Consider the following 56,695-nt stretch of genomic DNA (forward strand, 5'->3'; position numbering starts at 1 on the left):
CCAGGTTCCCCTTCATCAGTGACCAGATCAGGCGTCAAATAGAGTTTTCCGTTACGGGAAAAATGCGCAACATGGCAGGACCACTGGTCATTTAACATCGTTGGCATGCTTGTGAACATTCCTGAATACCACCGTCTGGCATTATCAACTGATTTGGTGACGAGGATTTCATCTGGTACTTCCCCGTTGTCCATGGTGTAAAAACTGAGAGACAGAGCGGTATTTCTGCGTGAAAGTAGCTTTTCTTTATTGACCTCTTTATTTTCAAATTTGGACAGGTATTCCTCAAGGAACAGCGCCTGCAACTCGGGTGTCGGCGCTTTCTGATAAAACCAGTCGGCCAGGTCTTTAGTGCCAATATAGATGAGGCTGGCTTTACCTTTTTCGCTCTTGACCGCAACAGGAGCCATTAGGCTTACTTGCTGTACGTACTCACTGGTTTCATTGATACTTTCATAGGCCTCAATCCACTGGCCAAGCAGATTGGTGTAAATCACCGGATCGTTCAGCTTTAAAAACTGCTTAAGAGCCTGAGCGCCACGGGAGCATGTATCAAAATAACGCTGCTTCTCTTCGAAGCTTTTGAAAGCAGTCTTTTTGCCCGACCATGTGGCCACCAGCTGTTCATCTTCGAACAGGGTGTTTTCAGCTGGTAAGAAGTGTTTCATTTTCGCAAAACGTTGATGAGTGACGTTTAAGACATTTCGGGATGTAGCAAGTACCATTCGATGAACCCAGGCATGCCCTTCCATCCGGTTGTCGCATTCAAAATTTGCTGGTGCGGCATATGCAACAAGTTTCCCTGAAGCATTTACCGATAACCTGACCAGCTCATAGCCTTTGCTGCTAATAAAATTACGAACCCCGGGAAGATGTTTGAGCCCCACATCAGCGAGCATATAGAGCTGGTTCAGGAGCTCTTTGGAGCCCTTCTCTGTACTCATGGCAGCTTCCAGCGTCGCCCCCCTGTTATCAGCTCGCCAGGCTACAATGCATCGATCTATCAACTCTGATCTCAGATTAGGCTGGCCAATATTTCCATCGGCCAGAGCCTGGCTCAGCATCTGCCGGTAAGGTTCTTCTGCCTCACGCTCGGCACGAATATAATTTAAAGCCATCTTGAAGAAGCGAATGTAAAACAGGTGATTAGACCTGAATTTACGTCTGTGAATGTACCATTCGAGCTCCTCCGCTTTAATGGTATCCATGCACAGGAAACCCAGTTCAGCATCATTCCTGCTGGACTCCTTAAATAAAGACAAATTCACCTTACAATTGAAATCTCGATCCGTTGAGTATCTGTTTACTGTTGCGTTGACACAGATATCGTCTCCCTGACGGAATGCAATAACCGGCTCATAGTTTTTATGGGTTCTCCCAAGCCATTTATAGCCAGAGTAGCTGTTGTCTTCCTGAACTGCTCCTGGTGCTGTCACTGGGTTCATCAACGAATCCCAGTTGCACATTACCCGGGATCCGGACTGAAGGCATGAGTTTGCCTGTTCAAGATAACTTTGCAGAGACGGCCGTGTCTCAGCCATACCCAAAAGGCCAGAACCGTCTTTGTCGTGCAGAAATTGGAAGTACCGTTCCTGGAACTCAAGGCTCAGAAAACTGTAAGGGGTATTGGTATCATAGAAATCACCAAATAGTTTGAGCCGGTGATCGAGGCCGCAGATAAGGATCAGGAAACGACGGTAGTGAAGTGCCATAAGATCATGCTGCTTCAGTCGGTCGGTATAACTGACGTCCTCAAACTTTATGGTGCTGCCATCAATCCCCTGGAAATGTGCTTCCTGTTCGCTGGCGGAAGGGAATAGCTGCGAAGCCCCAAGATGGCTTTCTACCGAAGAGTAAACCTGATGAATATTTTGACCGTCCCGGACCAGAAGGAATACAACCCGGTTCCTGTCATTGCGGACATGATTTTCCCAGGGATCGCGGTAATCGATATAACGTCGTGTTGTGGCCATACATACGATGGAACGTTCGGACGGAAAAATCTGCTCCACCAGCCCGGGGCTGGTTCGTAAAGTTTCATGAAATTTTTCCATATCAGAGAAGTCGAACCAGCTATCGAGATCGCACCATACGGCCAGCTCTTCATCCACCATCAGCTTTGCCTGAACGACCTGGAGCGGGAGGTGTGATGGAGCGGATTCACCCTTCACGATATTCACTACCTCAACGTCTTTGCCGGTATACAGTTCCAGACTGCCAACGCCATCGTGGATTTTCTTCACATATTCCATGGCTTCTTCTGTAGTGGCCAGACTTGCCGCTGCAACTTCCTCGAAATAGGGCAGCATTCTTTTGCTGGCATTAGCGATTGCCTGCGTTCGTTGTGTGATGATTTTGCTGATGGCTGTGCTGATCTGCCCTTCTTTTAAGGCCGCTTCTCTGATTTGTTCAATGCGGGTATCTGAAATACCAGAGGACAGAGCATTTTGAACTGATCCAATCGCCAGTGAGGTTACCGCCTGCTGCTCTTGTGGGGGCACTAACGCAACGCTAAGGCCCGTCACAGGGTTTTCACGGTCATCTGTACCTAATTGCTCAATCGCAAGGTCACGGAGCCCCTGAGCATCGCTCACGAGGGCTGTAAGCGATGCCTGTAGGCTATTCACTTCTTCCTGAGCTTGTCTGAGTTCAGCATCCCGGATTACCTTATGGTCGGGTTCAAATACAAAACTGGACAGAAAATCCTTAACCAGGAAGCGATGCTCTCGCATTTCTTTGCCACGTTCCCTACGGTTGCCGCTGCTGTCTTCAGTGACAATAGCTACAGTCTGACCGTAAACGCGGGGATGGGCGCGTAGAATCACTGTGTGCAGCTTATCTTCAACGTAACGCAAAGACGTAATGAGCAGCGTATCCCCTGCCACAATACCCTCTTCAGGGATGCTGTCAGTGGACGTCCAGTACTGACCCGCCAGCAAAGAATGAAATCGCTCTAAACGGTCAATGTTATTTTTGCTGACCAGGTCACCCATATACCTTTCCTTCCAGATTCGTATGTTAGGTGAATCATACCAGATTGCACTTACCGTCTAATAACTCAAAAAACACCAACTTCGGCATTCACTAGAAATGAATCCGTCCACTATTATTCATTAATTAAATAGATTCTTAGATATGAATAGCGCATTGCTTTTAAAGCAGGTTTCGCAAAGGGTTAAAAAAGGCTTCTTAAGTGAAGCCTTTAATAATAAATGCTACTTATCTTCAGAGGGATACATTTCCCAGTATTTATTACGTACATTAACAAGGCAATGGTCTGCTGTTTCTGAAGCGCCTTTGTCGCGGTTTACAAAGGCTTCTGCAACTTCATCCAACTTATCCGGTACCGTATTTAATGGTAATGCCTGCTTCAGGTTGGTGGTTACCAGTTCCTTTGCTTTATCATGATTAAGTTCAGTTCGGATGCTTGCATCTTTACAAATATCATCAACCTTACCATCAAGAATAATGTTTGGGATAGGTTCGTTTTCAACTTTATGTGTAGTATTAGCAGAGGAGCCAAAAGCGACTGACATCATCGCACACAGCAGAATATTTTTTAATTTCATAGTTCACTCCATTATGACTATTGATATCTACTTATGAAGTATTAGTTATATCATGTTTGCCGTCAAAACATAGAACCCACTGTTTTGACTTTAAACATATCATGCTACAACGTTTTTTTGCACGTGACTTTAGTAGGCATGATTTATGAGGTTTCAGCAGGACGTCAGATTGTTGTCGATCCAGTATTGATGCAAGCCTACCGTCCATTTCTTCGATAAGGCCGAAAGTAAAAGCGCTAAACCACAGCAGTTACCAGGAGTAAAAATTCGTATGGGATCTGGAGAACCGACTTTAACACTCATAATGAACTCCAGAATGTTGCCATGGCATAGACTATTTCTAAGCCTGACGATATCTGCTTCAGGTTTTTTACCAGCGTCTATCTTTGCCAACATATTCTTCTCGGCTGGAAATGACAGTAATTCTATCGGCATCCCTTCCTGCTTAGCCTTTCGCATTAAAGCGTTACTCATTACTGACGTACCATCTAAGTCCACCAGTACAGGAACTGACTGCTGAACGTTAACAGTTGATTTCAACTTCAGCGTAACCCTGAGTGATGTTTCGATCCCATTCAGAAAGCTCGTACAGGCCGGTAACCATAGACCATGATGCAGCGCCTCGGTTGCTTGTTTAAAAAACCAGTCAATCACGGGGACAGTGCAATGCTCATAATAGTGATTTACCTCGCTGAACCTTGCCATATAAGCATCGTACTCAGCCTGGTCTTCAGGAGATAAAAAATTTGGTGGGAGGAGCATCAGAATCCTTTCATCCTAGCTTGTATACCTTCTTCGTAGGCCAGCTCGCCATTATCGGTAAAAGATGGTTTTTGATGTTTATGATAAAGCTTAATTTTTCGTCAGGCTTGATAGCGTTACCGGAGAGATTTGATCTTTTCTCTTCAACTCGCAATACTGTTTATACATACAGTACAAGAATTCGAGTGTAGCTATGTCTGTTATCCTTGAGCACATTAGCAACAAGCCTTACGAAATGGCACCTTTTTTCAGTGATTTACTAAGCTGTGGAGTGATGAGTCCGTGCGCCGGGCATGAAGATAATGAATTAAATTTGCATGAATATGTAGTCCGCAACCGCCCCTCAACCTTCTTTGTCAGGGCGGCGGGCCTCAGTATGATCAATGCCGGTATCAATGATGGAGCAATACTGGTTGTGGATCGGTCTTTAACAGCACGACACGGCTCTATCGTCGTTGCGCTGGTGGATGGAGAGTTTACGGTAAAGATCTTACACACGTATCCTGAGCTGCTTTTGATGCCTTCTAATCCAGCCTATAAGCCGATACGTGTAAATCCTGAATCCCTTGAGATATGGGGCGTCGTCACCTTTGCACTGAATCAGTTCAGCCATGTACATGCACGTTGATATTAACGGAGCCTATGCGGCATTTGAGTGTGCGATGGATCCCAAGCTGTCAAAAAAGCCGCTCATCATAGCCAGCAATAACGATTCGTCCGTCATTGCAATGAATAAACTGGCTAAAAGCGTTGGTATTAAGCGTGGGACCCCAATTTTTAAGTGCAGGGATTTGATTCAGCAACACCGGATCGAAGTCAGGAGCTCTAACTTTACTTTGTATGAAGACTACTCAAATCGCTTCCATGAAACGCTGGAAAGCTTCGCGCCTCAATCGAGTCGATATAGCATAGATGAAAATTTCATGTTATTGAAAAACATGAACAAGATAATAGATTATGAAGATTACGGCCGGTTGATCAGAAGTACACTTCTTCATAATCTGTCCCTTACCTGTGGTGTGGGTTGTTCAAGCACCAAAACCCTCGCTAAATTATGCACCTATGCGAGCAAACGATGGGCAGCTACAGGCGGGGTTGTAGTTTTGACTGATCAGGCCAGGATCAGGAAGCTCCTGAGCCTGATCAGTACCAGAGAAATATGGGGTATTGGTCGAAAGATTAGTGAACGCCTGTCGGCTTTCGGGATCATCACTGCCGGTGATTTTTATAATAGCGACGTTCGCTTTTTACGTAAAAGCTTTGGCGTTGAAATCGAGCGTACCTGGCGGGAACTGCATGGCGAACCATGTTTCCGGCTGCACGAGTCTCCTCCTGTCAGGCAACAGATTATCGTTTCCAGAAGTTTTGGTCAGCGCCTTAATGAGATAGGCAAGCTACATGAGGCAGTTTCATTTTTTACCGCCCGGGCGGCAGAGCAGCTGCGCAAGGATGGCTCGTGGACCCGTCAAATCACAGTCTTCATTCAGAGTAGCAATTATGCGCAAGGTGAAAACCGCTACAGCAATTGTGGTATCGAGCCGCTTACCGCTACACAGGACACCCGCGATCTGGTTGATGCAGCCATGACCATCCTGAACCGCATTTACAGACCCGGGATAGCGTATGCGAAAGCAGGGGTAATGCTCTCCGCTATGACTGACGGCACAGAGCAACTCAGCCTGTTTGATACTCGCCCGGCCAGGCCTGGCAGTCAGGCACTGATGAAAGTTATGGACCGGTTCAATAAAGAAAAGCGCGGAGCTCTGTTTTTACTGGGGGAAGGCATTCAACAGGATTTTCGTATGAAGCAGGCCATGCTATCACCGAGATATACGACCCGCTGGGATGAATTACTCGTTGTAAAAGCGTAGCGGCCATGACCGGCATGGCCGTACTCATCAAATGTGAAAGTAACTTTAGGCCCCGCGAGCTTTTTCGATTGCGCCCTGCAAAGTTGCTGCGTCCATAGCCCCGGGGATAAATGTGGTAGTCGCCGCATTCGGCTTTTTCATATTCATAATGATGAAACCGGGTGTGCCGGTGATCCCGAGCGCTTCGCCCAGCTGCATATTGCCGGAGATCACGTTTTCATACCGGTTTTTTTCCCTGTCAGAAAACGTGCTGTTAAACCCTGACTTTTCCACCACAGTATTAAAGTCAGTGAGTTCGAATTTGCGTTGAGAGGTCATGAAGGTATGAGCCACAGCCATCAGGTTGTTGTGGTACTTACGATAGGCTTCAGCACCGAAATTCTGATAGACGTGCAGACCCGTAGCGGCCCCCATGGCAGATACAGGTTTTGAACCGGCAAAAATCGGGAATTCTTTAAAGAAGAATTTTACATCTTTGCTCTGATTCATTACCGATTCAACAACAGGTGTAACCCGCATGCAGTAAATACACTGATAGTCGAAGAACTCGATTACCGCGACGTCGGCGTCATCAGGGCCGATGTTTGGCGTCTCCTTGGTATCCAGCAGAGCTGGCGCATATGGAATTATTCGTTCCACTGAGGCACTCACGTTCTGATTTTCCAGCGCCTTACCTGCTTCCACTAAATAATGGGGATTTTTTACCAGGTAAGTAGCGGCAATTTTGCCAATTTCTTCCTCACTGAGCACCTTCGGTTTAAAATAAGTTGCCGTGATTAACGCCGAGGCAGCGGTAGCAATAACCGCAGAAATTAAAATCGTGGCCATCGGTTTTAAATAAAATTCTTTAGACATAGCTACCTTTATGCTTTTCAGCCTGTTAGTTATTAACCTGCGATGGATTATACTGGCCCGGTAAATCGGAATTATTCGTGAAACAATGCTTTTTGGAGATTAAAGGATGATTAGGCAGGGCTTTATACTCACAACCGCAATGCTTTTGAGTGGATGCGGATATCATTTCGCAAACCAGGTAGATGCGTACGATCTAATGCCTCGTCCTGTTACAAATAAAAGGTTTCAGATAGTCCCTCCGGACGAAAGTATTCAGTCCAGAATGTTTTCAGGCCGTTTTGCTGATGGATTAGCAAAAAAAGGAGTCATTATTTCCACTCACCAGCCAGATTATGTGCTCAGGTTCCGAATCAGCAGCTCACAGGAGAACATGCAGTATAGCGAGCAGCTTCTTACTGGGGTGACAGGCTACGTTGTAGATAAAAAGACAACGAGAACTGACAAGCATGGCGAATTGCATACTGACTATGACTACAAGCCAGTCGATGGGGTAATAGGCACTGAGACGATGTCGCAGATGCACTATATGCGACAGCTGGATGTCGAGGTATACCCGTCAGCGAAAGGAGCAAAGCAGGTTCTGAAAGTGAGTATGCAAAGCAATGCACCTGTGCCGTCAGACAGCATTGCTTATTCAGCAATGATCGACGCCTTTACTGATAAATTTGATGCGCCGCTGCGTTCCGGAAATTATGTTGCAGTGATCCCCTGGAACTGAAAGCAGACGGCGGGAAGAGAATGTTCAAAAGTGACTTTTGGACACGCACATTAACGTGGCTATCGCCCTCCCCCATTAAAATCATAAAGTCGGTAAAGATCGCCCATCGTGATGGAATTGGGCTTATTAATGAACAGATACTGTAACTGTTCTTTATGTTGAGTACTGGCAGCTGCATTCATAAGCACTTCCAGGTAGAACTTGTAGCCTATGCTTCGCTCTGAATACATATACTGGAACTGCATCAGTAAAATGCCTGACATAACATACAACAGCAGCAGACTGAGTAATACAGTGCTATCAGGCTGTTCCAGTGCCATACTGACATACCCTGAACCCAGAATGCACAGAAGCCACCCCGTCATTAGAGCAGGCACCCTACGACTCAGACGTTTATAACAACGTTTTATTACGGGATCCCGGAGATACTTTTTGTCAGGTATCCCCGTTGCTCTGATGACGAAGCTACTGAGTATCGACATCTTTTTTCCTTCTGGACGCTCTCAGTCAATAAATCAGGCCAGGCGCTCATTGAAAGCTACCACGAGCTGCGAATCGGGATTTTTTACCAGTTCGGGCCGGATAACTTTTAGTTGCCTCGTTGGGGCGAGCTCATCTGTAGGCCTGATGGTGGTATTACCCGGCCCCTTGCGGGTACTGTCGGTGTTTACCTTGAGCTTTTTATTTCCCAGGTAGCTTTCCATCTTTTTAGAGATGGTGTCACCTGTGGTCGCAACACCAGAGAGTTCCTTTAGATGTTCACCTTTATCCATTTGTACCGATGACATCAGAAATCCGATTCCGGGATCGTTTTCCGTTCCACAGGCTCCGTACTGACATTGTGCAGCGAAAACGGGCTGTACACCTACAGCAACCAGCATTAACGTACTCAGTAAAGTAGATTTCATACACACCTCTTACAGTCGGAAAAGTTACTTTTGCGCAGCGCCCATTTGGGTCACCAGGTTTTCCGGGCTCAGCCACCCCGTAAATAACTGCGGTTTGCCGCTTAGTGTCACCATGGTAGGAGTACCTTGCAGCGGGATTGTTGAGGCCACCTGGAAATGCGATTTGATAATGTTTAAGCAAGCCTCATCAGGACGTCCTTCCGGGATAGTTGAAACCGGATTCATCGCTGCATCCAGAGCTTCGTTTGGCTTTGCTGAACACCAGATTTTGGCCATGTTCCCGGCTACTACCGAGTTCAGTCCTGCACGTGGGAATGCAAGAAACTTAATCGAAATACCGGCATCAAGATAAGACTTCAGATCATGATGCAGTTTTTGGCAGTATCCACAGGTTATATCGGTAAAGATAGCAAGCCGGTATTTTTCGTTTGGTGATTTGTAGTCGATGGATTTTGTTTTGGATGCGAATTCCCGGACGCCCATTAAAATGGCCTGCTCAGTGGTGTTTACCACATCTTTACCTTTCACGTGGAATAAGCTTCCGGTAAAAATGTAATCTCCGTCTTTGCTCACGTAACTTACCCCCTCCCTGGAAATCACCGTAAAAATATCTTTTACTGGCGAGGGTTCGACGTGCTCGATTGAAAGCCCAATGGCTTTGAGCTTATCCCGGGCTGCATCTGGCAGTACCATTGTATTAACCGGCTCGGCATTCATCGTGAAGGCGGTACTTAATGAAAGAAGTAATACCGATGCCTTAATAATTTTTTTCATTTCCGCTCCTTAAATCGAGCACTAATATTATCACGCCCCAAAATTCCAGAATTTTGCTTAAACGCTTAAATCAACGGGTAAAGCCGAAAGAAAGTCGATAGATATATGGGAGAATAGATAAAACGTAGATTCAGTGGAGAAATCGTTGTGTTTACACCACCAGCAGATGATGTGAAACCTATTCCCGTTCCTGATGAGATTTACACTCAGTGCATTACGGATGCCGCCCGCTACTTCGGAATTGATGCTGAACTGGTTTTTACGTTGTTTGACAATGAAGGCGGTAAGGTTGGTACTTTCAGCAGGAATACTAACGGCACTTATGATATTGGCCCAATGCAGATCAACTCATCCAATCTACCTGAAATAAAAAAGCATTTCCCGACGGTAACGTGGCGGGTTCTGGCTTACGATGCTTGCGCAAGTTTCTGGGTTGGAACATGGTGGCTCTATAGAAAAATTGTTGATCGCAAGGGCAATGTGTTTGAAGGGATTGCAGATTACAACAGCAAAACCCCAAAGGTACGTGCAAAGTACATATTTAACTTCATGGTAAAGTACAATCGCCGGATCCAGCAGCGTAACGGGATGGGTGAGCTTTATCAATGGACCCAGCAACCTCCTCGATACAATGGCCATATAGCTAAAAATGTCCCGGAGCAAAACCCGACTCCTGTTGTTAAATAAATACAACCCGATATTACAGAAGATCATCGAGTGGCTTGGGTAAACCACCACAAATATTTCACACTGACTCAGGAGTAATATATTGTCTTCTTCTGCAAGAAATTTATTTAAGATTCTCTCTTCTTTCTTGATCCAGAAAAACCCTCATCATGAAGAAGTATGTGTTCATGAAGAAACAACAGCTGGTTTATGGGCCCCTCTCCCTGATTCGCATGTCGTGCTTTTCTTAGATTTCGATGGGGTTTGCCACAGGTGTAAAAATGAAACCTTTGAGCGAATGCCACTGTTAGAGAAATTGCTGGATAACTGCCCTGCCATGGTGATTGTTATCTCCAGCTCATGGCGTGAGTGCGCTAATACAAGTTATCTGAAATCTCTGTTCCGGGTGCCTTATAGAGACAAAATCATAGGTGCAACCGGTTCGGTATATTTAAAACACGGACAGACTGGTGTGCGGGCTGCCGAGTGTGAGGACTTTGTCTTTTCACATCGAGTTAAAGCATTTATCTGCCTTGATGACGACGAATCATTATTTCCGGCCGGTTATCCGCATTTGCACAAAACCGATTATTACACGGGCCTCACCGAATCTGACCTTGCAGCTCTTAACGCAAGGTACCATCAGCTCATGGGACGCTGATGAACAAAGTAACTTTCCTTTTACCCTGTCACTGCTGATCTCGTACGCCCATCCACTTTAGGATTGATTGTTTTATACCATACGCAATAATGTCTCATATGAATTCGACAAGAAAGGGACATTATGCTGCATCACTGTCAGGCTAAGTCACTGGATGACATATACCTTGAGGATATTCCCCACATCATACATCCGGCCACGGCGGTACATGACCTCGAAGATACCGCCCTGCCAAACCGGATTATTCAGGAATGGAATTTACCGCAGGGATATACACAGTTTGTCAGCCGGTATCACCAGTTCCACCATCAACGCCCCTGGCTCGCTTACCGCGATACGCTTGACGACATCAGATACGGTAAGATCGTTCTGCTTAGAAAAGACATAACCGGCAATGCCGGGCCGGGGGTTATATCAAATGGCAACCTACGCAATGACCTGCCCCTGTCCCTCTTTACCCGTCTGCGCGATATCATCTCTCGTCAGTTGAAACGCCCGGGGTATTACGTTCGATCAACGACACCAGCACAGCACGCCCAATCAACAAAAACCATTAATTCCAAAGCGGCTGGTCGTCTTCTCGCAGCTGGCGGGCTTTATAATGGAAATGTGGAGGGATTTCGACATACGGCTGAACAACTTGGCGGCGAAGCTGTTGAAGGCTATGACCAGGTATTGAACGAAACAACTTCAGGTATGCTGGTTGCAGCGGCTTCACTTCTGGTTATCCGAAATCCAAGGTCTGCGGATGAATTGACAAGTTATCTCGGCAAGTACAAAAAAGCACACGTTTTGCTCGATGATATGAATGTTAGCGAATTGAACTACATGCGCCGAGACAGAGCTGAATATTTAGCTCTCCGTGGACAATTCAACAATACTGTACGCCCTAACTTCCTTAAATCACTTTCAGACCACCCAGATGCCCTGGCTACGTTTGAACCTAACGATTTGATGAAACTTGCAACAGGCAAGGTCCCCTCTGGGTGGCAGGTTCACCACAAGATCCCTCTTGATGATGGTGGCACAAACGCTATAGACAACCTGGTACTTATTCAGAATTCACCATACCATTCAGCACTGTCGAAAGCACAATCCATCATTACGAAGGATCTACCGTATAATTCAAGCACCAAAGTTCTATGGCCATCGCCGAACGGTGTTATCTACCCGGTAGGAAAGTAAGAGGCGCTCATGAAAGATTTAACTCAACTACTCAGCAGCTTAAAGAGGTTGATGGTTGCAGATCACTACCCTTTAGCCAGCCCGGTAGCCCCGGAAGTCTTGAAAGACTTAATCTGCAATCCGCCTCCAGTGGAGTGGGCAGATCACAAAAAGAGCGCCTATATAGATATACAGAAACTCATTAAAACCAGGCTTGATTATGCCCAAGTGTTTAATGCTATGGATGGTTTTGAGTACAACGGACTTACGTTTTATAACCTTGTTCAGGCAGAGAACGAAAATCTATTGTGGTCAAATATTTACATACGCAACTTTGAAGCACGAGACAATGAAATCTACGTTGACCCAAATCTCACTGATAAGGTGTTAATCGGAGAAGATGGCATGTCACTTTTCGCTTATAGTTTTGCAGACGACTGCTTTCAGATAAGAGACAAAGCATCTACTGATTATGTTATTGAATCTCATACAGAGTTTGATAGATTTTTGTCTTCACTGATTCAAACCGTCAGTTGAATGTTCCGCAAGAGCGGTACTTCTGAAAAAAAGGCCGCAAACACATACTTTGCGGCCTTAATTGTTTAGCAGTAATTTACAATCTATTGATAGTCATTTCAGGAGGTTATATTCAACCTCCCTTATTTTTTATTTTCATTAAGCCACTGATCCGCTTTATCGACACGTGACTGGTAAGGCTCATTTGTGTTGCTCAGCTCTGACTTCATGTACTGAATGAATTCATCTGCTTTCTGAGGCCCAAAGCGTGGGTCATCCGTCAATTGCTGCCGGATAGCCCTTTCAGAGTTCTGCGCTGCATTCGCATAAGTCGAAACGCCGTCGCTGCTAATACTCTGATACCGGTCACTTACAGCTGCGACGCCATCAGACATCTGCATGTGATTAAGGACTTTACCCTGGAGAGAATCAGGCATATTTGCAGGGTTAGAGGCATCATTTGCTATCGATGTCTGGGTTTGAAGGATGCCCGCTCCCGTAAGCATCTCATTTACCGGTTTCGCCCCAACGCTGGTTAGCGTATCCGAAACAAATTGCTGGCCCCCGAGTAGCGCACCAGAAATCGCGCCCCGCTCAGTGTTGGCCTCTATCTTTTCCCCAACCAAGCGATCTGTGACGGTCTGAGTGCGGTTACCAACGAGACCACCGCCCGACCCACCTTCTCCCAGGTTTGCCCGTACGACTGACTCAAGTGAACCATCAGCTCTGTTATGAGTGTTGAAACTGCTATGGATGCTCTTAACGTCATTCATACTCCAGTTAACGTTATAGTTACCCAGTTCATTAAGGATCTTCTGGGTATCCGCTTTGAGCTGCTCTCTTTCGGCACCGGTAGCCATGGTGCTGGCACCATAGGTAAAGACAGCTTGCTGTGCCAATTCAGCTCGCTTATCGTCCCGGCTTAAGTTCGGGTTGTTGGCAACACGACTAAAGTAGTTATCAGTGTTATTAGATAAGCCACGAACTTGCCCGCTCTGATACATACTGTTCAAAGCAGTGGCTCGTTGATCCATTCCATCACCAACCACCCGACCTCCAACCTTTTCCAGATCGTTAAATGTGCCTTCTGCATTTCTGACATCCTGACCCGAATTGACGACTTTCTCTACACCCTGATTATTCAGTACAGGTCCATTCTTTTCGAGAGAATTAAGCACATTCCTTTCTTCATCAGAATAAGTGCGGCCCACGTTGTTGTTATGTATTCCCTGAATATCGCCTTTGCCCGCGTTATCAAGGTTATACGGAGTAAAGCCAGCTTCACTTTTTCCAGGGACATGCTGTGTCGCGTCCTGAGCGTTGGAGGAAAGACCGAGTTTAGCCTGCGAATCTACACTTCCACCCAGTTCCCCTACGCGTGACGCACTCATCACGCCAGACGTATTTACGCTGTCAGGAGTTCTATCCTGTGCCTGAGTGATAGTATTAATTCCTGACCCGTCACCTGAAATTCTGTCGAGCTGATTGGTGATAGGTAGCAGCTGCTGTGCATTACCACCGAAGTCGGAAACCAGACTTTTAAGCAGGCTGGAGGTTTCACGGAGATCCTGTTTATTACTTTCGGCCGTCTCTCCCCGGGCGGTATCAATCGCAATTTTTTGCTCACTGAAATCTCGGGTTGCAGCCACAAGCGCGTCAGTACGTTGAAGCTGCGATCCAAGCTGATTACTGGCCTTGAAGGTATCGTTATAGGAGTTGAATTTCTCCATAAACGCATTCTCATCCAGCCCATTCTTACGAGCAAAATTCCTTACATCATCATCACTGAAGTTTTTGTTGCGAATAGAATCGGAGAACCTGTCCAGGTTAATGCTTTGTTTAGAATCAAGGCTCATTCCACTATTGGAGCTTGCGTTAGTCGAAACCGATGTAGAAATATTTTGCGCCATCGTCTGTGTCGCCTGGTTCATTTTCGACGATGCTTCTTTAAACGCATTAGTATTGGATATCTGATCGCTGCTTACCTGAGACGCCGCTTTACTGAACTGGTCAGTTAACGCAGAATCCTGGCTAAGCTGATTCGTGATTGCTTTTGAAAGGTCATTTGAAAGCGAGTCACTGCCTGTATTGGTCTTAGATGCACCGCTACTCAATTGCCCTGCTACAGCCGCTTTCAGCCCGGCTCCATTGCCAGTTCCAACACCTCCATTAAGCCCAGCGTTGAGAATAACATTTGAAGCAATGCTGGCCATCTGAGACGCACTCACCCCATGTTTCGTTGCAATACCTTCTGCTACAGAGGCACCAATCTTATCCGAGATCTGCTTCATTGTTTGCAGGTTGGTTGAGAACTGCTGGCTCGACTGTCCTGACCTTCCAATTTCGCTCATCTGACTGTAACCAGCCTGGAATGAATTACTTGCCGCACTCATAACTGATGAGGTTACAGCTGATCCTTGTCCCTGGCTGTTAGCGATACTTGAACCAGCATTCCACATTCCAAGACGGAAATTACTTGAATCAACTGCGCCGCCATCGCTGTATCCCTGACCGGTACTGGTTAAGGCGGTTCGTGTCACGTCACCAAATGAAGATTTACCGCTGTTAGGGCCATCCCATACTTTGGGCGTTACATGACCAGTATCCACCGGCGCATCGGGGGTCACTCCCTTAACCGCATTCATCATCGGGTGAATCGACTGTGTCATCAGGAATAATGTGAGTACCGGAATCAGAGCATAGAGGGCGGAAGCAACAGACAGGTATGAACTGTATGTTTCCGCAAGCCCTGGGAGTCCCATCCACGTGACGGCATTATTCTGGCTGTTGAGGGTGCTCCAGGTATCCAAGTCGGCCGTCGCGACTTTCTTCACATACGCGTTGACCATTACTGCCGTAAGCGGCCACATATTCACGAAGAGGATAAGTTGCAAATATTTCGCCGCAGCGGCAACACCATTACCACCTAACGCCAGCAGCATAAGCAAAGCAAATGGAGCAACCATATAAGCAAACATTTCAAGGAATGCGATTGCTGCTCCCGACAGTTGTAACCACAACTGGCCCTGTGAAGCCATTGTGTTGGTTCGCTTCAGAGAAGCCTCAAACAACTGCATATCGGAAGCCAGACCGAGTGGGGTCTTATATTTGCTTGCGCCATTTCTGAGCTCATTCATAATGAACAGGTTCAGGGTGGCGTCATACGAACCAATAGCCTTACCGTACATACCATTTGCTGACGCCATAACATCAGTAAAGCTTGCGCCGGTAGGTGCACCATTTGCTTCGTCTGGAGTAAGGATGCCGTTTGTCTGTCCTATAAGGGAAATAGTCTGGCGAGCTTCAGCTGTACTGGTAACCTGTTTCACAGTTGACCAGACCTCATCACACGTACCAGATTTTGAACCGTTAGCGCCAACAATACTGGCAGAGGCATTCTTCAGTGCGCCTTTCATCGCCTGATTAATCCGGTCCATGCTATCTGCCAGATTAGCTGAGAAAATATCGTTAAAAATAGTTTCTTTACCGGCAATATTTGCGCTTGAGTTTTGGGTAGCCTTCAGGCAGTTGTATGCAAGAGACTGAACGGTAGCACATACGTTCATTGGCCCTAGCCCGCTGGCCGGTTCAGGAAATGCGGAACAGTAGCCCTGGCTATCGCCGCCCCATTGCAAAAACTTCACGAATCGGATCATCGGACCGAGGGTGATGTCATCGTCCAGAGTTGTTGCAGACAGGTCCACCGGAGAAAGCGGATCAAACGCTGTTTTATAATCCTTCAGCAAACCCTGGCTTAAGTTAGTGGTGACGGTTGCCATCGCAGCAATAAAAATTGGAATTCCGTCGACGTTTCTGACCTCTCCCGACTTTACAGATTCAATAGTTACATCCACTCGAACCATTGCCATCATGAAAAGGATCAACCCCAAAAACCAGGAGAAAAACGGTAATTCATTTTTGGTCGGAGCCTGAAGCCATAGCCACGTTTTATAGAATAGGCTCACACCTGCTACAACGGCGGCCGTGGTCAGGAACTCTTTTACACCAGTATATTGAGAAAAGATCAGGGCAATACCGGTAAAAGCCGACCAGACAAAATCAATATCACCCAGGGTATATATGTTGTAATCCATGTCAGACCTCAGTTACGTGTGCCACGAATACTTTCAGTGAAAGCCTTCCGTTGCAGGCGACGGTTATCCCAGGTTGAAATGACGTCCGAGCTGGTACCGACCTGGCTGTGCGATAGCTCATAGGCGGCTTTAACCTGTTTTGAGAGATTGTCTGTTAATCGGTTGAGATCATCCCTTTTACCCGACAGCGACTCACTCGGTATGCTCATGGTTGAAATTTTGGCCTCAACCTGGCGCAACATGTTGATTACGAGGCTCGTCGCAGCAATAGTGCTGATGTCCTGAATGTATGCGTACCCTTCCGGTGCTTCGAATGTTTGCAAAGAGTCGATAATGGTCGGGATGCCGATATAGGAGATAATGCGTAATTCATCATCTGAAACACGAACGTCGTTGATGATTTTTTTCTGTACGTTTAAAAGAAGATCAGAAATGGTATCCTTCAATCCCTTAAAACCACCGTCATTAACTTCTGACATGACAAGGCACTGAGCCTTTCGTGGGGATGATGGATCTGGTGCCGGAGAACACTTGAGCATTTTAATTGATCCGCCAGCTGGTGGCCCCATGATGTAATCCGTGACAGTCATGGTAGACGGGCGGACTTCCATTCCCGCTTTTTCGCCTTTGCTATCCCAGTTGATAATGACAGTACCTACGAGAGACATAAGTTGTTCTGCCAGTTTATAACCGGATAACTCCGTTACCCCTCCGATGTTCATCGTTCCCTTATCAATATCCATGAACGACATATAGAAGAGGTTACCACTGAATTTTTCAGCGAACTCTTCGGGATCCTTTGCTTTAACCTGAGAAGTGACAGCTTCAGGTGACTTTGTCATCGATGAGCCAAAATCAGGAATAAGACCATTAATCGATCCCAGAATTGAGGCTGGTCCAGAGCTAACTGAGTTAGCGAACTGGCTTGGCGTACCCACGTTTTCAGAAAGGAAAGAGTAAGTTGCATTGCATGAATCTTTCGCAAATTTATTTAGCGCTTGCAGTTTGTTTTGGATGTCATTAATCGTTGCAGCACAGTCAGCACAAATAGCTGAAACAGCAACGTTAAAAGCATAGATAGCCGCACCCTGGGCAATACCACGGGCCACCTGCACAAGCTGGTCCCCGTTGATCATGCTGAAGGACCCAAGAAAAACGTCAATACCGTTACAACCGACAGAAGCTTTTGGAAACGACATGGAAACAAGGTTGGTATTAACGTTTGTTGTTCGGTAAGACATTGACCCGCCAACTATGCCTGTACGGGTTGCTGTGGAAAAGGTGGCCGGGCTGGTAGACGTCATCATGCCATTGAAAATGTTACGCATTGCGTTGTCTGCATTTGCAGTCGGGGCTAAAATTGCAGCACAAACAGAAAGAGACAAAAGTAACTTTTTGAAGTTGAAAACGGCATTACTGCGCATAAGTGCCTCCAAAACTGCCGCCAGCATTGAGATAATTGACCGGATCGGCCGTAGGCATGTCATAGCCTTCGAGTTTTTGGTCCATTATTTTTTGAAGTAGGAATGGGTCTGATTCCATTTCGGATTTATTAACGGTAATAACGCCATCATCGCCGATGGTATATTGCCTTTTAATATCTAGAGTTGACTGGAACGAAGCGTCATCGATCAGATTCATGCCCTTCGCGGCAAGTATAATAGTGTTCTTTAATTCATCAGCGGAGATCATGCCTTCACTAATGCGCTGAGCTGATGTCCCATCCTTTGAAACCAGGAAAATTGTAGGTACCTCTCGAATTTTAAATTGATCAATAATTTGTGCGTTGGGGATGTTAAAATCCTGAAAAAGGCCATTATGCAATGGCCTTCCATCCATACTGATTGGAAGAATATCTACCGAATAATAGTTCTGCATAAATTGAAGTATTTGGCTTTCTTCGTGGCAAAACTGGCAAGTACTCTGGAAAAAGAAAAATAAACCTGACTTAGTAAAGATATCTTTCATTACCGTTTGCTGATTTTTTTCAACAACAGTGCGGTGAGCATCCAGTGCCACCTTTTCCACTGGTTGCCTGCGTTTTTCAGACATCATCGGGTTTTTAAGAAAATAATCTTTTGATTTGTCAGAAAAACGCGTACTGATATCCAGCATTAACCTTTGCGCCGTGTAATAACGTGATAGATTTTCTGCGGTAGGGTTATCCATTGCCTGCGTTAACAGTCGAGGCATATTCTCTTTTAGCCATTTTGAATTTAAATCTACCATTTCCTCTTTTGAAGGCGAGCTAGCAGCACCGGTTGGTGGCAAAACCTCTTCTTCTTCAGCTTCGCTTTTTTTAGCAGGATCGTCATACCAGAAGAAACCCTTCTTATAAGCCTGGCCAGATACAAAGGGCGTATCTTTTATTAGGGGTTGCTCAGGGCTGGCGTGGGCACCAGTAATTACCAAAGACATAAGCAAAACCATCTTTGAAGGCGCTAATGCAATACGAGTCATAGACCGTTCTCCTTTTCTGATGCGGTTATGATGGCATACAAAAAAAAGGTTAGAGCTCGTATAGCATGGTCGTTTTTATGTTGAAAAGGACGGAAAAGGAGTGCTGACTAAGAAGATAGTCTCGGTGATGGAAAGATCATCCATCTTGCACGTTGTCAAAAATCCGGTGTAACAAAAACATGGTTTTATCGAATATCTAAAAGCAAATATTGCTTTGAAAACAGGTGTATTTAGAGCTGAAAAAAATCATCACAAGTAATGCTGTTTCTATATTTCAAAAAAGGAATAGCTAAGGATCAAAGAAGCGAACTTAGACAAGAATATAAAATATATTAATTGAAAGCGATTAAGAAGTCGTCATGCATAGAAGGTTTTGAGAACCTAAGTAGTTTTACGTTTTCAACAGAAAAAAAGGTGCACATTTTTGGAACGAAGAAAAACTGAATAAAGAAAAATCAAATTATATCTTTACTTGTCAAGAGTTGATATTTAAGTTGTAACTAATATTTGATTGTAAAGCAAACAACAGAATTTGACTTAAGTCAATATTTAGATTCAGACAAGGCAAGTTTCGCGATATCTTTTTTAAATTTAATCTAATTCTTCTTGAGAATACCTCTCTATGGCTGAAGCAGTTGAAGATAATCTGCAACGTGGACAATGAGCATCATTTGTCACTGGCACAATGTATGGGCGTTTACATTTTTCGCAGGCACCTAGTTCTTCAATTTCTTTCATAGAAGTAAGGATTTCTATTATTTTATTAACTTCCGGTGCGCATACAAAGTATCCCAGATTATGAAGGACACTCATTATTCGGTTGAAGTCAATTTGCCGAAAACTCGCTTCCGGATTTATTGGATCAAAACCAAAATAGTTAACTGCGACATCAATAACAGCAGAAAAGGCTCGGCGGTTATCTGTGCGTTTGCTCCAGCCCCGGATACCTTTTTTGAGTTTTGTTTTTGCACCAGGCTCAAAATCGATATTTTCAGCAACATGATTACCGTACAAAATTCGTATTGTATTTTTATTTGCCCCAAGCGACATAGTTCTTGCTGCTCGCAATAGAGCATTAGCTTTTGTTTGATCGACCTTTGCCATATCAATAATCCTTTAACATAACTTTATTTGTTAAAGTGTTGAACACATCCTGACGGTGACTGGTGAACATAGTGTCATAACGTAATAGTTCCATCAAATCATCACTAACTTTTCCTAACCGGATGTCAGCAGACAATTCATAAGCCCAGGCAAAAACTTTCGTTTTAAGTGAAACACTCTCTTCAATATGCCCTTGTGAGAAAGCAATTGTACGTGGGAAAAGAACGACATCGTTAATTGTTTTTAACGATGAATAACCAATGTCTTTAATAGCATCAGCTGTAGTTGGTTTTAAACCAAAGAAAATACTTACAAACTCTGGTGCGAGCATTGAGATAAAGAACACCTGCATAAAGTAGTCATTCTGTATATCAACACATTTAGAACGCAACTCATGAATCTTCTTGGGATTATAGATATCCACTGTACCATTCAGAAAAGTCACTTTTTCACCGGCATCGTAAATACCATAGTCAATATCATTTGTATCATATTCACGAATTACATTGGAATCACCGTCCAAGACCGCAGAAAAAAACCTCTCCCATGTAATTTCCTTTCCGAGTGTACGCGGAACCAAAAAACTACCTGGACGTGTTTCCACTTCAAAAGCTAAATCAGCGGCTGTACTAAATCCTTTCCCAAATAGGCGACGCTGGAGAAGAGGAGTCCCAGTTTGATATGCAGAAGATCCATGCACAGGCAATAACATTAAAAATGCACGGTAACTACGAATAAGCGAAATCTCAGTGCGGAAAAGTTTACCGAGTAAGCTACGAGTTAAATTATCAGATTCTGACATGTGCTGATTGTCCTTGCGCCATTACAATTGTTCAAATCTTCAACATGGATTTTTTGTTAGGTGTTCGGTAGGGTGAAAAGTAACTTTTAGTATTTTCTTAAGGCTTGAATAAGCCTTAAATCTATCCCTTCAACCACACCGCTTACTTGTAACACTTTTTAACCAAACTAACCAGAATTTTATCAAAAATTCCTGCGCATGCTAACGAAATGTGAAGCGATTAAAAAAAAACCTAAATCCAGCCCCTCCCAACGTTGGATTAGAATAACGACGTCTTTCACTGACCGTCATAAACTGACATTTTTACTTTTCATCAACCTCATGCTTACATAGGATCACTAAACAAAGAAAAGTGACCCTATGAATGCCTCACATAGGGTCACTTATGTTTGAAAAGTGACCCTATGTAATGTCGTCATAGGGTCACTTTTTATAAAAGTGTCACTATGGACAAAGTTCCATAGGGTCATTTTTTTTGGAAAAGTGGCACTAGATATATGTATAACTTTAATAGAGCAATGCACATTATCAAAAGCAATAATCCACAATGGTCATTCTGTCAAAAGTAACTTTAGGGGGTAGCGATGGAAGTGAGGCTAAACTCGCTGTTACTGTTTCTGAAGGCCCCTCCCGAATGGGGGAAACAGCGAGTGCATTACATCTGTTCAATTCCCTCATCAAAGAGCATTCAAAAATCTTCTGTTCGTGAAAAAAAACGGAAATTTCCTCCGGTATAGTAATTTCACATCAGGAGGCGTCATGAGTAATTCAAATCTTATAAGTTCTATAGAGCTAACACGTAAAAATTTACGTGCTCAGATTGAAGGTTTGCGTGTTGAGGCTGAAGATCTCATTACAAAATACTGGATCAAGTGGAAGGAACGAAACCACCAAGAGATTAACCTTACCCGACATAGCAAAGTTCCAAAGAGGGAGTACCTGGGTTCTTACGCACCAAAAGTTGAGCTAATTGGTAATGCCAGAAAAGTAACGATCACTTGGCATCAGTTCAGCCCTTATAAAACAAGAGCGCCTAGCCACATGTCAAAACGGGTGCAACCAATGAAAAGTGGAAAATATTCTAAGAACTGTTTTGTAAACCATGCCAGCTGGGAATACGAAATGATTTCTGAAACGGAAGCATTGCTGGAGCCTTACAGAGAAATGCTTGAGCTCTATCATTCAGCATATATCGAACTTGGACGAAAAATCCGTCAATACTCAAAAACTAAGGTGGCACAATGAACGACGCAATTATCACGGACAATGAGCGTATTAACATTGAACCAAAAGATGTAATGGTAAAAGGTTCAAATAAAAAGCAAGGCGTAAACGCTCAAACTTCTACTCAACGTAGACCAGAGCACCAGGGTATGGCCAAAGTTATTATTAACCCCGGCACCCCAGACTTTAACCGGTTTTTAACTGCCAGAAATGGAGCAGTCATCAGAGGTTTTGATGATGTGAGTATCGCTATTTCCTCTCTCTTTAAAACGGTTGATGCAGTTAAACATCCTGACCTTGTTCAGGCTATTCAGGATTGGTTCAACGAGCTGCATGAAGAAAACAATAAGATGAAAGAAAATCTTGTTGCTTATATTAAGTCAATTGAGTTCGACAAGAATGACTCATTCATGTCATCAACTCAGTTTGTACCTTTCAGTTTTGAACCAGTACAACTCAACTTCAATAACCACAACACCATGAGGTTTTACAAGTACATCTTCGAGATGAACCAGCTCATGAACACAATGTATGAGTACAACTCATTGGGTTTACTGGCTGTAAGCGACTATCCGGTTATGTCTCACAACATTATAAAGAGTATTAATTTATATGTTGAGAATGTGAAAAAGACTCTGAATGTTTCTCGCCGTAAGGATGGGCCATACAGTCCAGCAGAGTTCATCACCAAAGTAATGCAATATAAAAGTGTGCAGGCATACATTGCAGCCGAACTGTCAGGCAAACGTCGATAAGGTATGATGATGAATTTCAGGGCGCTGTATTTATGTATTAAACGGATTTTGGGGATATTCTCATCTCAGGAGAATGATGCAACCTCTGTAATGATTGAGGATATATCAAGCCTCTCTCCTTTTGCGCAGATTCTAGGAGATCAGAAGTACACTGTTCCTGATCATCCAAATCCAGAAGTCCTGAAATTCATCGAGTATCCAACTCGTCCGACGGGCATACAGACATTTAATGAACAGTCAATCCTGTCTCTGTATCGGGAAAAGCTGCACTCAATTTCAATGATGTTAGCTATCAGCGATAGCGACATCAGGGACGATGCATATACATTTACTAATTTAGTTTTAAAGCCCTTGGTTGAATATGTTCGCTGGATACATCTTTTGCCAGCTTCCGAAAATCATCATCATAATGGTATTGGTGGGTTACTTTCTCACAGCCTGGAAGTGGCCATACTCTCTTTAAAAAATGCGCATCACTCAGAACTGAGACCAATCGGATATCAAGATGAAGAAGTAGTCCGTAGAAAAGTATATCTCTATGCTGCGTTTATCTGTGGTTTAGTCCATGATGCCGGAAAGGTTTACGATCTCGACATTGTAAGCCTGAATTTAGCTAGTCCGATCATTTGGACGCCAAGCTCACAAAGTCTTCTTGACTGGGCACGTGAAAATGACGTGGTTGAATACGAAATCCACTGGCGAAAGCGTATTCATAATCAACATAATATCTGGTCCAGCGTTTTCCTTGAGCGAATCCTAAACCCGGTATGTCTTGCATTTTTGGATCGGGTAAATAAAGAACGTGTTTATTCAAAAATGATCACCGCCCTAAACGTTTATACTGATGGGAATGACTTTTTGTCTAAATGCGTGAGGACCGCTGATTTCTATTCTACTGGTACAGACCTTAATGTTTTACGTGACCCTATCATGGGTCTGCGTTCTAATGATGCAGCAGCAAGGGCCATTAGTACCATCAAGCACAACTTTACCAGTATCAATATCAACAATTACAATGCTAAGCCTATGCACATCATTATCGTAAATGGTGAGGTATACCTTAACGAGAACGCATTCCTTGATTTTGTTCTCAATGATTTCGAATTACATAAATATAACTTCCCTCAGGGAGAGGCTGGTAAGACCGTATTGGTAGAATCCCTAGTTCAACGTGGTTACGTCGAGCCCTATGATGATGAGCGTGTCGTTCACTACTTCATTCCGGGTATCTATTCGGAAAACGAAATATCAAACATCTTTAGAAATGGGATAGGGAAACTAGAATTCTATAACCTTCTTAAGCTAAGGTGGATTGGTTTAATCTTTGATTCCTATAAAATCCCTGACTCAGTGCCGGGTCTTTTTAGCGTTAATGCCAATAAAGACTTTATTTACATTGACGAGCAAAAAACAGTTACTGAATACAGAAGACCAGTGCCCGGTCGGGACGTTATAACTAAAATTACTGATACTGTTGAGACGGCTGTTCTTAAGGTTAATGATTTAGGCCGCTCCTCTGCCTCTATTGATGTTGATATACATTCTAAGAAAAATGAAGGCTCATCCGACGATTTTGAGAAGAAAGCCGAAAGTGATAATGAAATTGATAATGACACGCAGATAGTTAAATCTGAGGGTGAGGAAGCAGCTGATCCTGTCATTCCTGATATAGAAGAAAGTGAAGATGAATCGGCAAAGGACACGGAATCCCATGTCCTGGTCAACCAACTTCATGAACTCCTTTTAAGCGCTCCACTTTCCAATGACTATATAGTGTGTGTTGATGCTGTCCCCTACCTCAACATAGATACCACTATGGCATTGCTGCCGGGATTAGATGAAAAAGCATTCAGTGAAGAGCCCTATTTCCAACTGACATTCAGAGAAGGCTCTCTCGATGGAATGTGGATAGTAAGGGACATTGACGATCTGCGTTTAGTCCAGCTCGGCGATAACTGCGCCGGGTTCCAGCTCACCTATCATGAGCCAAGAAGGCCAACAACTTTAAAGTCACTTTTCAATACTTCTATGTATCAGGCATTAGTGATTAATGATGAGTCTTCTGTTGAAAACTCTGCCCCACGTCCAAAGCAAACGCTTGAGCTGCCTCCCCCACGTGTAAATGCAGTCGAAGAACATTCTGGCGACGTGGAATATCATGGAACCGATAGTGCATCCGCGACTGGTCCGCTGAAAACTGAGGCTGTGGAATATGAACATTATCAACATCTTTTTGAGAAAGAAGATGAAGAGCATGAGATCATTGATTATACCGATTTCTCACAGCTTAGTGTTTCTCGGCCAGAAGTCGGTAGTTGTGCAACAAGCTCTTCGGTCCATAATGAAAAGCTTCTCTCCGAGCCGTCAGAATTACCAGAACTTAACCGAGAACAGAACGCTGATCCCCAGGGTACGAATGAACGCTCTATGGATGTTTCTGTAGGACAAGAAAACTCAGAACCAGATACTGAGGGTAACTGCCCACCACCAGCTGAAGTTGTGTATTCCCAGACCGAAGCAGCCGCAACCAGTGTGATGGCAAGTGAAGAGCCCGCCTTACCTCCTGTACTTGAAGAATCAAATGGAGAGCATGCGCCCACAGACGCTAAGGGGCATCATCTTTCGCCAGCACTGGCCAGACTGTTCGCCCCAACAGCACCGGTAGAAAAACAAAATCCCAAGCGCAACCGGAATAAATCATCGGACAAAGCAGAAGTACAAAAACCAGCATCACCTGTTTCTGGTCACAATCTGAACAGTAAAGTCTTTGCATCTACTGAATCAGACCAAAATGGTGAATTCTCGCTTATAAGCGAAGGTGACGTTACAGAGCTTGAATTTGTAGAAATTGCGTTAGTACTGCATCAAATTCTGTCCAAAATGGAGGTGGCGTTTAAAAGAAAGCGCAAAAACAGATTTATGGTAAGTACTCCTAATACTCTCTATCTGACCCAATCTTGCGTGGAAAAATTTGGGTCGCAGTTAGAGGCTCAAGATCTTTTCAATAAGCTTCCTCAGTACCTCGTTAATTCTGGTGCTGTGATCAATACAAAATGCCATGCATTTAACATGCCTACTTTGCTGGCCGCATCAGACCGGGCGAAAGTGGACATTGAACGAATTATCAATAACCTGAAAGAGGCTGGGAACCTATAATGTCAGATTCGAAGAGGACTAACCTCCATGCACAAGAGAATTTTTATCGGCCTATTCTTGAGTATCGTAGTGCCTCAATACTTTTGATTTGTTCGGTTTCTATGCTTTATATGGGACTTTCTTCAGACGGACTGGACATCGCCCCAATAGTTCTGTTCACCTCAATATTGCTTTTTTTGCTGTGCCTTTATCGTTGCAAAACAGCAGCGCCATTTTTGATGGCTCATTGGCGTGTATTCAAGCGACATTTCATGTTCGTTAGTCTTGATTCACTGCGTGTAATTAACAAAAGTAACTTTTTCTCCAATGAGCGAAAGTATCGTCAACTGGTTCAGGATTATCAAAATAAAAATAAGGATATACCCGAGCGAAAGTCCTATTTTTGTGATGGGTTTGAGTGGGGTCCGGAACATGCGGATCGGGCATATCAAATAGCTAACCTCTCCAGTGATAAACGTGAGATCGAGTTGCCATTCGTCTTCAACCCAATTAAGAGACATTTTGACGCAATGGCTCGTAAGATGGGCGGCAGCAATGCAATTTTTGCTGTGGAACGTAGGGAACCCATATTTGTAACTGAAGACAATTGGTTTGGTCATACTCTGATAACCGGAAACGTGGGTACCGGGAAAACGGTGCTACAGCGTTTACTAAGCATTAGCATGCTTCATCTTGGTCATGTTGTTGTTGTCATAGATCCAAAGAACGATGCAGAGTGGCGAGAATCTCTAATGGAAGAGGCTAAGACCCTCGGTCTTCCTTTCTATAAATTTCATCCTGGCCAGCCAGCATCTTCGGTCTGTATTGATGTCTGCAACACCTATACTAATGTTTCTGACCTAACATCTCGTCTTTTGAGCTTGGTGACAGTTCCCGGTGAGGTTAACCCATTCGTTCAGTATGCCAAGGCTCTCGTTTCCAATGTGATTTCCGGGCTTTCTTACATAGAGAAAAAGCCTTCTATTTATCTGATTCACAAGAACATGAAAAGCCACATGTCTATTGTGAATCTTACAGTCAAGGTAATGGAGTCATGTTACGCGAGATATTATGGTTACGATGTCTGGACCGAAAAAGTTAAGTACGTCGCTAACGATACCTTGCCGGTACGTTTCAAGCGTCTCGCTGAATGGTTTACGGCTCATTTCATGAATTACGAGGGGTCCGAACAAATAGACTGGTTAGATACTGTTTCCCAGCTTATTGATTACTCAATGTCCGACCCAGAGCATATGGCTAAAATGACCGCAGGTATTATGCCTGTTTTCGATATGCTCATTGAAAAACCTTTAAATGAGCTTTTATCTCCTAACCCGAACTCAGTATCATCAAGAGAAATTGTAACAAGCGAAGGGATGTTCAGCACTGGCGGGGTGCTATACATTTCGCTTGATGGCCTTTCAAACCCCGATACAGCAGCTGCTATTTCTCAATTAATAATGTCAGATCTGACCTCCTGTGCCGGTAGTCGCTACAACGCTCAAGATGGTGATATGTCAGCTAATTCCAGGATAAGTATTTTTGTTGATGAGGCACACTCAGCCATTAACAACCCTATGATTAACCTTCTGGCGCAGGGTCGTGCAGCGAAAATTGCACTGTTTATTTGCACCCAAACCATCTCCGACTTTATTGCTGCGGCAAGTGTTGAAACTGCCAATCGAATTACGGGGCTCTGCAACAATTATATAAGCTTGCGAGTCAACGATACTCCTACTCAGACGCTTGTTGTAGAGAACTTTGGTAAGAGTGCGATAAGCACAAATATGGTCACTTATACGACCGGTTCAGAAACATCTTTGCCGCATAATAACTTCTCAGGTTCAATCTCAGAAAGAAAGCAGACAACTTTAGAAGAGAGTATTCCAAAGGATCTCTTGGGTCAGGTCCCTATGTTTCACATAGTTGCCAGGCTTCAAGATGGCAGGAAGGTTGTAGGCCAAATCCCTATTGCTGTTGCTGAGAAACAAATGAAGCCAAACACAACTCTGTCGGAAATGCTTTTCAAGAAGGCCGGAAAAGTTACTTTGCGTCAAAATCTCGATATCAAAAATCTTAATAAATTTCTAAGGAAGTTGCATTGATGGATGAAAAAATTGTCCTGACGCGCCAGCAAATTTTAAGCTCTGCACTAAAAGTCAGCAAATGTCGCTCGCTCGTAAAAAGGCGCTTTCAGTCTTTGGGTTTAAAGTACGCAGATTCTCAGGAAGTTCGAGATCGGCTAACTATGATAGAAAAAAACGCGTTTCATCATTTGGGAAAATTTTGTCAGAGCAACGATATCGATTCCCTATTCTCCATGGCAAATACCCTGTCTGAGCTTTTCCTTTTAAAGGGAGAGTTGATCACGACTGATCCCTTTGGGGACCGTGAAACCAGCTACTGGTCGGTACCACAAGGATCATGCCATGAATGGATTCAATCACTGACCACCAGCGAAGGTCCTGAACGTAAATTCGTTAGTTTCCGTATTTCTTTCGATAACAATGACGTACGGTGTGATCTTGTAAAAAAGAATGCCCGTATGCTTGGTTGTTATCTTTTGCCTTATTTCGTCGATTTAACACGCACGGTGGGCGCATTCATTAATTTGCCAGGTAGTGTCTCTTTTAAACAAGTACAGCGCATCAAACCCCAGATTCATCCAGAAACAACACATAGTCATATAGTTACTATTGAGGACTCTCCCTTTCTTTCTCGGTTAAAATTTAAAATCATTACTGCCATAGATCAGCTTCCTGACCCTAATGGCCTTTATACAAACACCTTTAACAGCATTATTGACCGTGCACTGCTGACTCATCTCAAAACCGAACAGGAAAAAATAGATAGTCCAAGAGTCTGCAAAAATGTGATTTCGGCTTTTGCCGACTCAACTCTTTCTCTGCCGGTGTTTAACATCGGCCTAAACGAGCAGTACAGATACTGGACGCCGTGGGGCATCAACTTTATAGAATTTTCCCGCCAGGCCGCAAAAGCAAGGACCGCTGTATTTGTTCCTGATGTGGGACAGATCGAGTGGAAAAGCGCAGAGCATAAAGAACTGGCGGAGTTAAGCCTCATCGACCAAATCATACCTAAACAGTACCACTGGCTCCTGGGTATCCCGACGATGTGGCGTAACAACTATTGCAATCACGATCAGAGGCTAGCTCTTTTTCGTGAATGGAGGGAAAGCAATGGCTGCGGATAATACAAGCAGGGCAGCAGTGCTCAGAACAATGCTTTTTTTTGGCATGGTCATTTATTTTGGTTACAGCTTGGCTTTCCAGAATACTGAGGAGCTCAAATATCAGATTACTCAGGAGGTTAATGCAAGCCGGTCCATCATATCAAATGACCGTTGGAAGTCTGTCATTGCAAATAGTGAAGCGACTTTAAATTGGTTGGTACATGACTATAAGTTAATTGACTATCTGAATACTATTCTGATCCCTGACACCAAAAAACCAGCCAGAGGTATTAACATTGTTGCTGAAAAATTTACCTCTATTAATTACACTATGGCCAAAAACATACCCCTCTTACTTTATCAGTCCATTTTCCGGTGGAACTTAATCCTGGGGTGGCTAATCGTTTTTCTGCCCTATCTATTTGCCATGCTAGCAGATGGAATGTACCAGTGGAAATTGAAGAGGTACGTATTTGGTAAGGTTACAGTTCAGTTTTATCGTATTTGGTTTCGAGCATTTTGGGTGATCAGTGCTTTAACGATGGTCTACCTGGTCATGCCAAATATGTCACTATTTAACAATATCGCTCAACTTTTCCCACCAGTCGCTTTATTGATACTGGGAATTGCATTGAATCGCTTGTGGTCTAACTTTCAAAAACTCATGTAAAGGTGGTCAGATGTTAAGCAGTAAAAAAAGGAAGTCCCCTACAAATATCAAAGAATCGCTCAATGATAACGCTGACCGTTTTTATAAGATGTTTCGCATTCATACCACGGCAAAAGTTGCTATGTCGCTAATTGCCATGACCGCTGTAGGGTTTTCTTTCTACAATCTTTACGAACAATGGCAGGACGCTGAAGGGAAGAAAGACCATATAGCTGTAATACGGATTTCTGGCGAGATGGGTACCGGCTCGGAAACGGGCGATGGAACAGTGATCGCAACAGCTCTTGCCAAAGCTTACAATAATCCCCATGCCAAAGCAGTTATTATCGAGGCAGAGTCAGGTGGTGGTGGTCCCTCTGACGCCATCATTATTTACCGCCAGATAAACGCGCTTAAAAACCACCAGCCACAGATTGAACGCGTATCAGATGCCGGTGGCTCTCTTTCATCTGTAGCCGCTGACAAGAGTAACAAAACCGGGAGCACAGAACGTGGCGATGAAGCACGGTCGAAGCAAAACTCCCTCGAAGTACTCTCCAGCGGTACCGGTCGTTTTTTCTCTGATATCGCAGACTCATATAAACCAATCATCGTTAGTGTGAAAGGCATATGCGCATCCGCATGCTATTACGCGGTATCGCCCGCTGATGCAATTTATGCCGACAGTAATGCCCTGATCGGTTCTATCGGTGTGCGTATGGACCACTGGAATCTGTCAGAGATCATGAGCACAGTAGGCGTCAAGAATGAGCCCCTTACGGCCGGTGAGTTCAAAGATGCTCTTGACCCCTTCCACCCATTGTCCGATTCAACGAGGGAGTTCATGCAGAAGGAGATCCTGAACACGATGCATGAAAAATTTATAACTGATGTTGAACTTGGACGGGGTAAAAAGCTTCTCTCGCGTCATGATGCCGATGCTGTTTCTCTCTATTCAGGCCGTGTATGGCCAACACCTCAGGCAGTTAAGTACGGCCTGGTGGATGGAGATCTTACGTCAGTAGAGATCCGTACACGTCTTTCAAAAATGTACTCCACTGACACGTTCAAAAACTACAATGAGCCTCATCGTAATCTCCGTTCTGCACTCGGCATGCTGATGAGCCTGTCTTCAAATATTGAGAGCCTTACCGGTACCACTACCCGCTTAGTAGAATCTGTTAATGCCACCAGCTACCCCTCTGTGAGGTAACATGGATGCTTTCAATCTGCTGTGGAGCATTACGGGGGTAGCTTTCATTATCCTTATTTTCGTCGTGTTGCTGTGTCTGTTGGGATTTATGACCTCTGCCATAGCGGAACGGCGGACTGCAAAGGCAATTGAATCTGGGCTTCCTGAAGAAGCTCAGGGGCTACTTAGTGATCTCACCTTTCAGTTGTCGGCTCATAGCACTACGCAGGTTGATCACATTCTCGTAGCCCCACATGGTATATACGTCATAGAGCAGAAAAACTACGTAGGCAAGCTCTACGGTACTCTGGAGGAAAGCCACTGGCGGAAATGGACTCAGTCCCGAACCCTCAAGTTGCAGAACCCGTTTAAGCAAAACCAGGGGCACATCAGGGCTATTCAGTCTGCTCTTAAGGCTAGAGAACTGGAATGTATCAATGTCGTCATCATAAACGGACGTTGTAAGTTTGATGGCATCAAGCCGGAATGGTTATGTATGGGGATGGACGATTTTATCCATAAAGTCAAACAACGACGAGGGCTACGGTTGTTCACACCGGAGTCTGTTCAGCACATCTGTTCGGTGTTGAAGTCAACAAGGAAGTCGCCAGGGCTCTATACGGACCTTACTCATATTCATAACATAACGACAAAGTACAAAGCCCCGATGAAATTCGAGCAACGAGTAACATACATTCTGCTCAACTTTATCCATTATCTGTGGGCAAGTCTGTTCACTAAGCAGAAGCCTTAGCGCTCTATCATTGGTAAGGCTGTAAAATGTCTGCAAAAGGCCCCATCGGTAAATTGTTGGGGCTTTTTCTTTGCGTAGTTCTGATACGGTTTATCCTGTGGAGCATTATGGCCACCAGCCAGCTGGTGACTGGCCAACGCTTTGTATGACGTAGCCTACTCAGGGCAGGCTATTTTAGAGGGACCGATTTTTATCCGGGCTAATTTAGAAAGAGATAATTTGAACTTAGGCGGGCTGACCACCAGCAGAGAGGTAAATCACTAGCCGGTGATATTGACAGAAGTCGTCAGGGGTTTAACGCCGGAATATTTTGCCAGGCCTCCTGCAAGGTCTGCAAGACTTCTACAAGTGATAGTGACGGCCACAGGACTGTTTCCGTCATTATCACTCCAGGTGGCTCGCACTCTACTGGTACCAGAATTAAAACAACACGAGTTCCTTTTACCTGGTAGGCAAGGTTTACTGCCGGTTGGCGGTAGGAGGCCAGTACACCCTCACCATATTGAGCAGGGTTACTTGCCCAGTTCCGCACCATTGCATACACCTGAGGCATATACCGACTATCCAGATCCCCTTTGGGCCGTCTGAACGGCACGATTTCTTCTGAGCGGTAGGTGGTCGTTGTTGTATTGGTTGTCATCTTTGTCACCTCCCCTGTTCGTCCATTTAGAGTTTTAAGCTGCTTTACACATCACACTCAACTGATTATTTAAGCTGGTCATCGTCTCTGGCCAGCATAGCCCAACCATTCGCCTGGTTTTCGCGGGAGTAAGGATTCATTTCAAAATAACTATCTACCGCGTCGCTGTCCGCAACAGAACTGTTGTTAGCTCTCTTTGAACCCTGAACCACTACAGCATCAACCTCTGCGGCTTTCCCGTTGCGCTGTACCAGGATTTTAACCGTATTGGGCTTACGTCTTGCGAGCAGTTTGTTGGCGATAAAAAGCACAACAATCCAGGCCAAAAGCACGTATAAAAATGTATTCATAATGCCCTCCTTTGTATGTGATTATTATACCTGCTTCCATTGCAGGCCAAACAGGTTCGGTGCATGAAAAATAGACTTCTCTCCGGCGTATAGCAATCTACTTACTGATCTGTTTTCGTATCAAACTGTATGGCATAACCGAGGGGCGTACGTGGTGAGTCAGAAAGTTACTTTTCCGTAATAGTTAATTTCAGATCCTTCTTCCAGTTACGCTTCAGTATAAAACCGATACCCTCTAATTCAGCATCCTTCACGTTTAATACGCTTCACTTTAAGGCAGGGCTTTTCGGTTGAAATGAATTCTTTTTCCGGTTGCTGGACATGGGTTTCATCCTGATAGTTAAAGTTGCAGGCTATCAGTCACCACCACCACCTCCGTCACCTCCTCCACCGCCACCATCACAACCACCAGCTATGCTATTTTCACCATTACAATCACCTCCGAGGGGGTTCAAATGGCTGCTCCCCTGTAGATGGTGTCCTTGCCAGATCGAACCCGAACCAGCGCCTCCTGAGCGTCTTTGCTTGCCCTGAGGCAATTGTGCAGGCTCACCAGCACCGGCGGTACCAAAAATGTCCCGGGCAATTTTATAAAGAAGGTAAAAAGGTACGCCCAGCATCATAAAAAAGATTACTGAAAATATTACACGTTCCATTGATGATCTCCTGTCTTGTGAGAGACCAGTTATATCAGGGTGATTCAGTATTTCCGTTTAGAAAAGAGTACTAATTTGGCCCTGTTCGCTCTTAATTTGCCATCCGGGAAAAAGTCATAGGGATAGGCCTGCCAGAGTCAATAACTTCCAGTGATCTGGAGGAGACCCCGGCTCTCTGAGCCCTCATGGATGGTACGGCTTTACCCCTTGTAAACAGATTCACGTTCCGCAGGACAAACATCGACTACTGACGTCTCATATTTGCTGACGCTAATCCGACGTCTCATTGCCGTCTGCTTGTTTTCTTTAAAGGGTGTATTAGACGAATATCAAATCGGAATGGTAGGGGATGTGTGGGCACCATGCCCGGCCCTCTTTGAGCATCTGAGAGATTGGAGACCTAGCCGGGTAAGATAGCTACTTTCTTACGGGTTACCCTTCAAATCCAAAGACGAAACGGACGCTGCCGTTCTCCACGTGGAGACGCTTTACTTCTTCGACAAATTCCTGGATCACCTCTCCGGCGTTATCGGGTGGTATGGCTGACAAAATTTCTTCCGAAGTCAGCCATGAGTATGAATGTTCACCGAATAAATCATCATCTTCGGACGGTATATCATCAGGTAATCCGCGTAATGCGTGGATAAAAACTGCTGATGTGCTCGCCCTTTCACGATCTACATCAAATCCGAGCCAGGCAAAGTGGAGATATGATCGGTCCCCTTTATAATTGCTTGATAAATTAATCCATTTACCAGGCTTTTCTTCCCTTTGAAATCGCCAGCAGATATCAATGCCCATTAAGAAACTCCATTACTATCGTTCGTATGAGATAACTATCATTTCAGAATACTATGACTTCTTCCCGTATAGAACTAATCGCTCACGCCATTTAGCTACTTACTTTTTTTACGTACGCTTGCAGCGCAGTACCTTGAGAGAAGTAAGTAAGACTGGGCGAAGCCAACCGGTTCCGCCACCTCGCTCACCGGCTTTTAGGCGTAAGCACTGAAGTCAGCCTCCATGCTAACTGGCGAGCCTGCGAAAGTCAGACTCGTTGTTATAAAGCGGCATATCGTAAGCAGTGTCTGAAATGAACATTCGGATCTGCTCAAGCGTCATGCCACAATGAAAACGGGTTACGCTCACATTGGCCCGGGGGAAGTCAGCACAAAATGCATTCAAAACATTCTCATGGACAATACCAATGTTGATTAACGCAGCTGGCCCGTTGTCACGGAAAGATACGACACGGAATCCCCCATACCAGCCTGACTGGGAGAAAAATGAAAATGCACTCGTTGCCAGACCATTAGACAGGTCATAGCGCAATTTCCCGCTCAGAGACTGGCTGTCTCTGCTGTACACGCGATTAATGAAAATGCCGGGACCAACTTCTACCGGCTGCTTGTTGCTTGCTAAACACGGAAAGCCCACCAGCGAAACCTCCCTTTCTCCTAACCAGTTTACCTGATACCCGGCAGTGAGAAAGTCAGTCAGTTCTACGCCAGAAAGAGCATTAATGGCCGCAATATCGGTATCCAAAATATTTACGTTTTTCATATTCATCTCATCTATATTCTAAAGTGCGTTTTTTGTCTATCAGCCCGAGGATTGAAAATTTGAATATTTAATGTGACAGAAAAATACCTGTCACCTTTTCAAAAACTGCCTGCAATTGAATATCGAGAGAGTCCATTTTAAAATCCACCAGCTCAGCTTTATTATCGCAAACCGAATAAAAATAGGAGTCAAATGCGTCTGTATCTTCATCTTTAAAAATACGGAAGGAATTAATTTTATTATGCCCTTCAAATTCGGCATGAATACCATAGCGAACCGAGCCGTCATCGAACTGAACAACCCGTCGTACAGAATTAATCCGGACGTACTGTTTTAAGGCCCTCGCGAAATCGGCATTTAACGCCAACGCTCGTAAGATTGAATCAGCGGTTTCATTCTGCTTTTTACGATCATATTCAAACATCCCACAGCCGGTGTTACGAAAGACCGGCTGAAGAGCATTAACCAGGTTGAAGGAATCCACGTTTCTGTCGTTTCTGTACATGAGATATCTCCTGCCCCTCCGCTATACGAAGGGGCTTGATAGGGTTACTGCCAGGCTGCGATCACTTCTTCGCACTGGAAATGAGATAAGCACTGCTGGAGTAAAAGGGCCAGCACCGCTGTGTTAGGGACGCGATTGTTACACCACGCGTTGAATAGCAGCTGCCATGGACCGGCATAATACCCGGCCAGTTTCTTTTTTTGTTTATCTGTGCAGCAGCTGGAAATGGCCTGCTGATAAAGGCTTTCATTCTCGGCACCAGAGCGTTGTTGCAGTGCCTGATAAATATAGGAGTAGACAGAATCGGAGCAATTAGATGCATAGGCCAGATTGGTTTTCATAATACCTCCTGTGTTTTTGGGTATTATATAAAACTCCGACCTACTGGCTAATAACCCACACTGTAATTTCTTTTAAAAACACAATAAATTTTCAAAATTGGACCAGTGTGGATTTAAGCGAGCAGTTTAAATCTTTATGAACTAGCTTTCAAAGAGGTTGGTTTTTCGGGAAGTTTTTTGCCAGACCAGCATGTTGGTTTTTTTTCTGTAGTGCAGATTAGCTGGTACCTGCCCCTTCTTACCTCTTTGAGCAATGACTGTTTGAAATATGGTAAGCCCAGTTCAAAAACCCAGTAACGACCGTCTGCAAAAACGACTGAATTTTCAACGCCATCCGAAGCCACCAAGGATGCATCATTAAGTAGACGTTCTTCATAATGAAATGGTAATGAAAATGTCAGATATAACGCACAAAGTACAAAGATTCCTGTGAGACTAACTGCCAGTGAACCACAATAACCAGAATAAACATTTAAATTTCTTTTGATAAATTTCTCATGCAAGATTACAAGCAGACAGAATACACAAGCTACCAGCCCAAATCCTACATGCAGATAAAACTGTCTTATTTCATCATTCCAGACGATGTTGTCCCATTTCGTGCTTAAGATTGAACCCAACAAGGAGATAATAAAAGCGGCAATTTGAGAACTGATAAAGTAGGAGAAAGCTGACTTTGAAGTTATTTTTTTCATAGAAACAGGAACCTCTTTACCTCGTTCCTGATCAGAGAAAAGACACAAAACGCACCATGCGCAAAAAACTGCAAGTCCAGATGCAATAATCTCGCGTAAAAACATATTAAACGTTTCCGATAATGAATAAGTAATTACCATATCCTCTCCGTAAGTCTACATATAATTCAGACGTGACAAATAATTAAAGGCATTGCTATTCTATCATTATGCATTGCGTTTAAAATCATTTCTAATTCAGCAGAGTAGCGATACAGGCATTTCGCTATCCTAAAATCTGGTAGCTTTCCATTTCCTTGCTGAGATAAATCAAAATAATTCTATTTATTGCCTATTCGGATGCTGCAAAACCTTATAAATCCGGATGTATATCACTTAACAGTGAACCATTCGGTGACTTGCTCTCCGTGAGGTCCACCGGGTTTATCCAGTAGGGAACATTCTGCTTTTACCGTTTACTGCATACGCGAGCAGGAATTCTGTTGCAGTTCTGCATTTGCCTGCTTTTCCAGTGCTGTCATAACCCGGCGGAGCATCGCCAGAGCCTGAACAGGCGAGCTCCCAAACTGCACTTTCACTTCATCCGTATCATGATCCTGAATCAGGTCGAGGATGTTCACTTCGATCCCTGCCCCGTTTTCATCTTTTGCCGTGCACTGAATACTTACCCGGGTCACCGAATCCGTCAGGACTGGCAGTGGGTTAGTCTTGTCTACGTTGATAAAAGCCTTCTTCATTGCCCTGTTTCCCCTTGTCCTGAAAAAGTTACCGACCCGTCCGGATGGAGGGGTCGGTCAGAAAATCATGCCTGTCCCTTATTCATCTTCTCAGCATGCTTACGCAGGTACTCTTTCAGGTCAGCATGAGCATTGATGATATCGTTCATTTCATCATTGGTCAGAACAAGCGTGTAAGTATCAGTGCTGACAGATTCACCTTCTTTAAGCTTGGCTTCTTCAGCAATACGTTCAAAAATCGGGATCGCGGTGTCGGCAATGACGGTCACGGTCTTTTTGTTCAGAACGCTGGACATGGATGGTGCTTTACCTGCCGGGTTCTGTTTAGGAGCGCTGTCCTTTGGAGCCGGAGCTGGTTCCTGTACCGGTGGCGTAACCAGCGTCTCTGTATTGCTTTCATCATTCAGTTGATCCGGTACCGGGGTGTTAACGGTAGCATTACCTGCCGGTTGCTCATCACCGGAGTTTTCCGGAGTCTGCGGATCTGCCATGCGCTCTTCTACCTTGGCAGCTTTGACGAATTTCAGCGTGTTTTTCGTCGCTTTACCATAGATGGAGATCGCCTTGTTGATGTTATCTACCGCATCCTCACCGCTGTACATATACTCGTCCAGCGCAACGTACATGCTCACCTGATCGCTCACAAGCATGGTCTGTAGTTCAGAAGGCAGGTCCAGTACGCGAACCATCTGGCGAAGATGCTGCTCTGATTTACCACGTTTTTTTGCCAGTTCCGCAAAGGTCTTAGGCTCTTCTTTATCTTCAACAAGACGCTTAATTGAAAGCGCTTCAGCTACGACAGACAGCGCCAGGTTGGAGTTGCCGGTCAGGGTGAAGAGTTCTGCTTTTGAAGCGCTACCGCGAAACTCTTCGCAGCGAATACGAGTAATGCGTTCACGCCCTTCTGCTTCCAGCTGGCGGTTTGCAATAGCGATGGAACGGATACGGCAAGCCCCCTGACGCAGTACAGGTACGCCATTAACCATCTGAACAACGATAGGCGTCACGCTGAACGGGTCTTCCATGTAGGCATCGGCCAGGCTGTTCAGGTGTTCCACAACGTGAGGCATTGAATAGTAGAGCTCGCCCATACCGGCCGTGCGGGTGTTAAAGCCTTCCTGCTCTACAACAACCGAAGGGTCAATGATAAGGCCGTTACCTTTACGGGCACCGTTACCAGTGCGTTCCAGGTAACCACGAAGGCTGATTTCGTTGCTGTTGTTTTTTACTTCAGTTTCGATTGCGGACATTTTTGTTCTCTCTTTTGGTTGGTTGTTTAACTGCGCTACAACACAACAATACCAGGTTCGACATTTTTTCTAATAGGTTGCACAGAAGAAAAAGTAACTTTTCTTAAAAAAAATTCCTGAGACAATACTACTCGATCCGTCCGTTTTAAATCTTCACAACAGTGGGCCGTTTTTACGTTTAAGCAAAATAGCTGGTTCAGAAGGTGAGTCGGAGAGAAAAGTTACTTTTCCGGTTGTCTGGGCCAGTGATGAGAGAGTGGCAGGACAGGAATGGCTAAACCGGTGCGGGTCTCTTGTAAGTCGCAGGGGATTGAGGAGATATAGAGGTAAACCGGTACGTTCAGTTTTTGGATTGAGCCGGGCTTTTGGCCCGGGCTTAAGGAAGCGGAAATTTGAACGAACTGGCAGGTAATGATTTATGCCGCCGACAGCTGGCCGTCAGTGCTTTGCTGTTCTGGTTTGACAGTTGGGGGATAACCGGCAGTTAGCCGCTGGCATTCCGCATCACAGAAAGCCCTGAGGTTGCTGAAGACGGACTCCATGAAATCAGCATGAGCATACGAGTCTACAGGACGTGTCTTGTTATCTTTCATCTTGTTCTCCTCAATCATTATTAAAACCAGCGGATTTAGTTCCTGGCGCTCCATCTGCTGACCGGCTTTCCCAGAGAGCAGCGATGTGTCGGGTTCTGTTTCTCATTTTATCGTTTTCATCGGGCCCATCCGGCCGTATAAGAGACCGATTTGGCATGTTTAAGAAACGTACTGGCGACATTAAAAGCTGAGGTTGGCTTTGGAATAAAAGGATACTTTTCCCGTTTGTCAGGTCTTTCGCTACCGCTGCACGATGATTCTGTCAGGCATTCTGCGCCCTCCTTGGCTGTACATCTTGAAACAAGCGGTGGGATGTTCCCTTCCCCCTGCTCACCGCAGAATAATTGGCAAGTCCCGACGGTCGTTCCGTACGAGCCGGGTCCAAATAATGAATAAATACAACGCCACTTCAATTGTATTGACAATAGAAGTTAGGAGGATCATAGTGTCATTCATGGTGCGGCTTTCGCACCACCGCCCCGGCGGTACCGGGCAGAACTGGAGTACCTCATGAAACTTTCCCGTCAGACGACTTCTGATACTTCTGTTGATGGCCGTTCACGCGCATATGCCTGGGGCCGTGTCCATTATTTCATTATCGAACATGCACCAATGGCTGAGCTGGTCGCTATTGACGAGCTGCTGGAAAAAGCTGGCTGGAGCAATGACGGCTGTCCGAACTATGAGAAAGATGACGAGTTTGGTAATGCTGGTTACAGCTGTGGTTACTGGATCGATATTGACAGCGTGGGAAGCTTCAAGGCTGACTACAAACGTCTTAAGGGTGAGATTAGTGCGCATATCGCCTCAAAGGCGGCAGAGGTGGAGATCCGCGTACTGGACTCGATGTCCGACAAAGAATGTAAAGATGTTGCCTCGGTGGCATGTACTGTTCGCCGTGACTTACGTACGCAGTCCGAATCGCTTCATTCACTGCGTACTATCGTAACGGTTGATCATTACAATCCCTATGTGATCACCAGCCGCCCGCTGAGCATTTCCGCCTGGACACTTATCCACGACTGTCTGAAAACCGGCACCATCAATGACGTCTGTTCACGGTTGAGTTCATTAATCCTGCACTCTGAAGCCGCGATTGCCCGTTGTAAGGGAAGCTCCGACTACTCTTCGGAACACGCTCAGCTATCGTTTTTTGCTGGTAACGACTATGTCACCAGACGCACCCTTGTTGATGCAGCTCACGAAGAGGCTCTGCGAATGAACCGCCGCTTTGATGAACGTATTGCAATGAACGCGGATTCTGATGCCAGAAGGCTCCAGTGCGAATTCAACCTGAGCAACCATGTCGTACAGCGTCGGACCGTTGAATCTGCTCATATCCAGGCAATCAACGAAGACGTCACCCGTTCACAGGCGGAACCACGCTGCCCTGGAAAGCTTCTTCTGAAAATGACCAGTCATGAGGAAGTGCGGGACTCACTGAGCACCTGTTAGTCCAGCGACACCCCCTGCGGCTCTACTACCGGGCCGCAGTCTGCTCCGGCCAGATGGTGCCAGTGGCGTAATGAATTTGTTTAATAAGGCTGAGTATGATGAATAAAGAACAACTAATCGACAAACTGGAACGCGTGGTATGTGGTCAGTACTCCTACGAAATGCAGGAGCTTGCGTATTCGGCCCTCTGCTGCATTAAAGGCACCCCGGACGACTGCGCTAAGTTCCCTGTTACGCGTCCGCTGCCTGACACCTTAGTGGACGTATGGGACGAGATCGGGCAATACCTTGGCACAGGCAAAGCCATTGAAACTCGCAGTTGCGGCGTTTCGCTTCTGCTTCATGGACACTGCTACGATTCAAATCATGTGCTGTACTGGCGCAATGCTGGCGCACTTCCAGCAGCTTGCGATACGCCACTGGCTGGTGGGTCTCGCAAACTGTTCACCTGCTCAGCCTGTGGAGTGGACGGTCTGGATGAACCACCTGAAACCAGTTGCCACTGCTGCACAGAGGGGGCCCACTGGATTGAGAGCAGGCTCTTCACCTCCGGGCAGGCAGACCCTGAAGAATTTAGACCCGTGGCGGTCGTGAAAGTGTGTGCAGGCTCAACGCCGGATGATCGGCTCATCTGGAGCGTGATTGAACAGCTCAACGGCGAACTGGCGGAAGGCGATAAACTATTTAAGCGACGCTGACAGATCACGTCAGCATTTATATCAGACGAACTCCAGAATAATTTAAAGCAACCATGAACATGAAAAAGCCCAAAGCTGCATTACAGAATGCCATGAAAGAAGATGTGCCAGCTGTGACACAGATTCAGATGCGATCTACGGTTTCCAGAAAGGTTCGCTATGTAAAACAGGCAAATCGAGAGGGTCTGAAATTATCTGAGTGGATGTCGCGGCATCTCGACGCTGTCTGTGATACCGCAGATGAGATTCATAAAGGCAAACGCTCAACTCCGGTTGCGCCTGGGAAGATTCCCCCTGAGGTATACCAGGTGATATACGATCAGTGCGGCGGGTTCGTGGAGTGTGATGCTAATGCCCAGGTAATCTGGGAAGCCTGCCGTGATGCCATTCTTAACGGAGACAAAGGGTAAACGGCAGGTATCGCCTGTCATTTTTACCCTTGTGAGGAAAATCCTGATGAACCATGAGAGCCGAACTGTATACCTGAACACGGCCATTGAGGCCCTGTTGAAAGCTGAGGCGGCTCTGAACGAGCTGGCATTAGCCTATGTACTCAAACCAGGTGAAAAGGCAAGCGCATGCCATCCCCGAACCGGTACGCTTTCCACAGCTTCCCAGGTAAGAAAACTTCGCCGTGTTCTAGAAAAAAACAAGTTATGACGGCCCTTATACGCTGGCATAATGTACCGTGCTTCGCTCATCCCAGCAGTATGGGTTTTAAACTCTTCCATTTTTAAGAGTACGGGAAGAGCCTTATTATTGTCGCATACCCTACGGATGCATTGCAGTTCAAACCGCTGTTCGGTGCAATTATTGCTGTATCCGGCGGATTTGAAAATGACAGAAATAGTGATGTAAAGCTCCGCCATTAAAGAAATGCCCCGTAGTTTGGCGAATCAACTTTCTGAATTATCTCGATGAACACCATTTAAGGAAATCGAATGTGTGATTTTTGCAGGGCTGACGAAAATTACTTTCATATGGCAGAATGCGTGTATGACCAACTGGTTAAAGAGTATCCCGTAATGTGGCTGCGGGATTCAACCCGGATCGGGGCCTGCTACCTCTGTCGAGAACTGCTGTCGCCGGAGGGGATGGTCCTGGCGATGCAGAGCGCTTTCCCTGCGAAGGGATGGCGGCTGCGTATTTGGTACAATGAAACCATTGACGAAGAGATAGAACCGCAGCGTGGAGACTGTATTGAGCTGTCCTCCAGGGCGGACGCTCTGCTGTCCTTCATGTCGTTCCAGGAAAAGGTTTAGCGCTGCGGCCCCCCTCACAAAAAGGCGCTTTCCGCGACAAATCTGGTACGACCGGACAACGTTGAGTCAATTCTTGCTTCCCCGCAGAAGAATCCCTATGAAGTAAAGTAGAGGTAGGCATTACGCCCACCAGCAAACCTGATAACTGTTCTTTGCGTAACATCCTCAAACTTCTGGTGCCTTCGTAGACTGCGATGCGAATGCCCATGAGCTGAATTCACCGTATCATTTGACCGGATGCAGCGAGAACAGAAATGACAATGTTTGAACGATTTGCCAGACGGCCATAAAACTCTACTGGGTACAGAATAAGGACTGACCGCAATGGCTACGTTCTATGAGCTACCGACCAGTGAGAAGTCCATTGTTTCCGGTACGTGCCCGGACGAGCACCGGTGAAATTTTTCCCGACTGGATTACGCTAAGGCTTTTGAACGGTTTGCGTGAAGTGGGACTCTTTGGGTCTGGTTCTTGATTTATACAAAAGGCTATATGCCACAAGACGGGAGGAAAAAAGGGTTTCCCCGACTGGAGAAACCCTTTCAAAAGGTGCCGATGGCATACTAATCCACACCCCGAAAAGAGGGGGTTGCCCCCCTCTTTGTCAGCTACTTACCGGATTCGTAGGCCAGGATAGCAGATACCTCCCTTGTTCCGTCTTTCATCCGCAACTCGCAAAGCGAGTTTCGTGTGAGCCAGGTGAATATCAACAGCGTTAAACAAACTATTAATATGCACAAAACAATGGGTTGGTTCGGCATTTTCATGGCCTTCTTCTCCTTGCATTTAAGCAGGCAAGAGGCTACTCTGAATGTGACTAGCATACAGGGGCCTCGGGTTAATTGAAAAATTACTCGGGGCTTTCTGCTTTTACCACAGTCAAACAGTGTTACCGCTGGCTGGGGCAAAAGCCTCCAGCACCAGCGTTATTATACCACCCTGCCCTGATCAGCCAAACACCCCGCCTACATAAATTACTGATTTTTCATTTATTTGACATGATTCACTTCCGGTTGTCGGCGAAAGTCATTTTATACTAAAGAAAAGGGTAACGGGCAGCTGCTGGGTCGGAACATACAGTGCAGTTCCTGCCCGTTTAATTTCCGGATGCAATGGTAGGATCAGGAGGCACTGCTTCCGTTGATTAGGGAAATCTTATGTGCCTGAATACGGCTGTATTCGAGATGGGATGCAATATTACAGATGCGCTCCAGTCGATCATGCAGCCTCGTGTAGGTCAGTCGATGAATACCGGACATTTCATCAAGTAGCCAGCGCTTGATGTAAGGGTTACAGGAAAGCCGGGCAAGATCGTCGTCATCCACTTCGTCAAAGAACCAGTACTGCTCCATCGGGACTACCTGAAATATCCACGGCCGGGGATAGTCCCCTGTGACAACCAAAAACCATGCAAGAAAGCATAGACACAGCTCAACGACCATAAGCATCGAAAATTGCGAATAACTTAGACCGGGCACATAGGGTGAACTATCCGCAACATACCCCCTGAGCAATTCCGCCACAAGGTAGCCCAATAGCGTCAAGGCCAGCATCAGGGTCAGGATTAATCCCCCATTAAACGCTACCGAAGCCTTTTGAACCCGATCAGGTGCTGTCCGGCTGCGATAGTTGGTCACTACTCTTTCTACAAGTGCCCTTATGGCAGCCTGTTCTTTACTGACATCAGCTCCGGAAAAACCGGACGGGCTTTTATTTAATTCAGTCATACCCCACTCCTGTTATGTGCTCTACTTAACAAACACGTAGATCATACAGAGCTCACGGACGCACTCCTGCCAGATAAAGGAGGGAATTTGGCTGTAAGACGGTTAGCCAACAGTTCAGGTTATGCGTGGGATCCGCCCAGTCAGAAAGGATTCCGTTAATAACAGGCAAGGTTAAAGGCAGATGGACGGTGAAATTGTGGGTGCTAAAAGGGGGTATTACTCTTTTTCCTGCATAGCGGTTTTTTCAGCCCGGGTGGCCAGACGAACATTTCCGAAAGGCTCACGGACAAGCAGTGGCTTCTCCTTCTTCCAGCCCCTGATAGCCGTTTCTCCAAACCGACGTGGTGCATTGCCGTTCCAGCGAGCAATCACATGGTTATCATGAATTTCAATAATGACAACGGGGTGGACAATGACCGTTGAAATGGTGGTATTTCCCATTTTGGTACGGGTTACAGACCAAACCTGCATCCCGGATTCCAGCTGGCTGATTTTCATATTATATCCTTAAGCCATCACGAACTGCGCCACAAACAATTAATGTGGCGCAATTTACCATAAACAATAAACATCAGATACCCGTGAAAAGATTTCCCTTTATTTTAAAATTCTTCTGGAGAAAAAATGATATTTCCAGAAGAGGTCAGCGAAATTCAGAAACGGCCATCACAATGGTGCTGCGCTGACGCTGGCGTTCTGCCTTGCGCTGCCTGCGGCGATAGATCTGTTTTGCGCTGACGTAAGGGCAGTCCTCACGGGTATACCAGCAGCAGCCGCAAGGTTCGGGCCGGGGTTTTCCGGCAAGTCCAAATGGTTTCATCAAGTCACCTTTTTAATGTTTTTAATGGAAAGATACTTACCTAACCCATTGTTTTATAGGAAATAACGTTGTTGCATAAACAGATACAGATAACCCTCAGGAGAAAACATGCAAAGGTTATCAGTGATAACCGCGTCCAGATACCGAGTGTCAGTCTGTAAACGTTTTATCACCAGAAAATGTGCTGCCGCAGCCTTAATGCCAGAACTACCGTTTACAACATTATGTATACCCGCTTTGAATAACGAACGAGCATGAATTACCTTTTCCCGGGCCGCTTCGATCTCAGCATTAATAACGCATTGCCGCGCCTGGATGACTGCCTCTCCGGTTAAATCGCGGAAATTCATTAGAGATGTGATCATGATTGACTCTCCAGATTATGTGGAATCATTATAACAACTGGCACCACGCCACAAATAACCTGAGATAAATTCTTTGAAATATTCCTATATATAAGGAATTACAGTCGGAAAAGAAACAATGAAATAGCGCCGACCGCTTAAAATCGATAAATTAAAATGGACGGCACTGGAATGAAAAACTGAAAGTAGTAAGACCGTAATTATCCTTCACGGATGTAAGCTTTAAAAGAGGAGTACTGGCAAAGCTTTGCCAAGTACTTCGGCGGTTGTGTCTACGATTTTACGGATGTCATCGATCTGCGAAGGCTTATTCAACACCACCGTAAAAAGCTCTCCTTCGTTATCAGCCTGCTCGCAGTTTCCGTATCGGCTCCCGTCGTACAGCTGCACAATACGTGACATAGAAGACTTTGTTTGTTTCATGGCTTTGCACCTGCTTTTAGGCAGTTTGGTTACTGGTTATCAGAAGCTGGTTTCATGCGCTTCCGGCTGGGACACGAACTGGTATTTGACGCCGCCAGGCACACCTACTGCTTCGGCAATAGAGTCGCAAAGCCGCGATAAATCATTTAGTGTCATCGGATATTCAATATCTACTGAATATAAAGCACCTGCATTTTCAGCATCTTCGATGTTTTTATACTGGGCACTAAATATAGCAATGGTCTGAATTTCGTGGTTATGCATGAACCGGTCCTTATTAAATTATAAAAGCCACCCGAGAGTGGCCTGAGTGGAAACTTAAATCTGTGAAGTATATTTGAGAGATTTTTTGCGATCCAGATGCCGGGCAACAATGGTTCCGATAACAAGTAGCGTGATGACCGCACTGAAGAAGGTGCTGTCAGGGACGCCCTGGAAAAAATCACTGAAACTGTAAACAATAAAAATCAATGCGCAAAAATAGAAAACGATACGAACATAAGGGGTAAAAAACATTTTCATCGGTTGCCTTCCATTCAGGGAGAATTCTCAGTAATTACATCACACCTGAAGAGAAACTATTTTCGTATAAATGAGCATTTTCGACATATCAGAGGGGGGTTTTACTCATAAATGAGGTAGTAAGGGTCACACTTGAGATGAAAGTTACTTTCCTGGCTGCGAACGAACTATCTCAAATGTTAGAGGTGTGCGTTCGCCTTAAGAGCTTCATGCCCTGAGGAGCTCAACTTGAGCCGATAGTATAAACCTGGCTCCAGATGCCTTACTGGCTGGCATAACTCCACGAGGCCCAGCCGGAACAGGACCGGAGAGCTCCTGCACGTCACATCATCAGGATTCCCCATAAACGTACGCCGTTCTCTGGCCCGTCTGAAATTGCCAGAGATATCATAGATCGTGCCGGATGCCATCCGTCTTAACACGTAAATCTGCGCCCTTGTAAGCTTCTGGGCGGAACTGCTTAAACCTGACATACCTTCCCGGCCTTATATAAAACAATCCGCCAGCAGCTCGACTGGCGGACAATGTTTGACTGGATACAGCAAGGACATACTATTTGCTGACAAGTTTGATATTGGTTTCACTCATTCGAAGTCGAAACTCCTGAAAACCCTGCTCTACCGCTAACTCCAGCCACTCAACGGGAATGGTATAGCTACAATCAGACCCACCCAAAGCGGCATCACAAGCGTAATCCCAGTCCTCATCCAGTTTTGGATTCATCCCCTGGGCGTAAGCCACAGTATCGCGGGATGCGGGAGAGCCCTCAAGCTCAGCATTAGTGATCAGGTATACACCATGACTGTGCGCGAGAAGCACTTTTGGCACCAGATGTGTGCTGGCAATTTTTGAGGATGAGGGAAAGAAAACCCTACCAGCTTTACGCGCCTCTTCTTCAGTCTGTCCCTCAGCGTTAAGGAGGGCTCCCCCCGGATAGCATGCCGGGTCATAGATCTGATCTGGGGTGACCGAAAACGTTTTTGCGGTGCGAATTTCTTCGATCAGTTTATTGATATCTGCCATTTCAAATACGAGAGTGGTCACAGGCTTACTCTCCCTCTTCAGTGGACAACATCAGATACTTTGTTGCCAGCAGAAGCTCTCCCACATCCTTGAGGGACAATTCAGCTTTGCCTTCTACGGCAAGCTGCAAGCGCTGTCGAATTGCATGAACAGAATCTGAAGATAAAGATGCCATTTTGCGCAAAACGGCATTAGCCTTTTCTACAGCAGGATACAGAATTTCTGAGTTGGTATTATCTTCGTCATTATCAAAGATAATTTCAGAATCCATATTGATGTTATCTTCAAGCCAGCTTGAAAGCACTTCAAGTAATGACATCACCTTTTCAATTTGCATATCGCCTCCTCTGTTAACATGAAACAAATATAACAAAGTGGCTTACCCGGCTAATAACCTGAGCAGAAAGTTTTCGAACTTAGTTTGAAAACAAGTTTTCTGCTCAGGTTAATGTTAAAGTCGCTGGGTAAAAGATAAAAGGCACTGAAGATGATTTAAGCATCAAACAGACTAAATAGGATTCCGTCTTTTATAACGCTTTTAAAATAGAATGAATGAAATATAAATTTTGCGTTTAAGAATGAACGCTGTAGAGGATGATTTATCCAGTGATATGCAGTTTGTGGCCTTTAAAAAGGCTTTATTATGGACTTGAATTGCAAAGAGAGCACCGACATTTTTCTGGGGGCTCCCGCAGAGAAAAAGCTGTGAGGTTATGAAGACGTATAGGAGGTATTCGGCGAAATACTGTATGGCCACAGGAGAGCTTCAGCACCCATATCCTGCCGCCTCGCTCGCCTGTGGTGATTTCAATATGTTCTACGTCATACCACGTAGTTGTATTTCTCACTTTGTTTATGCTTCCTGACACCGCGTGAACGCAATCTTCGTCTGGATGCGTTCATAGATGGAAAACTGCCTTTCAATGGAATCGGCATTAGACAGTAATTCATGAAGCTCAGCAGAATCTGTATCAGGAACGATAGCGACAGAAACTCCATATTTACGCCCAGTTCTGATCAGGTGCGCAAGTTTTTCCTTCTCTGATTCTGTGAGCATTGCCAGATCCCTTCCGGATACCTGCTCGATAAATGGACCAAGGTTTTTCGGAAAAAAGGGTTCGGCATCAGAATTATGTACCGGGAGCGTTTGCGGCTTATCGAAGCTATTGGACATGAAAAGAACCTTTATAGTTAGAGAGGTGGAGACTGAATGCGTAGCCCATTAAAATTAGTAGTGCCACACTCGAATGCTAATCATACTTTATGATGGCTATGGTAGGAATGGCCGTCAACTTAAACCGCCAGAAGCGAGCCATTCACCGTTAAAGTAACTTTCCCGTATGATGTTCTTTTTATGGAATGAGTTGTTCACACTCCTCTTTAAGAGCCGCCCTGGAACGAGATCGACAGACTTTGCTTAATGAAGAGCGTAATTGATGTTCATCAACCCCATCAGCGACAAACTGACCAATTTTCTTTTCAAGACGCTGCATTGCCTCATAAAGCTTGGCATCAGTATTATTTTTAAGAAACCTCAGTATATAATCAGCAATAATTTGAACAGGAGTAAAGTTACACATCATGTATCCTTAATAAGTTGTGTAAAAATAAAACCATAAAAAACATAATCAGAAGTAGATTATTATACTTGAGTAAGCTTTTCAGCTAACAAGCTGGAGAAGCAGATTCCGGTAAATTACTACATATTTGATAAAAGTTACTGAATAAAAAAGCCCAGCGTACCGGGCTTTCATTCAATTTGATTCTAAGAATCTGACTCGCCGCCTGATTTTTATACCAAGAAGAGCGAACAAAACGCCAACGAATGCGACGGGACTACCTACTTTAAGACAATTAACCGACGCTTTTGAAAAGGTATGTGATTTAGACATACGTTTTTGCTCATAACGAATCGCAAGTGGTGAGACGGATTTATCTAAAGCTGTCTTTTCCAATGCATAACGAACTTTCACGGGAATATTTGACTGTAATACACCAGACATATACGCCCTAACAACATTCTGTGTTAACTTCACATCTGGCTTGCCGAGTTTTATATGTAGTTGCGCCTTTAAATAGTTTACAGATACCTCTTCGCCTGAGGGCCAATTACTATCATTTAAATATGCGACAAGTTTATCGTATTTTTCATGTTTTACATATTTCTTGATAACCTTTACAGTCGAAGCTGAAGTGGCATCAGTCTCTTCCGAACCTAAAGCAGATGTAAAAACTGACAAGCCGATAAGAAAAGCGCCAGCAATTAGAAGCATCGGGAATATCTCACCTATTTCCTCCCCCTTTAAAATTTTAAAGGCAGTTGAAGAAACTACTAATAGCCCCATAATCCCTAATAGCAACTTAGAATATGTAGTTAGGAAGCCTCCAAATGCATCGCCAAAATCCGAAACCACTAACTTATCTTCACCTTCAGATGAATTGAAGAATGACAAGGGCACATCAATATCAAAGTCCAGAACTGAAGGTGAGAGGTGTAATGACAGCAACCACAAGCAAAGACCAAAAATCATTATCAGCAGGCCCGCACCAAATATCGCGAAACCTGAATTTCTAATCTTTATAGACCGGTGAAAAAGAAATGACAGTTCACGGGAAAAATCGTCACTACTCTTAAGGTTACGCACCATGATCTACCCCTTTTTGTGTCAGTCGGGTGCGCAAATTCTCACGCATGGCAAGAACCTGTTTTTCTGTTTCCCTGAGCTTAATAGCCCCTTCTCTCTGGATTTTAACAACATCGCCAACCGTCTGGATAAGCGTATCCTGCACCTCTTTAAGGGTGCTTATATCAATAACCAGCCGTTGGTTTGCTTTCATAGTTTCTACTGCATTGCGATGCAGTAATTTTGCATTACTACGGAGTAACTCATTGTTGGCATTATCGATATCATTGGCAAGATTTACAGCGTTACGCTGTCCATTTAGAGAAATGGCTAACAGAAACTGACGCTTGAAATTAGGGACAGTAACCTCTTTGACGCTATGAAACTTGTCGATAAGACTTTGGTTATTTGCCTGTATAATCCGTACCATTGGCAATACTTGCATAGCAGACTGCTGAGAAACAACTAAATCGCCAATACGTTTTTCTAAATTAGCAATTAGCGTATCCAGATCAGATACTTCCTGGAACTTAGCAGGATTGTTACCAACATTAGCTCTGAGATTTTCTGCTTTTAATTGTAATTCTCCCAGCCTTAATTTACCGGCAGCAATATGTACACCTGTTAAGTGGTGTTCTTTAACGACTTCATCAAACATTTGCTGGAGCGAAATATTATTAGAACCGAGGCTATTCTGTGTAACTGAAACCTCTGAAACCAGAGCATCGATTTGTTCACGAGTTGATTCAAACTGTGCGGCGAAATTCTTCCCACGGGTGCGGATTTTATCCAACAAAGGGCCAATAACTGGCAGATTTGAACGACTTTCAGTTAAGTTCGAGATGTTTACATTTCTTGCAAGGTTGATAATTTCAGTTAATTTGCTCCCGGCTTCGTCTAAATCTTTATTGCGAATTTGCTCAAGCAGGCTATCCGCATAATTAGCAGTGTTTTCCCCCATTGCCCGGCCAAAACGATAAACTGTTCCTGGATCATCGGCATTAATGCATTCCGCGACGGCTTTAATCTCTTGTTCATCTTGCTCATTCAGCCCGAACTTTTCCAGTTCAGCGGAAGTCAAAGTAAAAGCAACAACCTCAGTTTTGGTGGTCAAATTATTAATCATTTTTGGAATCCCTCTAAATTTTGTCGCAGGCTTTTTAGAAGAGCCTCGTGGGCCTGATTAGCTTTTCTAACAATCGTAGGGTCAGTGTTATTTACTGATAACAGCGAAAGTGTGTGTTGCCGCCATACTGGAACCAGGACTTTTATAGTTTCGTTAAAGCGGTCAGCAATATCTATACAAGTCCCGCGAGTGATTTCCATCTGCATGGCGGCCATTTCATGAGACGCAAGCAGTGTTGCCAGGTTAGCTAAACGTCTGGCAAATCTTTCCCTCGGTTTATCGAAGACAAGGCTTAGATCGTCACTATTTTTTTCTTCGGTAGAATCCCTAAGGAACTCATGGCCTGCCTGGATAAAAATTTTAAGGCGTTTGATTTCTGACACATATGTTTCAAGCAGCTCTTCTAAAGCCAGTAGCGTCTCATTCACATGTGTCAGATATCCGTTCCCCTCATTAATAAGATTTTCCACCTTCTCACGTGCGTGTTGGTAACGAACGCGCTTTTCAAGGTGTTTGCCCGTAAAGCGGGAAAACCAGGATGGATTGCTACTGATAGAACGTGGATCTGCCTCCGCTAAGGCACTTACGATACGGTTCAAGGCTCCTGATAAAGCGGTAACTGCGTCTTTCTCCAGAAGATTTGAATACTTATCCATAGCCTTCGAAGATAAAGCCGAGTCGCCGTAATGGCTTATTGCCCCAGCATTAAGCAGAAGACCGGGTATAAATTCTTCTTTGAGTTCTGCTATCGATATGTTGCTGCTGTCAGTTGAAACGTTCATTTTTGCCTCAAAATGGTTATCCATGACAGCCTATCATTTACCGTTCTGCTGATTTTTCGGTTAAAGCGCCAAAACCTGGGTTTATCCGTTTTCGAGGCAAAAAAATAGAATCTGATCCTCACGTAACCCTTTGCCATTCTGATTAAAGGAGAAGTCCCCTACTGTCTGTGCACTGAATTCAGCACTGGATGAAGTTAGGACATGAAGTGCACATAGATCCCCTGCTTGACCTACCAATCACCGCCTTCAATGTTTAGATCTGGTGACCTTACAGCGACCATTTCTCTAACCGGATGGTCATTGTTGTCGTGGCTGCTCCCCAACAGCAGGCTTACCGTTCCGCTGGCAGAGTAATACATCGCGTCAGGAAAGTGCTCCCTGACCTCCTAAAGCAATTTGTTCATGCTGTTAGTTAAACGATAAAAGCGTCGGGCTGCGTTCGGCATAGCTTCTTCCAGGAGGTCAGAAGCATCAATCTCACGGCCGTTTATAACGCGGAGAATATCTTGCTCATCCATAGGTTACTCCCAGGCAATAAATCAAAGTGGCCAGGCAAAAGGAGACTCGCCTGGCATCAAAAAGAATAAAAGGTCGTTACGAACTGATAATGATGGCCTGGTCAGTTTGAGGAAGTCGGTTTCCTCTGATGAATGCTGGATGGCTTAAACGAGCAGATGACATGGTCATCGCCAGAAATGTCTCTTCACGCGAACGCAGCAATTCCCCCCATGAATAGGTTTCCCATACGTCGTGGGAAAGATCGGATTCCTTTATGTACCTTGACTGCATTGTTGGTTCAAAATCGACGGGAGCTAGACTGTCATAGGATGGATGTACACGGTACCCCAATTCTTCCTCCCTCTGATGGTATGCATGTGCCAAAAGGACATCATGGGAGACCAAGTCATAGTCTTTGTCCTGAACGAGCGTTTTTACGGTATGACTAATTTTTCCAAAGCCTTCAATTTCCCAGATTGTTATCATTGTGAACTCAGTTAAAGTCCGTGGGCTTTTTACCAGAAAGCCATTTAATGCACGTCGCCCCTTCAACATGACAACGTGGTAGGACTTGTTGGGATAAGGTTTCATTGCCACCAGCGAATCAGCTTTAAGCTCAAGTGACAATTCAGGTACAGAAACTGACACGAGAGTACACTTGTTTTTCATATGGTGAAGAATACGGGGCACAAGATGCAGATACATCATTTTCTCCTTTGAAGGATATACCAGGCAGCTCCTCAGCAGCATCAAAATATTTAAATCACTCTTTAATTAGTAAACCACTGCTGATTAACTTCTTTTATGTTTCACAGAAATTATTCGTTTTGTTTCTGTTCGTTATACTGCTCAAACCAGAAGACGACCGGTTTTTCTACAATATGAAGCAACCCAAAACGTTCTGCGGTACGGAAATTCACGCTATATGCGCGAGCCCGTTCAACCTGTTTGGTAATTTCTTTTCTCATTCCTTCAACACTAAAAGCTCCTTTAAAAAGGTTGCAGGGGGCGCATGATGGAAATAAGTTTTCTATAGCATGCAGTTCAGGGTGCATAACCTTACCCGTACTTCGGGCAACATGAGTTACGCCGCTGCCGACAGGGGCTCTCACCAGTTCAAAGTCGCGTCGAACAGGCTCAACATGATCGGCATGCCACCCTTTTTCAGGAAGCTTGCAACCACAATAGGCACAACGCCCCCCAAATTTCATTCGCAGCTCAGCTCGCTGTATTTTAGAGATCTTATTTTTAGGTTTTGAGAACCTACCATCAGGTGATTCAGCTTTGGATAACTTTGCTGAGGGCTCAGGTAATTCAACTAAATTCCCGTTGATATTTATCACCTTGACCATATCATTTTCCGCCTTTACTAAGCTCACGGGCACAGGAACTGGCTTAAGTAACCGCTAAAGATAACAGCCACTGACTGCATCTACCCAGACCTTCTGTTTATACTCAATAGGCCACCCCTCTTTATCTGCCCGGATGACGCAATCATTTACCGTGGTGCGTGACCGGATACGAACATCAAGCGGAAGCGAATCGTTATCCACACGAGCCTGTGCCTCATTTAAAATGCGTAAAAACATCTCTTTGGTCATTCAGATACCCCCTCAACTTTGCGAATTTTGATCAGATGAGGGCGACTCAGTTTACAAAGTTGTTCTGTCGCTTCATCAATCGAATTGAACCGATGAGCCTCTTCGATATTTAAAGTCCAGTATTTCGCTTTCCCTTCTCCCAGATCGGACTCAAAATAATTTCGCTTTACATCCATTTTTTTAGGCCTGCCATTTATCTTGACGACATTATGTCTGTCATCAAAAAGAAATTCGTCCCCCTCAAAAGTGATTAATACAAATGGCCCCTCAGGCTTGGAAGTCCGGGAACTTTCCATTTTCAAAGTCATACTTCAGCCTCTCGATAGAACTCATGAAACGTCAAATTAAAATGGACTCACACCACACTGATTCAGTATTCCTCCTGAACCCCATTAGGCTCTGTTGTGATTTCATATTTAATTCCGCCAGGTGCTCCCACAGCGTCCGCGACCGACTCACACAGCAGCGAGAGATCGTTGAGGGTCATTGGGTGTTCAATGTCCAGCGTGAAGAGTTTCCCGGCTTGCTTGGCGGCTGTCTTGTCAGCATGTTCGGCATTAAAAAGGTATACGGTGTGTTTTTCCTGAGCGGGTGTATTTTGATTTTGCATTGATGATCCTTTTGTTTAGTTCCCCGATTCCGGGGGTGAGTGAATTAATTTAAATTTATATTCGTCTGGTTTAATTAGAACGTTTCCACGCTATGCGTAAACAGGTAATGCAAGGGCTGTATCAACAGGATTAAAGTTACTTTTCTGGATGCAGCAACGCTTGGACATGATGTCCACATTACATCACGATCAAAGCTAAGTTTTTTTTGTATAACCCCTCCATTTTCGTGTGTTTCGCGTTTCAGACGCTTATACGACCTGCTTGACCATCCTCATCAGAAGGCGGTTTAACAGTCCTTTCGCTGTCGGGCGATTGCTATCGACATAGTAAAAACCTGTTTTGGTCGTACCGTGAGCACTGCTCAGCACCCTCAGTTCCCAGATAACGTCACGGATAACGCCGCCATTTTCTGGCTTAAGGCATTCAGATAAATGGCGCATGAAACGAGCTCTTACGGCACGGTAATAGCGGAACTCCTCTGGCTGGTTAGTATTTTCTTTCACCCGGAGTCGCTGGTTACACAGAGTTAGAACTGCATCCATCATTCCCGCCTTCAGCTTCGCCTGGATCGCACCTTGTTGCTGTTCCCTCTCACCTTCGAGTAACGTTAAAATTCTTTCTCCGAGTGCCGTCTTGTTGTGTACGTGCAACTGAACACAGGCAGCTACGCATGCCCAGAATCTGAACTTTTTTATCTGTCCACGCAATTTCCGGGCTACAACCTGACGGTATGCAGAATCACTGAGTATTTTAAAACGCCGACTGGCAACCAGCTCTGGAAGCGACACTCTGTCGCCTATCCCCAGGCGGGAAAAGGTTTGTCCCCGTTGTGCGAGACGATGATAGACAGCGCCCTTGCCTTTTGAAATTCGGACCGCGCCATAACGAAGAAGATACTGAGCAGCAGTCGTTGGAGTAAACTCACCGTCAGCGATGCGCTGGCGTAACCCGTCGTATTCATGCCAGATAATCCAGGACGCCGTATCTTCTTCAACAGTCAGCTCATCCTCTTCCTCGAATGCCACGACGACAGAACTGCTCTCTCCGGTCTTTAGGCTACGTGAAGCCCTGGGGTCAGCCTGCCCGTCAAAATAGGTCATCAGCGGCAACGTATCAGTCAGTCCATCATAAGCTGTACCGAACCGGCCTCCGGGCAGTTTCATCCAGAGTGGAGCTGGCATTGGTGTACGGGGCACAGGCTGCATGTCAGGCTCATCCTCAAGAAGGTCCAGATCGGCCTCTTCCCAGACCCTGCGATAGATCTCAATTGCCCGAAACGGGCGAGGGTTGAAACAGTGCAACGACCAGAGGAAATCAACGTGGATCACGTTTGCTTCCTGTACAAGCCGAAATTGTGGCTCAGCCATACGACGGTTATAAGCCGTATCGTCAACCTCGCCGGAAAGTAGCTTTCTGCGATGCTCTGCCGCACGTCTTGCTTCAACATAATCAAGGCTGCAACAGGCATGAAAAAGACGTTCAGTCAGGGACGAAGAAAAGATATTGGGTTGAAGACGCACATATCCGCCTTCGAACACTTTACGACCGATATAATCCCGCAGGCTCCAGTCGTACTGGATCTTAGAAAGAAATCGCTGAAGACGACTCAGGCCAGCCTGATAACCGTATTTCTCCGGGTCAGTTCGAAGGAGCGTTTCCATTGAATGGTCAACCCCTACTGCTGTGCAAAGCGAGCACCCATATCGAGCCCCACAAGCTGATGTTCGAGTGGGTTTCTCCGGCGACCAGATACACTCCCCGGTGGCGTCTTTATAAAGCGTTGCCAGGCTGAAGTTATCCGGCATAAAGCTTGGTAAAGGGAAGCGTGATTCGGAACCACAGGCCATCAGAAAAGACCAGATGTCCTGAGTGCGCCACTCCTTTACCGGATAGAGTTCACCACCGTGCTCAGTCAGGGTTACTTTCCTCGCCTGCCCTCCCATTTTGAGGATATTTCCGGCCCTTCGGGCACTTTCATCATCCCTGGAGCCCAGCATCAGGC

Annotated in this window: 64 protein-coding genes and 1 pseudogene (2 of these 65 only partly in view); 20 read left to right on the forward strand and 45 right to left on the reverse strand. The window is 45.1% G+C overall.

From position 1 onward, the window contains the following. The 3 genes from CU081_RS25370 to CU081_RS25380 form a co-directional block, all read right to left on the reverse strand. On the reverse strand, nt 1–2,993 hold the 5' portion of the coding sequence (locus CU081_RS25370) for a hypothetical protein (RefSeq protein WP_000502666.1). Its footprint begins 343 nt before the window's first position; 2,993 of the gene's 3,336 nt are visible here — the first part of the coding sequence; the start codon lies at nt 2,991–2,993; its stop codon lies off the left edge, out of view. Nucleotides 2,994–3,215: 222 nt separating this feature from the next. Further along, nucleotides 3,216–3,569, reverse strand: a complete 354-nt coding sequence (locus CU081_RS25375; RefSeq protein ID WP_000769182.1) for a hypothetical protein — start codon at nt 3,567–3,569, stop codon at nt 3,216–3,218. A gap of 153 nt (nt 3,570–3,722) precedes the next feature. Continuing rightward, nucleotides 3,723–4,331 (reverse strand): hypothetical protein, encoded by a 609-nt coding sequence (locus CU081_RS25380; protein ID WP_000926374.1) that lies wholly within the window; start codon nt 4,329–4,331, stop codon nt 3,723–3,725. Nucleotides 4,332–4,524: 193 nt separating this feature from the next. Between CU081_RS25380 and umuD the strand changes: the two genes are divergently transcribed. Both umuD and umuC read left to right on the forward strand, forming a co-directional pair. After that, on the forward strand, nt 4,525–4,959 hold the full coding sequence (gene umuD / locus CU081_RS25385; RefSeq protein WP_000111290.1) for a translesion error-prone DNA polymerase V autoproteolytic subunit: 435 nt from the start codon (nt 4,525–4,527) through the stop codon (nt 4,957–4,959). Beyond that, nucleotides 4,949–6,202: a translesion error-prone DNA polymerase V subunit UmuC gene (gene umuC, locus CU081_RS25390; protein WP_001371894.1), complete on the forward strand. Its 1,254-nt coding sequence runs from the start codon at nt 4,949–4,951 to the stop codon at nt 6,200–6,202. The genes umuD and umuC overlap by 11 nt, the downstream gene beginning before the upstream one ends. A 45-nt stretch (nt 6,203–6,247) precedes the next feature. Here umuC and CU081_RS25395 read toward each other — a convergent pair whose 3' ends face one another. Then, a complete protein-coding gene (locus CU081_RS25395) occupies nt 6,248–7,057 on the reverse strand; it encodes a DsbA family protein (protein ID WP_000031378.1) in 810 nt (269 codons plus the stop codon). Between the two features lie 262 nt (nt 7,058–7,319). On the opposite strand from CU081_RS25395, the gene CU081_RS25400 reads away from it, so the two are divergent. Continuing rightward, nucleotides 7,320–7,775, forward strand: coding sequence for a hypothetical protein (locus CU081_RS25400; protein WP_223230168.1), 456 nt, complete (start codon nt 7,320–7,322; stop codon nt 7,773–7,775). Nucleotides 7,776–7,834: 59 nt separating this feature from the next. Here the strand turns inward: CU081_RS25400 and CU081_RS26700 are convergent, their stop codons facing one another. The 3 genes from CU081_RS26700 to CU081_RS25415 form a co-directional block, all read right to left on the reverse strand. After that, entirely contained in the window at nt 7,835–8,095 is a 261-nt protein-coding gene (locus CU081_RS26700; protein ID WP_001439466.1) for a hypothetical protein, read from the reverse strand. A 195-nt stretch (nt 8,096–8,290) separates the two neighbouring features. Then, nucleotides 8,291–8,683 carry a hypothetical protein gene (locus CU081_RS25410; protein ID WP_000843243.1) on the reverse strand — a complete coding sequence of 131 codons (393 nt, stop codon included), beginning with the start codon at nt 8,681–8,683 and terminating at the stop codon, nt 8,291–8,293. A 24-nt stretch (nt 8,684–8,707) separates the two neighbouring features. Next, nucleotides 8,708–9,457, reverse strand: coding sequence for a thioredoxin fold domain-containing protein (locus tag CU081_RS25415; protein WP_000720274.1), 750 nt, complete (start codon nt 9,455–9,457; stop codon nt 8,708–8,710). Between the two features lie 147 nt (nt 9,458–9,604). Between CU081_RS25415 and CU081_RS25420 the strand changes: the two genes are divergently transcribed. From CU081_RS25420 to CU081_RS25435, 4 genes are all read left to right on the forward strand, one after another. Then, the gene (locus tag CU081_RS25420) at nt 9,605–10,144 is read left to right on the forward strand and encodes a lytic transglycosylase domain-containing protein (protein WP_000494968.1); all 540 of its coding nucleotides are present in this window, start codon (nt 9,605–9,607) and stop codon (nt 10,142–10,144) included. Nucleotides 10,145–10,226: 82 nt separating this feature from the next. Further along, nucleotides 10,227–10,784, forward strand: coding sequence for an HAD domain-containing protein (locus CU081_RS25425; protein ID WP_001371950.1), 558 nt, complete (start codon nt 10,227–10,229; stop codon nt 10,782–10,784). Nucleotides 10,785–10,907: 123 nt separating this feature from the next. Then, a complete protein-coding gene (locus tag CU081_RS25430; protein WP_000902297.1) occupies nt 10,908–11,969 on the forward strand; it encodes an HNH endonuclease signature motif containing protein in 1,062 nt (353 codons plus the stop codon). A gap of 9 nt (nt 11,970–11,978) precedes the next feature. Further along, nucleotides 11,979–12,485, forward strand: a complete 507-nt coding sequence (locus CU081_RS25435; RefSeq protein ID WP_000654195.1) for a YrhA family protein — start codon at nt 11,979–11,981, stop codon at nt 12,483–12,485. 122 nt (nt 12,486–12,607) lie between these two features. Here CU081_RS25435 and CU081_RS25440 read toward each other — a convergent pair whose 3' ends face one another. The 5 genes from CU081_RS25440 to CU081_RS25460 form a co-directional block, all read right to left on the reverse strand. After that, entirely contained in the window at nt 12,608–16,558 is a 3,951-nt protein-coding gene (locus tag CU081_RS25440; RefSeq protein ID WP_000386160.1) for a conjugal transfer protein TraG N-terminal domain-containing protein, read from the reverse strand. Nucleotides 16,559–16,566: 8 nt separating this feature from the next. Continuing rightward, complete coding sequence (gene trhH, locus CU081_RS25445) at nt 16,567–17,982, reverse strand: IncHI-type conjugal transfer protein TrhH (protein WP_001257292.1); 1,416 nt, start codon at nt 17,980–17,982, stop codon at nt 16,567–16,569. Continuing rightward, nucleotides 17,972–19,018, reverse strand: a complete 1,047-nt coding sequence (locus CU081_RS25450) for a thioredoxin family protein (RefSeq protein WP_000196727.1) — start codon at nt 19,016–19,018, stop codon at nt 17,972–17,974. The genes trhH and CU081_RS25450 overlap by 11 nt, the downstream gene beginning before the upstream one ends. 591 nt (nt 19,019–19,609) lie before the next feature. Further along, a complete protein-coding gene (locus CU081_RS25455; RefSeq protein WP_001140952.1) occupies nt 19,610–20,122 on the reverse strand; it encodes a hypothetical protein in 513 nt (170 codons plus the stop codon). A gap of 1 nt (nt 20,123) precedes the next feature. Continuing rightward, nucleotides 20,124–20,924 carry a hypothetical protein gene (locus CU081_RS25460; protein ID WP_000004208.1) on the reverse strand — a complete coding sequence of 267 codons (801 nt, stop codon included), beginning with the start codon at nt 20,922–20,924 and terminating at the stop codon, nt 20,124–20,126. A 759-nt stretch (nt 20,925–21,683) separates the two neighbouring features. On the opposite strand from CU081_RS25460, the gene mobI reads away from it, so the two are divergent. From mobI to CU081_RS25500, 8 genes are read left to right on the forward strand one after another with little or no spacing between them, the layout of a single operon-like run. Then, a complete protein-coding gene (gene mobI / locus CU081_RS25465) occupies nt 21,684–22,169 on the forward strand; it encodes a conjugative transfer protein MobI(A/C) (RefSeq protein WP_000071885.1) in 486 nt (161 codons plus the stop codon). Beyond that, a complete protein-coding gene (locus CU081_RS25470; protein ID WP_000995978.1) occupies nt 22,166–22,903 on the forward strand; it encodes a hypothetical protein in 738 nt (245 codons plus the stop codon). The genes mobI and CU081_RS25470 overlap by 4 nt, the downstream gene beginning before the upstream one ends. Before the next feature lie 9 nt (nt 22,904–22,912). Next, complete coding sequence (mobH, locus tag CU081_RS25475; RefSeq protein ID WP_001011152.1) at nt 22,913–26,059, forward strand: MobH family relaxase; 3,147 nt, start codon at nt 22,913–22,915, stop codon at nt 26,057–26,059. Beyond that, on the forward strand, nt 26,059–28,143 hold the full coding sequence (gene traD, locus CU081_RS25480; RefSeq protein WP_001284073.1) for a conjugative transfer system coupling protein TraD: 2,085 nt from the start codon (nt 26,059–26,061) through the stop codon (nt 28,141–28,143). The genes mobH and traD overlap by 1 nt, the downstream gene beginning before the upstream one ends. Continuing rightward, the gene (locus tag CU081_RS25485) at nt 28,143–29,252 is read left to right on the forward strand and encodes a hypothetical protein (RefSeq protein WP_000343600.1); all 1,110 of its coding nucleotides are present in this window, start codon (nt 28,143–28,145) and stop codon (nt 29,250–29,252) included. The genes traD and CU081_RS25485 overlap by 1 nt, the downstream gene beginning before the upstream one ends. Next, nucleotides 29,239–29,901, forward strand: a complete 663-nt coding sequence (locus CU081_RS25490; protein WP_000718549.1) for a DUF4400 domain-containing protein — start codon at nt 29,239–29,241, stop codon at nt 29,899–29,901. The genes CU081_RS25485 and CU081_RS25490 overlap by 14 nt, the downstream gene beginning before the upstream one ends. Nucleotides 29,902–29,911: 10 nt before the next feature. Continuing rightward, the gene (locus CU081_RS25495) at nt 29,912–31,093 is read left to right on the forward strand and encodes a S49 family peptidase (RefSeq protein WP_000952985.1); all 1,182 of its coding nucleotides are present in this window, start codon (nt 29,912–29,914) and stop codon (nt 31,091–31,093) included. 1 nt (nt 31,094) lies between these two features. Then, the gene (locus CU081_RS25500) at nt 31,095–31,826 is read left to right on the forward strand and encodes a nuclease-related domain-containing protein (RefSeq protein WP_000338612.1); all 732 of its coding nucleotides are present in this window, start codon (nt 31,095–31,097) and stop codon (nt 31,824–31,826) included. Nucleotides 31,827–32,112: 286 nt separating this feature from the next. On the opposite strand, the gene CU081_RS25505 is transcribed toward CU081_RS25500, so the two are convergent. The 11 genes from CU081_RS25505 to CU081_RS26380 form a co-directional block, all read right to left on the reverse strand. Continuing rightward, nucleotides 32,113–32,466: a hypothetical protein gene (locus tag CU081_RS25505; protein WP_000210769.1), complete on the reverse strand. Its 354-nt coding sequence runs from the start codon at nt 32,464–32,466 to the stop codon at nt 32,113–32,115. A gap of 65 nt (nt 32,467–32,531) precedes the next feature. Continuing rightward, a complete protein-coding gene (locus tag CU081_RS25510; RefSeq protein WP_001091367.1) occupies nt 32,532–32,816 on the reverse strand; it encodes a hypothetical protein in 285 nt (94 codons plus the stop codon). Nucleotides 32,817–33,172: 356 nt separating this feature from the next. Beyond that, on the reverse strand, nt 33,173–33,472 hold the full coding sequence (locus tag CU081_RS25515) for a hypothetical protein (protein WP_000442693.1): 300 nt from the start codon (nt 33,470–33,472) through the stop codon (nt 33,173–33,175). Between the two features lie 432 nt (nt 33,473–33,904). Further along, nucleotides 33,905–34,273 (reverse strand): hypothetical protein, encoded by a 369-nt coding sequence (locus CU081_RS25520; protein WP_100185531.1) that lies wholly within the window; start codon nt 34,271–34,273, stop codon nt 33,905–33,907. Nucleotides 34,274–34,498: 225 nt separating this feature from the next. Further along, entirely contained in the window at nt 34,499–35,035 is a 537-nt protein-coding gene (locus CU081_RS25525; protein ID WP_000800251.1) for a hypothetical protein, read from the reverse strand. A gap of 67 nt (nt 35,036–35,102) precedes the next feature. Next, a complete protein-coding gene (locus tag CU081_RS25530; RefSeq protein ID WP_000286108.1) occupies nt 35,103–35,540 on the reverse strand; it encodes a hypothetical protein in 438 nt (145 codons plus the stop codon). Nucleotides 35,541–35,584: 44 nt separating this feature from the next. Then, complete coding sequence (locus CU081_RS25535) at nt 35,585–35,881, reverse strand: hypothetical protein (protein ID WP_000856246.1); 297 nt, start codon at nt 35,879–35,881, stop codon at nt 35,585–35,587. A gap of 134 nt (nt 35,882–36,015) precedes the next feature. Beyond that, a complete protein-coding gene (locus CU081_RS25540; protein ID WP_000237191.1) occupies nt 36,016–36,717 on the reverse strand; it encodes a hypothetical protein in 702 nt (233 codons plus the stop codon). Between the two features lie 314 nt (nt 36,718–37,031). Then, nucleotides 37,032–37,313 (reverse strand): hypothetical protein, encoded by a 282-nt coding sequence (locus CU081_RS25545; protein ID WP_000708863.1) that lies wholly within the window; start codon nt 37,311–37,313, stop codon nt 37,032–37,034. Nucleotides 37,314–37,378: 65 nt separating this feature from the next. Continuing rightward, a complete protein-coding gene (locus CU081_RS25550; RefSeq protein ID WP_001272971.1) occupies nt 37,379–38,563 on the reverse strand; it encodes a hypothetical protein in 1,185 nt (394 codons plus the stop codon). A 416-nt stretch (nt 38,564–38,979) separates the two neighbouring features. Next, entirely contained in the window at nt 38,980–39,156 is a 177-nt protein-coding gene (locus CU081_RS26380) for a hypothetical protein (RefSeq protein ID WP_001371930.1), read from the reverse strand. 510 nt (nt 39,157–39,666) lie between these two features. Between CU081_RS26380 and CU081_RS25560 the strand changes: the two genes are divergently transcribed. The 5 genes from CU081_RS25560 to CU081_RS25580 all read left to right on the forward strand — a co-directional run bounded on the left by CU081_RS25560 (nt 39,667) and on the right by CU081_RS25580 (nt 42,571). Beyond that, entirely contained in the window at nt 39,667–40,611 is a 945-nt protein-coding gene (locus tag CU081_RS25560; RefSeq protein WP_000778029.1) for a DUF5417 domain-containing protein, read from the forward strand. Between the two features lie 95 nt (nt 40,612–40,706). Then, complete coding sequence (locus CU081_RS25565; RefSeq protein ID WP_224222681.1) at nt 40,707–41,309, forward strand: hypothetical protein; 603 nt, start codon at nt 40,707–40,709, stop codon at nt 41,307–41,309. A gap of 59 nt (nt 41,310–41,368) precedes the next feature. Further along, nucleotides 41,369–41,719, forward strand: coding sequence for a hypothetical protein (locus tag CU081_RS25570; protein WP_000743059.1), 351 nt, complete (start codon nt 41,369–41,371; stop codon nt 41,717–41,719). Between the two features lie 46 nt (nt 41,720–41,765). Beyond that, nucleotides 41,766–41,969: a hypothetical protein gene (locus CU081_RS25575; protein ID WP_001015183.1), complete on the forward strand. Its 204-nt coding sequence runs from the start codon at nt 41,766–41,768 to the stop codon at nt 41,967–41,969. 281 nt (nt 41,970–42,250) lie between these two features. Further along, entirely contained in the window at nt 42,251–42,571 is a 321-nt protein-coding gene (locus CU081_RS25580) for a hypothetical protein (RefSeq protein ID WP_000332796.1), read from the forward strand. A gap of 608 nt (nt 42,572–43,179) precedes the next feature. On the opposite strand, the gene CU081_RS25585 is transcribed toward CU081_RS25580, so the two are convergent. The 22 genes and pseudogenes from CU081_RS25585 to CU081_RS25695 all read right to left on the reverse strand — a co-directional run. Further along, nucleotides 43,180–43,299, reverse strand: coding sequence for a type I toxin-antitoxin system Hok family toxin (locus CU081_RS25585; protein ID WP_223152483.1), 120 nt, complete (start codon nt 43,297–43,299; stop codon nt 43,180–43,182). Continuing rightward, nucleotides 43,247–43,357: pseudogene (locus tag CU081_RS26705) on the reverse strand (DUF5431 family protein); the annotation flags it as partial. The gene CU081_RS25585 and the pseudogene CU081_RS26705, both read right to left, overlap by 53 nt. 335 nt (nt 43,358–43,692) lie before the next feature. Next, nucleotides 43,693–44,298 (reverse strand): hypothetical protein, encoded by a 606-nt coding sequence (locus tag CU081_RS25590; RefSeq protein ID WP_000137794.1) that lies wholly within the window; start codon nt 44,296–44,298, stop codon nt 43,693–43,695. A gap of 216 nt (nt 44,299–44,514) precedes the next feature. Beyond that, nucleotides 44,515–44,796, reverse strand: coding sequence for a hypothetical protein (locus CU081_RS25595; RefSeq protein WP_000703842.1), 282 nt, complete (start codon nt 44,794–44,796; stop codon nt 44,515–44,517). A 145-nt stretch (nt 44,797–44,941) separates the two neighbouring features. Then, nucleotides 44,942–45,118, reverse strand: a complete 177-nt coding sequence (locus CU081_RS26385) for a hypothetical protein (protein ID WP_000802040.1) — start codon at nt 45,116–45,118, stop codon at nt 44,942–44,944. Between the two features lie 53 nt (nt 45,119–45,171). Next, nucleotides 45,172–45,483: a hypothetical protein gene (locus CU081_RS25600; protein WP_000633161.1), complete on the reverse strand. Its 312-nt coding sequence runs from the start codon at nt 45,481–45,483 to the stop codon at nt 45,172–45,174. A gap of 222 nt (nt 45,484–45,705) precedes the next feature. Further along, a complete protein-coding gene (locus CU081_RS25605) occupies nt 45,706–45,906 on the reverse strand; it encodes a hypothetical protein (RefSeq protein ID WP_000814953.1) in 201 nt (66 codons plus the stop codon). Between the two features lie 39 nt (nt 45,907–45,945). Next, entirely contained in the window at nt 45,946–46,170 is a 225-nt protein-coding gene (locus CU081_RS25610) for a hypothetical protein (protein WP_000551490.1), read from the reverse strand. A gap of 54 nt (nt 46,171–46,224) precedes the next feature. After that, a complete protein-coding gene (locus CU081_RS25615) occupies nt 46,225–46,428 on the reverse strand; it encodes a hypothetical protein (RefSeq protein WP_000781547.1) in 204 nt (67 codons plus the stop codon). Between the two features lie 552 nt (nt 46,429–46,980). After that, nucleotides 46,981–47,472, reverse strand: coding sequence for a DUF3085 domain-containing protein (locus CU081_RS25625; RefSeq protein ID WP_001371932.1), 492 nt, complete (start codon nt 47,470–47,472; stop codon nt 46,981–46,983). 4 nt (nt 47,473–47,476) lie between these two features. Further along, nucleotides 47,477–47,788 carry a DUF957 domain-containing protein gene (locus tag CU081_RS25630; RefSeq protein WP_001165367.1) on the reverse strand — a complete coding sequence of 104 codons (312 nt, stop codon included), beginning with the start codon at nt 47,786–47,788 and terminating at the stop codon, nt 47,477–47,479. A 516-nt stretch (nt 47,789–48,304) separates the two neighbouring features. Further along, complete coding sequence (locus CU081_RS25640) at nt 48,305–48,625, reverse strand: hypothetical protein (protein WP_000071366.1); 321 nt, start codon at nt 48,623–48,625, stop codon at nt 48,305–48,307. Nucleotides 48,626–48,803: 178 nt separating this feature from the next. Further along, on the reverse strand, nt 48,804–49,031 hold the full coding sequence (locus CU081_RS25645; RefSeq protein WP_000336109.1) for a hypothetical protein: 228 nt from the start codon (nt 49,029–49,031) through the stop codon (nt 48,804–48,806). Between the two features lie 174 nt (nt 49,032–49,205). Further along, nucleotides 49,206–50,099 carry a hypothetical protein gene (locus CU081_RS25650; protein ID WP_000252081.1) on the reverse strand — a complete coding sequence of 298 codons (894 nt, stop codon included), beginning with the start codon at nt 50,097–50,099 and terminating at the stop codon, nt 49,206–49,208. After that, nucleotides 50,089–51,201 carry a toxic anion resistance protein gene (locus CU081_RS25655; protein WP_000609386.1) on the reverse strand — a complete coding sequence of 371 codons (1,113 nt, stop codon included), beginning with the start codon at nt 51,199–51,201 and terminating at the stop codon, nt 50,089–50,091. Before CU081_RS25655 ends, CU081_RS25650 begins: the two co-directional genes overlap by 11 nt. After that, nucleotides 51,198–52,007: a toxic anion resistance protein gene (locus CU081_RS25660; protein WP_000368643.1), complete on the reverse strand. Its 810-nt coding sequence runs from the start codon at nt 52,005–52,007 to the stop codon at nt 51,198–51,200. The genes CU081_RS25655 and CU081_RS25660 overlap by 4 nt, the downstream gene beginning before the upstream one ends. A 570-nt stretch (nt 52,008–52,577) precedes the next feature. Next, nucleotides 52,578–53,189 carry a DUF6012 family protein gene (locus tag CU081_RS25670; protein WP_001371923.1) on the reverse strand — a complete coding sequence of 204 codons (612 nt, stop codon included), beginning with the start codon at nt 53,187–53,189 and terminating at the stop codon, nt 52,578–52,580. Nucleotides 53,190–53,299: 110 nt separating this feature from the next. Beyond that, entirely contained in the window at nt 53,300–53,833 is a 534-nt protein-coding gene (locus tag CU081_RS25675; RefSeq protein ID WP_000241452.1) for an HNH endonuclease, read from the reverse strand. A gap of 54 nt (nt 53,834–53,887) precedes the next feature. Beyond that, nucleotides 53,888–54,082 carry a hypothetical protein gene (locus CU081_RS25680; RefSeq protein WP_000159617.1) on the reverse strand — a complete coding sequence of 65 codons (195 nt, stop codon included), beginning with the start codon at nt 54,080–54,082 and terminating at the stop codon, nt 53,888–53,890. Continuing rightward, entirely contained in the window at nt 54,079–54,390 is a 312-nt protein-coding gene (locus tag CU081_RS25685; protein WP_000172888.1) for a hypothetical protein, read from the reverse strand. Before CU081_RS25685 ends, CU081_RS25680 begins: the two co-directional genes overlap by 4 nt. 62 nt (nt 54,391–54,452) lie before the next feature. Continuing rightward, on the reverse strand, nt 54,453–54,692 hold the full coding sequence (locus CU081_RS25690; protein ID WP_001180999.1) for a hypothetical protein: 240 nt from the start codon (nt 54,690–54,692) through the stop codon (nt 54,453–54,455). A gap of 249 nt (nt 54,693–54,941) precedes the next feature. Next, nucleotides 54,942–56,695, reverse strand: the 3' portion of a protein-coding gene (locus CU081_RS25695; protein WP_000469469.1) for a phosphoadenosine phosphosulfate reductase domain-containing protein. Its footprint extends 631 nt past the window's final position; the window shows 1,754 of its 2,385 coding nt (coding positions 632–2,385); its start codon lies off the right edge, out of view; the stop codon is at nt 54,942–54,944.

The organism is Enterobacter sp. CRENT-193, assembly GCF_002787395.1.
Classification (GTDB): domain Bacteria; phylum Pseudomonadota; class Gammaproteobacteria; order Enterobacterales; family Enterobacteriaceae; genus Enterobacter; species Enterobacter hormaechei_C.

What these genes read in the sequence shown, in the direction of transcription:
- CU081_RS26700 (WP_001439466.1), bottom strand. Translation starts at nt 8,095, where the DNA reads ATGGCACTGGAACAGCCTGATAGCACTGTATTACTCAGTCTGCTGCTG.
- CU081_RS26385 (WP_000802040.1), bottom strand. Translation starts at nt 45,118, where the DNA reads ATGAAACCATTTGGACTTGCCGGAAAACCCCGGCCCGAACCTTGCGGC.
- CU081_RS25540 (WP_000237191.1), bottom strand. Translation starts at nt 36,717, where the DNA reads ATGGTAATTACTTATTCATTATCGGAAACGTTTAATATGTTTTTACGC.
- CU081_RS25610 (WP_000551490.1), bottom strand. Translation starts at nt 46,170, where the DNA reads ATGCATAACCACGAAATTCAGACCATTGCTATATTTAGTGCCCAGTAT.
- CU081_RS25675 (WP_000241452.1), bottom strand. Translation starts at nt 53,833, where the DNA reads ATGGTCAAGGTGATAAATATCAACGGGAATTTAGTTGAATTACCTGAG.
- CU081_RS25395 (WP_000031378.1), bottom strand. Translation starts at nt 7,057, where the DNA reads ATGTCTAAAGAATTTTATTTAAAACCGATGGCCACGATTTTAATTTCT.
- CU081_RS25510 (WP_001091367.1), bottom strand. Translation starts at nt 32,816, where the DNA reads ATGAATACATTTTTATACGTGCTTTTGGCCTGGATTGTTGTGCTTTTT.
- CU081_RS25670 (WP_001371923.1), bottom strand. Translation starts at nt 53,189, where the DNA reads ATGATGTATCTGCATCTTGTGCCCCGTATTCTTCACCATATGAAAAAC.
- CU081_RS25400 (WP_223230168.1), top strand. Translation starts at nt 7,320, where the DNA reads ATGTTTTCAGGCCGTTTTGCTGATGGATTAGCAAAAAAAGGAGTCATT.
- CU081_RS25470 (WP_000995978.1), top strand. Translation starts at nt 22,166, where the DNA reads ATGAACGACGCAATTATCACGGACAATGAGCGTATTAACATTGAACCA.
- CU081_RS25615 (WP_000781547.1), bottom strand. Translation starts at nt 46,428, where the DNA reads ATGAAAATGTTTTTTACCCCTTATGTTCGTATCGTTTTCTATTTTTGC.
- umuC (WP_001371894.1), top strand. Translation starts at nt 4,949, where the DNA reads ATGCACGTTGATATTAACGGAGCCTATGCGGCATTTGAGTGTGCGATG.
- umuD (WP_000111290.1), top strand. Translation starts at nt 4,525, where the DNA reads ATGTCTGTTATCCTTGAGCACATTAGCAACAAGCCTTACGAAATGGCA.
- CU081_RS25520 (WP_100185531.1), bottom strand. Translation starts at nt 34,273, where the DNA reads ATGGGCATTGATATCTGCTGGCGATTTCAAAGGGAAGAAAAGCCTGGT.
- CU081_RS25560 (WP_000778029.1), top strand. Translation starts at nt 39,667, where the DNA reads ATGAAACTTTCCCGTCAGACGACTTCTGATACTTCTGTTGATGGCCGT.
- CU081_RS25595 (WP_000703842.1), bottom strand. Translation starts at nt 44,796, where the DNA reads ATGAAAATCAGCCAGCTGGAATCCGGGATGCAGGTTTGGTCTGTAACC.
- trhH (WP_001257292.1), bottom strand. Translation starts at nt 17,982, where the DNA reads ATGCGCAGTAATGCCGTTTTCAACTTCAAAAAGTTACTTTTGTCTCTT.
- CU081_RS25580 (WP_000332796.1), top strand. Translation starts at nt 42,251, where the DNA reads ATGTGTGATTTTTGCAGGGCTGACGAAAATTACTTTCATATGGCAGAA.
- mobI (WP_000071885.1), top strand. Translation starts at nt 21,684, where the DNA reads ATGAGTAATTCAAATCTTATAAGTTCTATAGAGCTAACACGTAAAAAT.
- CU081_RS25630 (WP_001165367.1), bottom strand. Translation starts at nt 47,788, where the DNA reads ATGCAAATTGAAAAGGTGATGTCATTACTTGAAGTGCTTTCAAGCTGG.
- CU081_RS25430 (WP_000902297.1), top strand. Translation starts at nt 10,908, where the DNA reads ATGCTGCATCACTGTCAGGCTAAGTCACTGGATGACATATACCTTGAG.
- CU081_RS25525 (WP_000800251.1), bottom strand. Translation starts at nt 35,035, where the DNA reads ATGAAAAACGTAAATATTTTGGATACCGATATTGCGGCCATTAATGCT.
- CU081_RS25575 (WP_001015183.1), top strand. Translation starts at nt 41,766, where the DNA reads ATGAACCATGAGAGCCGAACTGTATACCTGAACACGGCCATTGAGGCC.
- traD (WP_001284073.1), top strand. Translation starts at nt 26,059, where the DNA reads ATGTCAGATTCGAAGAGGACTAACCTCCATGCACAAGAGAATTTTTAT.
- CU081_RS25375 (WP_000769182.1), bottom strand. Translation starts at nt 3,569, where the DNA reads ATGAAATTAAAAAATATTCTGCTGTGTGCGATGATGTCAGTCGCTTTT.
- CU081_RS25685 (WP_000172888.1), bottom strand. Translation starts at nt 54,390, where the DNA reads ATGACTTTGAAAATGGAAAGTTCCCGGACTTCCAAGCCTGAGGGGCCA.
- CU081_RS25415 (WP_000720274.1), bottom strand. Translation starts at nt 9,457, where the DNA reads ATGAAAAAAATTATTAAGGCATCGGTATTACTTCTTTCATTAAGTACC.
- CU081_RS25550 (WP_001272971.1), bottom strand. Translation starts at nt 38,563, where the DNA reads ATGTCCGCAATCGAAACTGAAGTAAAAAACAACAGCAACGAAATCAGC.
- CU081_RS25455 (WP_001140952.1), bottom strand. Translation starts at nt 20,122, where the DNA reads ATGGCAAAGGTCGATCAAACAAAAGCTAATGCTCTATTGCGAGCAGCA.
- CU081_RS25680 (WP_000159617.1), bottom strand. Translation starts at nt 54,082, where the DNA reads ATGACCAAAGAGATGTTTTTACGCATTTTAAATGAGGCACAGGCTCGT.
- CU081_RS25660 (WP_000368643.1), bottom strand. Translation starts at nt 52,007, where the DNA reads ATGGATAACCATTTTGAGGCAAAAATGAACGTTTCAACTGACAGCAGC.
- CU081_RS25600 (WP_000633161.1), bottom strand. Translation starts at nt 45,483, where the DNA reads ATGATCACATCTCTAATGAATTTCCGCGATTTAACCGGAGAGGCAGTC.
- CU081_RS25500 (WP_000338612.1), top strand. Translation starts at nt 31,095, where the DNA reads ATGGATGCTTTCAATCTGCTGTGGAGCATTACGGGGGTAGCTTTCATT.
- CU081_RS25640 (WP_000071366.1), bottom strand. Translation starts at nt 48,625, where the DNA reads ATGTCCAATAGCTTCGATAAGCCGCAAACGCTCCCGGTACATAATTCT.
- CU081_RS26380 (WP_001371930.1), bottom strand. Translation starts at nt 39,156, where the DNA reads ATGAAAGATAACAAGACACGTCCTGTAGACTCGTATGCTCATGCTGAT.
- CU081_RS25495 (WP_000952985.1), top strand. Translation starts at nt 29,912, where the DNA reads ATGTTAAGCAGTAAAAAAAGGAAGTCCCCTACAAATATCAAAGAATCG.
- CU081_RS25435 (WP_000654195.1), top strand. Translation starts at nt 11,979, where the DNA reads ATGAAAGATTTAACTCAACTACTCAGCAGCTTAAAGAGGTTGATGGTT.
- CU081_RS25450 (WP_000196727.1), bottom strand. Translation starts at nt 19,018, where the DNA reads ATGACTCGTATTGCATTAGCGCCTTCAAAGATGGTTTTGCTTATGTCT.
- CU081_RS25645 (WP_000336109.1), bottom strand. Translation starts at nt 49,031, where the DNA reads ATGTGTAACTTTACTCCTGTTCAAATTATTGCTGATTATATACTGAGG.
- CU081_RS25545 (WP_000708863.1), bottom strand. Translation starts at nt 37,313, where the DNA reads ATGAAGAAGGCTTTTATCAACGTAGACAAGACTAACCCACTGCCAGTC.
- CU081_RS25570 (WP_000743059.1), top strand. Translation starts at nt 41,369, where the DNA reads ATGAAAAAGCCCAAAGCTGCATTACAGAATGCCATGAAAGAAGATGTG.
- CU081_RS25515 (WP_000442693.1), bottom strand. Translation starts at nt 33,472, where the DNA reads ATGGAACGTGTAATATTTTCAGTAATCTTTTTTATGATGCTGGGCGTA.
- CU081_RS25530 (WP_000286108.1), bottom strand. Translation starts at nt 35,540, where the DNA reads ATGTACAGAAACGACAGAAACGTGGATTCCTTCAACCTGGTTAATGCT.
- CU081_RS25490 (WP_000718549.1), top strand. Translation starts at nt 29,239, where the DNA reads ATGGCTGCGGATAATACAAGCAGGGCAGCAGTGCTCAGAACAATGCTT.
- CU081_RS25655 (WP_000609386.1), bottom strand. Translation starts at nt 51,201, where the DNA reads ATGATTAATAATTTGACCACCAAAACTGAGGTTGTTGCTTTTACTTTG.
- CU081_RS25505 (WP_000210769.1), bottom strand. Translation starts at nt 32,466, where the DNA reads ATGACAACCAATACAACAACGACCACCTACCGCTCAGAAGAAATCGTG.
- CU081_RS25605 (WP_000814953.1), bottom strand. Translation starts at nt 45,906, where the DNA reads ATGAAACAAACAAAGTCTTCTATGTCACGTATTGTGCAGCTGTACGAC.
- CU081_RS25535 (WP_000856246.1), bottom strand. Translation starts at nt 35,881, where the DNA reads ATGAAAACCAATCTGGCCTATGCATCTAATTGCTCCGATTCTGTCTAC.
- CU081_RS25565 (WP_224222681.1), top strand. Translation starts at nt 40,707, where the DNA reads ATGATGAATAAAGAACAACTAATCGACAAACTGGAACGCGTGGTATGT.
- CU081_RS25590 (WP_000137794.1), bottom strand. Translation starts at nt 44,298, where the DNA reads ATGACTGAATTAAATAAAAGCCCGTCCGGTTTTTCCGGAGCTGATGTC.
- CU081_RS25650 (WP_000252081.1), bottom strand. Translation starts at nt 50,099, where the DNA reads ATGGTGCGTAACCTTAAGAGTAGTGACGATTTTTCCCGTGAACTGTCA.
- CU081_RS25485 (WP_000343600.1), top strand. Translation starts at nt 28,143, where the DNA reads ATGGATGAAAAAATTGTCCTGACGCGCCAGCAAATTTTAAGCTCTGCA.
- CU081_RS25460 (WP_000004208.1), bottom strand. Translation starts at nt 20,924, where the DNA reads ATGTCAGAATCTGATAATTTAACTCGTAGCTTACTCGGTAAACTTTTC.
- CU081_RS25410 (WP_000843243.1), bottom strand. Translation starts at nt 8,683, where the DNA reads ATGAAATCTACTTTACTGAGTACGTTAATGCTGGTTGCTGTAGGTGTA.
- mobH (WP_001011152.1), top strand. Translation starts at nt 22,913, where the DNA reads ATGAATTTCAGGGCGCTGTATTTATGTATTAAACGGATTTTGGGGATA.
- CU081_RS25440 (WP_000386160.1), bottom strand. Translation starts at nt 16,558, where the DNA reads ATGGATTACAACATATATACCCTGGGTGATATTGATTTTGTCTGGTCG.
- CU081_RS25380 (WP_000926374.1), bottom strand. Translation starts at nt 4,331, where the DNA reads ATGCTCCTCCCACCAAATTTTTTATCTCCTGAAGACCAGGCTGAGTAC.
- CU081_RS25690 (WP_001180999.1), bottom strand. Translation starts at nt 54,692, where the DNA reads ATGCAAAATCAAAATACACCCGCTCAGGAAAAACACACCGTATACCTT.